The sequence below is a fragment of the Streptomyces sp. CBMA291 genome (assembly GCF_014596525.1).
Lineage (GTDB): Bacteria > Actinomycetota > Actinomycetes > Streptomycetales > Streptomycetaceae > Streptomyces.
In genome coordinates this window covers 1-56,543 of record NZ_MSJP01000092.1, presented here as the reverse complement: position 1 = coordinate 56,543, position 56,543 = coordinate 1, and the positions used below count along the sequence as shown (strand labels likewise).

Annotated in this window: 52 protein-coding genes and 2 pseudogenes (1 of these 54 running past the window's edge); 36 read left to right on the top strand and 18 right to left on the bottom strand. The window is 72.9% G+C overall.

Annotated elements, in window-relative coordinates; genetic code table 11:
- The 14 genes and pseudogenes from BU197_RS22270 to BU197_RS31095 all read left to right on the top strand — a co-directional run.
- Nucleotides 1-669, top strand: partial view of an ABC transporter ATP-binding protein gene (locus BU197_RS22270; protein WP_188270081.1) — the 3' portion only. 390 nt of this gene lie to the left of the window's left edge; 669 of the gene's 1,059 nt are visible here — the last part of the coding sequence; its start codon lies beyond the left edge, outside the window; the stop codon is at nt 667-669.
- A complete protein-coding gene (locus BU197_RS22265) occupies nt 662-1,750 on the top strand; it encodes an ABC transporter ATP-binding protein (RefSeq protein ID WP_188270080.1) in 1,089 nt (362 codons plus the stop codon). The genes BU197_RS22270 and BU197_RS22265 overlap by 8 nt, the downstream gene beginning before the upstream one ends.
- A 163-nt stretch (nt 1,751-1,913) precedes the next feature.
- The gene (locus BU197_RS22260) at nt 1,914-2,594 is read left to right on the top strand and encodes a DUF2690 domain-containing protein (RefSeq protein ID WP_188270079.1); all 681 of its coding nucleotides are present in this window, start codon (nt 1,914-1,916) and stop codon (nt 2,592-2,594) included.
- Nucleotides 2,595-2,611: 17 nt separating this feature from the next.
- On the top strand, nt 2,612-3,685 hold the full coding sequence (locus BU197_RS22255) for an N-acetylmuramoyl-L-alanine amidase (RefSeq protein ID WP_188270078.1): 1,074 nt from the start codon (nt 2,612-2,614) through the stop codon (nt 3,683-3,685).
- Nucleotides 3,686-3,804: 119 nt separating this feature from the next.
- A complete protein-coding gene (locus BU197_RS22250) occupies nt 3,805-4,809 on the top strand; it encodes a penicillin-insensitive murein endopeptidase (RefSeq protein WP_188270077.1) in 1,005 nt (334 codons plus the stop codon).
- A 23-nt stretch (nt 4,810-4,832) separates the two neighbouring features.
- Nucleotides 4,833-5,120, top strand: a pseudogene (locus BU197_RS30685) (peptidoglycan-binding domain-containing protein); the annotation flags it as partial.
- Nucleotides 5,121-5,168: 48 nt separating this feature from the next.
- The gene (locus BU197_RS30680) at nt 5,169-5,756 is read left to right on the top strand and encodes a peptidoglycan-binding domain-containing protein (RefSeq protein ID WP_411158520.1); all 588 of its coding nucleotides are present in this window, start codon (nt 5,169-5,171) and stop codon (nt 5,754-5,756) included.
- Nucleotides 5,757-5,861: 105 nt separating this feature from the next.
- Nucleotides 5,862-6,965 (top strand): XRE family transcriptional regulator, encoded by a 1,104-nt coding sequence (locus tag BU197_RS22240; protein WP_188270075.1) that lies wholly within the window; start codon nt 5,862-5,864, stop codon nt 6,963-6,965.
- 156 nt (nt 6,966-7,121) lie between these two features.
- Nucleotides 7,122-8,753: an ABC transporter substrate-binding protein gene (locus BU197_RS22235; RefSeq protein WP_188270074.1), complete on the top strand. Its 1,632-nt coding sequence runs from the start codon at nt 7,122-7,124 to the stop codon at nt 8,751-8,753.
- A gap of 91 nt (nt 8,754-8,844) precedes the next feature.
- Nucleotides 8,845-9,768 carry an ABC transporter permease gene (locus BU197_RS22230; protein WP_188270073.1) on the top strand — a complete coding sequence of 308 codons (924 nt, stop codon included), beginning with the start codon at nt 8,845-8,847 and terminating at the stop codon, nt 9,766-9,768.
- Nucleotides 9,761-10,735 carry an ABC transporter permease gene (locus tag BU197_RS22225; RefSeq protein WP_188270072.1) on the top strand — a complete coding sequence of 325 codons (975 nt, stop codon included), beginning with the start codon at nt 9,761-9,763 and terminating at the stop codon, nt 10,733-10,735. The genes BU197_RS22230 and BU197_RS22225 overlap by 8 nt, the downstream gene beginning before the upstream one ends.
- Nucleotides 10,736-10,742: 7 nt before the next feature.
- Nucleotides 10,743-11,726, top strand: a complete 984-nt coding sequence (locus tag BU197_RS22220; protein WP_188270071.1) for an ABC transporter ATP-binding protein — start codon at nt 10,743-10,745, stop codon at nt 11,724-11,726.
- On the top strand, nt 11,719-12,918 hold the full coding sequence (locus BU197_RS22215) for an ABC transporter ATP-binding protein (protein ID WP_223182576.1): 1,200 nt from the start codon (nt 11,719-11,721) through the stop codon (nt 12,916-12,918). Before BU197_RS22220 ends, BU197_RS22215 begins: the two co-directional genes overlap by 8 nt.
- 134 nt (nt 12,919-13,052) lie before the next feature.
- On the top strand, nt 13,053-13,982 hold the full coding sequence (locus tag BU197_RS31095) for a hypothetical protein (protein WP_188270070.1): 930 nt from the start codon (nt 13,053-13,055) through the stop codon (nt 13,980-13,982).
- Between the two features lies 1 nt (nt 13,983).
- Here the strand turns inward: BU197_RS31095 and BU197_RS22205 are convergent, their stop codons facing one another.
- A complete protein-coding gene (locus BU197_RS22205) occupies nt 13,984-16,158 on the bottom strand; it encodes a prolyl oligopeptidase family serine peptidase (protein ID WP_188270069.1) in 2,175 nt (724 codons plus the stop codon).
- A gap of 177 nt (nt 16,159-16,335) precedes the next feature.
- Here BU197_RS22205 and BU197_RS22200 point away from each other — a divergent pair, with 177 nt between their 5' ends.
- The 4 genes from BU197_RS22200 to BU197_RS22185 all read left to right on the top strand — a co-directional run bounded on the left by BU197_RS22200 (nt 16,336) and on the right by BU197_RS22185 (nt 20,295).
- The gene (locus BU197_RS22200; protein WP_188270068.1) at nt 16,336-16,530 is read left to right on the top strand and encodes a hypothetical protein; all 195 of its coding nucleotides are present in this window, start codon (nt 16,336-16,338) and stop codon (nt 16,528-16,530) included.
- 60 nt (nt 16,531-16,590) lie between these two features.
- Nucleotides 16,591-17,481 (top strand): N-acetyl-1-D-myo-inositol-2-amino-2-deoxy-alpha-D-glucopyranoside deacetylase, encoded by an 891-nt coding sequence (mshB, locus tag BU197_RS22195; protein WP_188270067.1) that lies wholly within the window; start codon nt 16,591-16,593, stop codon nt 17,479-17,481.
- Nucleotides 17,478-17,858, top strand: a complete 381-nt coding sequence (locus tag BU197_RS22190) for a DUF6113 family protein (RefSeq protein WP_188270066.1) — start codon at nt 17,478-17,480, stop codon at nt 17,856-17,858. Before mshB ends, BU197_RS22190 begins: the two co-directional genes overlap by 4 nt.
- Nucleotides 17,859-18,276: 418 nt before the next feature.
- Entirely contained in the window at nt 18,277-20,295 is a 2,019-nt protein-coding gene (locus BU197_RS22185; protein ID WP_411158518.1) for a hypothetical protein, read from the top strand.
- Between the two features lie 320 nt (nt 20,296-20,615).
- Here BU197_RS22185 and BU197_RS22180 read toward each other — a convergent pair whose 3' ends face one another.
- Nucleotides 20,616-21,470: a transglutaminase-like domain-containing protein gene (locus BU197_RS22180; RefSeq protein WP_188270064.1), complete on the bottom strand. Its 855-nt coding sequence runs from the start codon at nt 21,468-21,470 to the stop codon at nt 20,616-20,618.
- The gene (locus tag BU197_RS22175) at nt 21,455-22,456 is read right to left on the bottom strand and encodes a GNAT family N-acetyltransferase (protein ID WP_188270063.1); all 1,002 of its coding nucleotides are present in this window, start codon (nt 22,454-22,456) and stop codon (nt 21,455-21,457) included. Before BU197_RS22175 ends, BU197_RS22180 begins: the two co-directional genes overlap by 16 nt.
- A 112-nt stretch (nt 22,457-22,568) precedes the next feature.
- Here BU197_RS22175 and fdxA point away from each other — a divergent pair, with 112 nt between their 5' ends.
- Complete coding sequence (fdxA, locus tag BU197_RS22170) at nt 22,569-22,889, top strand: ferredoxin (RefSeq protein WP_030207635.1); 321 nt, start codon at nt 22,569-22,571, stop codon at nt 22,887-22,889.
- Between the two features lie 85 nt (nt 22,890-22,974).
- Nucleotides 22,975-24,072, top strand: a complete 1,098-nt coding sequence (gene dapC, locus BU197_RS22165) for a succinyldiaminopimelate transaminase (RefSeq protein ID WP_188270062.1) — start codon at nt 22,975-22,977, stop codon at nt 24,070-24,072.
- A 189-nt stretch (nt 24,073-24,261) separates the two neighbouring features.
- Here dapC and BU197_RS22160 read toward each other — a convergent pair whose 3' ends face one another.
- Nucleotides 24,262-24,666 (bottom strand): ATP-binding protein, encoded by a 405-nt coding sequence (locus BU197_RS22160; protein ID WP_188270061.1) that lies wholly within the window; start codon nt 24,664-24,666, stop codon nt 24,262-24,264.
- Between the two features lie 697 nt (nt 24,667-25,363).
- A complete protein-coding gene (locus tag BU197_RS22155; RefSeq protein ID WP_188270060.1) occupies nt 25,364-26,311 on the bottom strand; it encodes a hypothetical protein in 948 nt (315 codons plus the stop codon).
- 29 nt (nt 26,312-26,340) lie between these two features.
- Between BU197_RS22155 and dapE the strand changes: the two genes are divergently transcribed.
- Both dapE and BU197_RS22145 read left to right on the top strand, forming a co-directional pair.
- Nucleotides 26,341-27,435, top strand: coding sequence for a succinyl-diaminopimelate desuccinylase (gene dapE, locus BU197_RS22150; protein ID WP_188270059.1), 1,095 nt, complete (start codon nt 26,341-26,343; stop codon nt 27,433-27,435).
- Nucleotides 27,436-27,539: 104 nt separating this feature from the next.
- Nucleotides 27,540-28,289, top strand: a complete 750-nt coding sequence (locus tag BU197_RS22145; RefSeq protein ID WP_188270058.1) for a TIGR00730 family Rossman fold protein — start codon at nt 27,540-27,542, stop codon at nt 28,287-28,289.
- Between the two features lie 60 nt (nt 28,290-28,349).
- On the opposite strand, the gene BU197_RS22140 is transcribed toward BU197_RS22145, so the two are convergent.
- Together BU197_RS22140 and folP are read right to left on the bottom strand one after the other, a co-directional pair.
- Nucleotides 28,350-30,671, bottom strand: coding sequence for a M9 family metallopeptidase (locus BU197_RS22140; protein ID WP_317452305.1), 2,322 nt, complete (start codon nt 30,669-30,671; stop codon nt 28,350-28,352).
- Between the two features lie 515 nt (nt 30,672-31,186).
- Nucleotides 31,187-32,047 carry a dihydropteroate synthase gene (gene folP, locus BU197_RS22135; RefSeq protein WP_188270057.1) on the bottom strand — a complete coding sequence of 287 codons (861 nt, stop codon included), beginning with the start codon at nt 32,045-32,047 and terminating at the stop codon, nt 31,187-31,189.
- Nucleotides 32,048-32,101: 54 nt separating this feature from the next.
- On the opposite strand from folP, the gene BU197_RS30670 reads away from it, so the two are divergent.
- Nucleotides 32,102-32,659, top strand: coding sequence for a hypothetical protein (locus tag BU197_RS30670; protein WP_411158517.1), 558 nt, complete (start codon nt 32,102-32,104; stop codon nt 32,657-32,659).
- Complete coding sequence (locus BU197_RS22125) at nt 32,656-33,243, top strand: DNA-3-methyladenine glycosylase I (RefSeq protein ID WP_188270056.1); 588 nt, start codon at nt 32,656-32,658, stop codon at nt 33,241-33,243. The genes BU197_RS30670 and BU197_RS22125 overlap by 4 nt, the downstream gene beginning before the upstream one ends.
- Before the next feature lie 126 nt (nt 33,244-33,369).
- Here BU197_RS22125 and BU197_RS22120 read toward each other — a convergent pair whose 3' ends face one another.
- Nucleotides 33,370-34,173 carry an enoyl-CoA hydratase/isomerase family protein gene (locus tag BU197_RS22120; protein WP_188270055.1) on the bottom strand — a complete coding sequence of 268 codons (804 nt, stop codon included), beginning with the start codon at nt 34,171-34,173 and terminating at the stop codon, nt 33,370-33,372.
- Nucleotides 34,174-34,494: 321 nt separating this feature from the next.
- Between BU197_RS22120 and BU197_RS22115 the strand changes: the two genes are divergently transcribed.
- A complete protein-coding gene (locus tag BU197_RS22115; RefSeq protein WP_017239934.1) occupies nt 34,495-34,662 on the top strand; it encodes a DUF3117 domain-containing protein in 168 nt (55 codons plus the stop codon).
- 404 nt (nt 34,663-35,066) lie between these two features.
- On the opposite strand, the gene BU197_RS22110 is transcribed toward BU197_RS22115, so the two are convergent.
- A complete protein-coding gene (locus BU197_RS22110) occupies nt 35,067-35,732 on the bottom strand; it encodes an O-methyltransferase (protein ID WP_188270054.1) in 666 nt (221 codons plus the stop codon).
- A 142-nt stretch (nt 35,733-35,874) separates the two neighbouring features.
- Between BU197_RS22110 and sigE the strand changes: the two genes are divergently transcribed.
- From sigE to BU197_RS22085, 5 genes are all read left to right on the top strand, one after another.
- Entirely contained in the window at nt 35,875-36,633 is a 759-nt protein-coding gene (gene sigE / locus BU197_RS22105) for an RNA polymerase sigma factor SigE (RefSeq protein WP_188270053.1), read from the top strand.
- A complete protein-coding gene (locus tag BU197_RS22100; RefSeq protein WP_317453403.1) occupies nt 36,630-37,550 on the top strand; it encodes an anti-sigma factor family protein in 921 nt (306 codons plus the stop codon). Before sigE ends, BU197_RS22100 begins: the two co-directional genes overlap by 4 nt.
- 571 nt (nt 37,551-38,121) lie before the next feature.
- Nucleotides 38,122-39,684 (top strand): trypsin-like peptidase domain-containing protein, encoded by a 1,563-nt coding sequence (locus BU197_RS22095; protein WP_411158519.1) that lies wholly within the window; start codon nt 38,122-38,124, stop codon nt 39,682-39,684.
- Nucleotides 39,685-39,775: 91 nt separating this feature from the next.
- Nucleotides 39,776-40,246, top strand: a complete 471-nt coding sequence (locus BU197_RS22090) for a sec-independent translocase (protein ID WP_188270050.1) — start codon at nt 39,776-39,778, stop codon at nt 40,244-40,246.
- A gap of 74 nt (nt 40,247-40,320) precedes the next feature.
- Nucleotides 40,321-40,947, top strand: a complete 627-nt coding sequence (locus BU197_RS22085; RefSeq protein WP_188270049.1) for a hypothetical protein — start codon at nt 40,321-40,323, stop codon at nt 40,945-40,947.
- A 145-nt stretch (nt 40,948-41,092) separates the two neighbouring features.
- Here the strand turns inward: BU197_RS22085 and BU197_RS22080 are convergent, their stop codons facing one another.
- From BU197_RS22080 to BU197_RS22070, 3 genes are read right to left on the bottom strand one after another with little or no spacing between them, the layout of a single operon-like run.
- Nucleotides 41,093-42,226: an Mrp/NBP35 family ATP-binding protein gene (locus BU197_RS22080; protein WP_188270048.1), complete on the bottom strand. Its 1,134-nt coding sequence runs from the start codon at nt 42,224-42,226 to the stop codon at nt 41,093-41,095.
- A 44-nt stretch (nt 42,227-42,270) separates the two neighbouring features.
- Nucleotides 42,271-42,858: a DUF1003 domain-containing protein gene (locus BU197_RS22075; protein WP_188270047.1), complete on the bottom strand. Its 588-nt coding sequence runs from the start codon at nt 42,856-42,858 to the stop codon at nt 42,271-42,273.
- Entirely contained in the window at nt 42,848-44,131 is a 1,284-nt protein-coding gene (locus BU197_RS22070) for a magnesium transporter MgtE N-terminal domain-containing protein (RefSeq protein WP_188270046.1), read from the bottom strand. The genes BU197_RS22075 and BU197_RS22070 overlap by 11 nt, the downstream gene beginning before the upstream one ends.
- Nucleotides 44,132-44,412: 281 nt before the next feature.
- Here BU197_RS22070 and BU197_RS22065 point away from each other — a divergent pair, with 281 nt between their 5' ends.
- Complete coding sequence (locus tag BU197_RS22065) at nt 44,413-45,171, top strand: hypothetical protein (RefSeq protein WP_188270045.1); 759 nt, start codon at nt 44,413-44,415, stop codon at nt 45,169-45,171.
- 68 nt (nt 45,172-45,239) lie between these two features.
- On the opposite strand, the gene BU197_RS22060 is transcribed toward BU197_RS22065, so the two are convergent.
- Both BU197_RS22060 and BU197_RS22055 read right to left on the bottom strand, forming a co-directional pair.
- Nucleotides 45,240-45,746: a hypothetical protein gene (locus BU197_RS22060; protein WP_188270044.1), complete on the bottom strand. Its 507-nt coding sequence runs from the start codon at nt 45,744-45,746 to the stop codon at nt 45,240-45,242.
- A 75-nt stretch (nt 45,747-45,821) separates the two neighbouring features.
- The gene (locus tag BU197_RS22055; RefSeq protein WP_188270043.1) at nt 45,822-46,949 is read right to left on the bottom strand and encodes a magnesium and cobalt transport protein CorA; all 1,128 of its coding nucleotides are present in this window, start codon (nt 46,947-46,949) and stop codon (nt 45,822-45,824) included.
- 425 nt (nt 46,950-47,374) lie between these two features.
- Between BU197_RS22055 and BU197_RS22050 the strand changes: the two genes are divergently transcribed.
- Complete coding sequence (locus tag BU197_RS22050) at nt 47,375-47,965, top strand: suppressor of fused domain protein (protein WP_188270042.1); 591 nt, start codon at nt 47,375-47,377, stop codon at nt 47,963-47,965.
- Between the two features lie 165 nt (nt 47,966-48,130).
- On the opposite strand, the gene BU197_RS22045 is transcribed toward BU197_RS22050, so the two are convergent.
- The gene (locus tag BU197_RS22045) at nt 48,131-49,369 is read right to left on the bottom strand and encodes an MFS transporter (protein WP_188270041.1); all 1,239 of its coding nucleotides are present in this window, start codon (nt 49,367-49,369) and stop codon (nt 48,131-48,133) included.
- A 202-nt stretch (nt 49,370-49,571) separates the two neighbouring features.
- Here BU197_RS22045 and BU197_RS22040 point away from each other — a divergent pair, with 202 nt between their 5' ends.
- The 3 genes from BU197_RS22040 (at nt 49,572) to BU197_RS22030 (ending at nt 52,723) form a co-directional block, all read left to right on the top strand.
- Nucleotides 49,572-50,210 (top strand): DUF6758 family protein, encoded by a 639-nt coding sequence (locus tag BU197_RS22040; protein ID WP_188270040.1) that lies wholly within the window; start codon nt 49,572-49,574, stop codon nt 50,208-50,210.
- Between the two features lie 426 nt (nt 50,211-50,636).
- A complete protein-coding gene (locus BU197_RS22035; protein WP_188270039.1) occupies nt 50,637-51,500 on the top strand; it encodes a PHP domain-containing protein in 864 nt (287 codons plus the stop codon).
- Nucleotides 51,501-52,117: 617 nt separating this feature from the next.
- Complete coding sequence (locus BU197_RS22030; RefSeq protein WP_188270038.1) at nt 52,118-52,723, top strand: MarC family protein; 606 nt, start codon at nt 52,118-52,120, stop codon at nt 52,721-52,723.
- A 102-nt stretch (nt 52,724-52,825) separates the two neighbouring features.
- Here BU197_RS22030 and BU197_RS22025 read toward each other — a convergent pair whose 3' ends face one another.
- A complete protein-coding gene (locus tag BU197_RS22025; protein WP_188270037.1) occupies nt 52,826-52,978 on the bottom strand; it encodes a hypothetical protein in 153 nt (50 codons plus the stop codon).
- Nucleotides 52,979-53,403: 425 nt separating this feature from the next.
- Between BU197_RS22025 and BU197_RS22020 the strand changes: the two genes are divergently transcribed.
- On the top strand, nt 53,404-54,237 hold the full coding sequence (locus BU197_RS22020) for an NYN domain-containing protein (RefSeq protein ID WP_188270085.1): 834 nt from the start codon (nt 53,404-53,406) through the stop codon (nt 54,235-54,237).
- A 3-nt stretch (nt 54,238-54,240) separates the two neighbouring features.
- Here the strand turns inward: BU197_RS22020 and BU197_RS22015 are convergent, their stop codons facing one another.
- On the bottom strand, nt 54,241-55,128 hold the full coding sequence (locus BU197_RS22015) for an alpha/beta fold hydrolase (protein ID WP_188270036.1): 888 nt from the start codon (nt 55,126-55,128) through the stop codon (nt 54,241-54,243).
- 366 nt (nt 55,129-55,494) lie between these two features.
- Nucleotides 55,495-56,543, bottom strand: a pseudogene (locus tag BU197_RS22010) (DEAD/DEAH box helicase); the annotation flags it as partial.

Genomic DNA, 56,543 nt, shown 5'->3' with positions numbered 1-56,543 from the left:
TACCAGCTCGGCGAGATGTTCCGGGTCCACCAGGGCATGTCCAAGAAGGACGCCAGGCTCAAGTCCATCGAGCTGATGGACAAGGTCAAGATCCCCGCCGCCAAGGCGCGGGTCTCGGACTACCCCCACCAGTTCTCCGGCGGCATGCGCCAGCGCATCATGATCGCCATGGCACTGGCCCTGGAACCGGACCTGATCATCGCCGACGAGCCCACCACGGCTCTCGACGTGACCGTCCAGGCCCAGGTCATGGACCTCCTCGCGGAGCTCCAGCAGGAATACAACATGGGCCTGATCCTGATCACTCACGACCTCGGCGTCGTCGCCGACGTCGCGGACAAGATCGCCGTGATGTACGCGGGCCGGATCGTCGAGCAGGCGCCGGTGCACGAGCTGTACAAGCGCCCGGCCCACCCGTACACCAAGGGTCTCCTGGAGTCGATCCCGCGCCTGGACCAGAAGGGCCAGGAGCTCTACGCGATCAAGGGCCTGCCGCCCAACCTGCTCCACGTGCCCACCGGCTGCGCCTTCAACCCGCGCTGCCCCATGGCCGACGACATCTGCCGCACGGAGATCCCGGCACTCGTGCCGGTCACCGAGCAGGACGGCGCGGATCTCCCCGGCCGTAAGAGCGCCTGCCACTTCTGGAAGGAGACGATCCATGGCTGACCTCAGCAAGAACGACGAGGCCGTGGCGGCCGCCGTCGAGGCCCCCGTGGGCCGCGGCGAGCCGATCCTCCAGGTGCGCGACCTGAAGAAGCACTTCCCGCTGACGCAGGGCATCCTCTTCAAGAAGCAGGTCGGCGCGGTCAAGGCCGTGGACGGGGTCTCCTTCGACCTCTACCAGGGCGAGACCCTCGGCATCGTGGGCGAGTCCGGCTGTGGCAAGTCCACCGTCGCCAAGCTCCTGATGAACCTGGAGCGGGCCACCGCGGGCGAGGTCTTCTACAAGGGCCAGGACATCACCAAGCTGTCCGGGCGCGCCCTGAAGGCCGTCCGCCGCAACATCCAGATGGTGTTCCAGGACCCGTACACCTCGCTGAACCCGCGCATGACGGTCGGCGACATCATCGGCGAGACCTTCGACATCCACCCCGAGGTGGCCCCCAAGGGCGACCGGCGCCGCCGGGTGCAGGAGCTCCTGGACGTCGTCGGTCTGAACCCGGAGTACATCAACCGGTACCCGCACCAGTTCTCCGGCGGTCAGCGCCAGCGCATCGGCATCGCCCGGGGCCTCGCGCTCAACCCGGAGATCATCATCTGCGACGAGCCCGTCTCGGCCCTGGACGTCTCCGTCCAGGCGCAGGTCATCAACCTGATGGAGAAGCTCCAGGACGAGTTCAACCTGTCCTACCTCTTCATCGCGCACGACCTGTCGATCGTCCGGCACATCTCCGACCGCGTCGGCGTGATGTACCTCGGCAAGATGGCCGAGATCGGCACGGACGAGCAGATCTACGAACACCCCACGCACCCGTACACCCAGGCGCTGCTCTCGGCCGTGCCGGTGCCGGACCCGGAGGCCCGCGCGCACCGCGAGCGGATCATCCTCACCGGTGACGTGCCCTCGCCGGCGAACCCGCCGTCGGGTTGCAGCTTCCGCACCCGCTGCTGGAAGGCGCAGGAGCGCTGCTCGCAGGAGTCCCCGGTGCTCGCGATTCCGGAGCGCTTCCAGGGGCAGGACACCCCGGCCGCGCACTTCTCGGCGTGCCACTTCGCCGAGGAGAAGCAGGTCGTGCCGGTGAACTGACGCGCCACCGCGCCGACGTACCCCGAGGCCCCCGGCCACCCGCAAGGGTGACCGGGGGCCTTCGCGTCGTCCCCCGTGTCTCCGTCTCCCATCCCCGCCCCTCGCCCCCCCGCCCTCTCGTCCCCCTGTCCCGCCGTCCCCCGCGCCCGCCCGGTGACGTCCCATGGGACGGCCGTACGGGCATCCCGTTCCCGTCCCGCGCCCCGGCCCGTCCCGGGCGACCGTCGGGACGCGGCCCCTCGCCCGTACCCCTGCTCCCACCCCGGCCTGGACCGTCCCGGGCGGCCCCGGCGCCCCGGCGTACCGCCCGGGACGGAACGGGCCCGCCGGGACGACCGGGACGGCGGGCGGGACTGGCAGCGTTTGCGGTGCCGCGGCGCAACCGAGCCGCGACCGCCGCTTCAGCAACAGGGGGAACACCATAAACGCGCTCACCCGCAGATTCGCCACCGCCGGTTCGGCCCTCGCCCTGGCCGCTTCGAGCCTCCTCATCGCCACCGCCCCGGCCTCGGCGGCCGTCTCCTGCTCCGGTTCCACCTGCGACGGCCTCGACCCCGCCACCTCCGTCTGCCAGAACGACGCCCGGACCATCCAGACCGCCGACTGGGGCGTGGAGCTGCGCTACAGCCCCACCTGCCGGGCCGCCTGGGCCCGCAAGACCAGCGGCGGGTCCCTCGACACGACGATCTGGATCCACAACTCCCAGGGCGCGTCCCAGGGGGTCTACTACGGCGGCTACGGAACCGTGTACACCGCCATGGTCAACGACAAGGGCGTCACCGCCTGGGCGTGCGAGACCCGCGCCTACGACACCCTCCAGACCCACTGCACCAGTCGCTACTGAGCGTAGGAGCACCCCTCATGACCTCGGAATCCCTGCCGAACCCGCGCCGCCGCGCCTTCCTCGCCGGCGGGCTCGCCCTCGGCACCGCGGCCGTCCTGCCCCTGTGGACCCCCGGCCGTGCCCAGGCCGCCGGCACCCCGGCCATCGCGGGCACCGGCGCCTGGGGCGCCCGCCCGGCGAACGGCCCCCTCCAGGTGCTGCCGACCCCGCCGCAGAAGATCATCGTGCACCACACGGCCACCGCCAACGTGACCGACTACTCGCAGTCCCAGGCCTTCCAGCTCGCCCGCTCCATGCAGAACTGGGCGATGGACGACCGCCAGTGGAACGACACCGGCCAGCACTTCACCGTCTCCCGGGGCGCCTACGTCATGGAGGGCCGCCACAACAGCCTGGCCGCGCTCCAGAACGGCACCCAGACCGTGGAGTCGGCGCACTGCGTCGGCCAGAACACCATCGCCATCGGCATCGAGAACGAGGGCACGTACACCACCGTCGACCCGCGCGGCGAGCAGTACGCGACCCTGGTCGACCTGTGCGCGTACATCTGCGGCCAGTACGGGCTGCGCGCCTACCAGATCTACGGGCACCGGGACTTCAACGCCACCCAGTGCCCCGGCGACCGCCTCTACGCGATGCTCCCGCAGCTCCGGCAGGCCGTGGCCGCCCGGATCGGCGGGGACCCGACGGCCCCCGTCTGGCCCCTCGTGCACAACGGCGACTCGGGCGACCGGGTCCGCGCCCTCCAGCACCTCCTGGTCAGGCGCGGCGCCACGATCACCGTGGACGGCGGCTTCGGCCCGGCCACCGAGCAGGCCGTACGGGACTTCCAGACCCTGATGACGGCGACTTCCGACGGCTACGCGGGCAACCAGACCTGGCACCAGCTCGTCGTGCCCGTACGCCAGGGCGACACCGGAGAGGCCGTCAAGGCCGTACAGCTGCTGCTCACGGCCAAGGGCGTCCCCACCGACGCGGACGGGGACTTCGGCCCCGGCACCCGGTCCGCGGTCGCCTCCTTCCAGTCCACGGCGGGACTGCCCTCCGACGGGCTCGCCGACGCGCGCACCTTCAGCCGCCTCCTCGTCTGACGGCGCGTCCCCTCCCCGCCCCACCCCTCCCCGCCCCACCCCGCTCCGGCCCATCCCGCCGACCCATCCCACCGGCCCGGATCCACCCGACCGGACCCCGCAAGGAGAAGCCCACCGTCATGTCGTCGACCATCCGGCCGCTCCGCCCCGCGCCGGGGGCGGCCTCCCTCGCGGCCCTCGCCGCGTTCGCCGCCCTGCTGGTGCTCATCGTCCTGGGCACCCCCGCGCACGCCCTCTCCGGTGCGCTCGTCCCGACCCAGAGCAAGGGCAACCGGGGCTCGGACGTCGTCGCCCTCCAGTACCTGCTGGACGGGCAGGGCGCCCAGCTGACCGCCGACGGAGTCTTCGGCGCGGGCACCGACACCGCCGTCCGCTCCTTCCAGTCCTCCCACGGCCTCGGCGCCGACGGCATCGTGGGACCCCAGACCTGGCGGGCCCTGACCGGCACCGTCCGGGAGGGCAACCAGGGCGAGGCCGTCAAGGCCCTCCAGTACCTGCTGAACGCCAAGCGCGGCGCGGGCCTCACCGTCGACGGCGCCTTCGGACCGGGCACCGCCTCGGCCGTCCGCTCCTTCCAGAGCCACGCCGGTCTCGGCGCGGACGGGGTCGTCGGCCCGGACACCTGGACCAACCTGCTCTGGCACTACGAGTACGCCGACTACACCTCCGGCACCCTCTGCAACCAGAACCCGGACGGCAACGCCTCCGCCGACTGGGGGACCGGCGCCGCCGTGGCCCAGCTGGAGGCCGGGGCCCGTACCTTCGCCGCCCTCGGCCGGGGCAAGGTCCCGGTCGGTGACATCGGCTTCGAGCACGGCGGCTCCATCTACGGCCACGCCACCCACCAGGTGGGCCTGGACGCCGACTTCTGGCCCGTGCGCACCGACTCGGCGCAGTGCACCGGCTCCCGGATCACCTGGGAGTCCGGCGCCTACGACCGGGGTGCCACCCGCGAGCTGGTCAAGGCCCTGCGCGCCGCCGCGCCCGGCCACGTGAAGCTCGTCTACTTCAACGACCCGCAGCTGATCGCGGAGGGGCTCACCGTCGCGTACCCCAACCACGACAACCACCTGCACATCCGCTACTGCGAGCCGGTTCACCAGGACGTGAACTACCAGTGCTGAACAGAGAGTTCGAGGAGACACCCATGACACTCGCGAGAAGAATCCCCGCCCTCGCGGCCACGCTGCTCGCCGCCCTCGTCACCGCGCTCGTGGCCGGAGTGCTCCAGGCCGCCCCCGCCTTCGCCGCCGACTGGCCGCTGGTCAAGAACGGCAGCTCCGGCGTCCAGGTGACCACCGTTCAGCACCTGCTGACCGCCCGCGGCTACGCGGTCGGCGCCGACGGCGCGTTCGGCGCGGGCACCGAGACCAAGGTCCGCTCCTTCCAGAGCGCCAACGGCCTCTCCGCCGACGGCGTCGTCGGTGCCGACACCTGGTCCCGGCTGGTCGTCACCGTCCACAAGGGCGACAACAACTCCGGGGTGCGGGCCGCGCAGACGCAGCTCAACCGGTACGGCGCCGGGCTCGCCGTGGACGGCGACTTCGGCGACGGCACCGACGTCAAGGTCCGCTCCTTCCAGTCCTCGCACGGTCTCGACGCGGACGGCGTCGTCGGCCCCGACACCTGGCGCGCCCTGGTCACCGGCACCTCCGGCGGCAGCGGCGGCAACAGCGGTCTGCTGACCCACTCCCAGGCGGCCGCCAAGTTCTCCTCCGCGGGCATCGGCTGGGCCTCCTCGGGCGGCTGCTCCGACCGCAACAGCACCGCCTGCACCTCCTTCGACGGCCTGCGCCAGGCCTCCGCCGACGGCGCCGTCACCCTGCGCGGTGCGAGCGGCTGCGCGCTGACCATCACGGGCGGTACGGAGACGGGCCACGCCAGCGGCACGTACAGCCACTGGAACGGCTACAAGCTGGACTTCGCGATGACCAGCTGCCTCACCAACTACGTCACGGGCACCTTCACCTACTCCGGCAAGCGCGGTGACGGCGCCTCCCTCTACACCGCCGCCTCGGGCAACGTCTACGCCAACGAGGGCAGCCACTGGGACGTGACCTTCCTCAACTGACCGGATGTCCGCGCCGCGCCGGTCCGGCGGCGCAGGGTATGTCATGTCAGCGCGATACTCTCCCCGTTCACACGCTGTCCCAACAGCAGAGCGGGGGGAGATTTCGTGTTCGACGAGGGGGGATACGGCTCCGAGGAGCCGGCGAGAGCCCATGGCCGACTGGCGGCCAGGATGCGGGCCGTGAAGGAACGCTCGGGGCTGAGTTACGGCCGGCTGGCCGACAAGACGCACTACAGCCGCTCCTCCTGGGAGCGTTTCCTCAACGGCAAGCAGGTACCGAGCCGAGTCGCGGTCGAACAGCTCGCGGCCGCGGCGGGGGAGGAGGCGGAGGCGGCGCCCCTGCTCGCGCTCCTCGACGAGGTCCTGGCGAGCGAGCGCGCCGCCCTCGGCATCGGACCGGGAGCCGGGCCCGCGCAGGGCGCCGCCGTCGGGCCGGGCGCCGCCGTCGGGCCGGGCGACGGGTCCGGGGAAGGAACCGCCGCCGAACCGGGAGCCGGGCCGGAGCAGGGGGCCGCCGTCGTCTTCGCACCCGCCCTCGCGACCGGCTCCGGGGCCGGTTCCGAGGCGGCTTCCGCGTCCGACCGGGACCCCGTGGTGCCGCCACCCCCACAGGTGGCAGCGCGGGAGGCCTGGCGCCGCAAGGCCACCTCGTATCTGCCCGCCGCGCGGGCGCTCGGCTATGTGACCCTGGGGGCGCTCCTCGGCACCGTGGCCAGCGTCCTCGTGCTCGCGCCCGGGACGGGCTCGGGGGGTGACGGGGGCGCCGTCGTCGCCGCTCCCTCCACGTCGGCGGGGGCCGCCGACGGCGACCGGGGCAAGGGCGCCCAGACGGTCCCGGCGGCCGGGAGCATCAAGGTGGGCTGTACGAGCGACACCTGTCTGCGCAGGGAGCCGCAGGCCATGGACTGTCAGTGGGACGCCACCACCGTGCGGCAGACCTGGCTGCGCGGGATGCAGATCGAGCTGCGCTACAGCGCCGCCTGCCAGGCCGTGTGGGGCCGGATCGAGGGCGGGACCGTCGGCGACTCCGTCACCATCAAGGACAGGGGCGGGCACCAGATGAGTTCGGAGATCCGGGTCGAGCGCGACACGTACACCCGGATGCTGGCGGTGGCGGCGGACCGCCCCTGGCAGGAGGTGACGATCTGCGGGATGATCCCGCGTTTCCACGAGCAGGAGTGCTCGCCGGTCGGCGCCGTACAGCCGTGAAGGAACCCGCGAAGGAATCCGCGAAGGAGCCCGTGAAGGGGCCCGTGGAGGAATCCGTGCGGGGGGTCTCCCGGACAGCGGACGCCGAGATGCGTCCCTGTCCGGCTTGGGGTGATATGGGGGCCTAAGTCTCGGAAGAGTAACGGGAGGCACTCCATGCGCGGAGCCACGCACGCCCAGTGGGCCGCTCTGGCCGTCGCCGTCGCCCTCGCGGCGACGGCCTGTGGCGGTGGTGGCGACGGCGGTGGTGGCGGCGGCGGTGCCGACGGCGTCGTCAGCTCCTCGTGGGGCGACCCGCAGAACCCGCTGGAGCCCGCCAACACCAACGAGGTGCAGGGCGGCAAGGTCCTCTCCATGATCTTCCGGGGCCTCAAGCAGTACGACCCGAAGACCGGCGAGGCCAAGGACATGCTCGCGGAGAAGATCGAGACCACCGACTCGACCAACTTCGCCATCACCGTCAAGGACGGCTGGACCTTCTCCAACGGCGAGAAGGTCACCGCCAAGTCCTTCGTCGACGCCTGGAACTACGGCGCCAACCTGAAGAACAACCAGCGCAACGCCTACTTCTTCGGGCAGATCGAGGGCTACGACAAGATCCACCCCGACCAGGGCGAACCCACCGCCGAGACCCTGTCGGGACTCAAGGTCACCGGGGACCGCACCTTCACCGTCAAGCTCACCCAGAAGTTCTCCACCTGGCCCGTCACCCTCGGCTACGCGGCCTTCGCCCCGCTCCCCAGGTCCTTCTTCGACGCCCACTCCGACTGGCTCTCCCGGCCCGTCGGCAACGGCCCGTACACCGTCGACTCGTACACCAAGGGCTCCCAGATGGTGCTGAAGCGCTGGGACGGCTACCCCGGCGAGGACAAGGCGCGCAACGGCGGCGTGACCCTCAAGGTCTACACCGACAACAACACCGCCTACACCGACCTGACCGCCGGAAACCTCGACCTCGTCGACGACATCCCCGCCGCCCAGCTGAAGAACGTCAAGGCCGACCTCGGCGACCGCTACATCAACGTCCCCGCCGGCATCATCCAGACCCTGTCGTTCCCCTTCTACGACTCGGGATGGAACAAGCCCGGCCAGGAGAAACTGCGCCAGGGACTCTCCCGGGCCATCGACCGCGACCAGATCACCCAGACGATCTTCCAGAAGACCCGAACCCCCGCCGTCGACTGGACCTCCCCTGTCCTCGGCGAGAAGGGCGGCTTCAAGGACGTCTGCCAGGAATTCTGCACGTACGACGCCGCCGAGGCGAAGAAGCTCGTCGCCGAGGGCGGCGGCATCCCCGGCGGCACGATGACGATCTCGTACAACGCCGACACCGGCTCCCACAAGGAATGGGTCGACGCGGTCTGCAACTCCATCAACCGCGCCCTCGGCAACAACCGCGCCTGCGTCGGCAACCCCATCGGCACCTTCGCCGACTACCGCAACCAGATCACCGCGCGGAAGATGCGGGGCCCCTTCCGGGCCGGCTGGCAGATGGACTACCCGCTCATCCAGAACTTCCTCCAGCCGCTCTACTACACCGACGCCTCCTCCAACGACGGCAAGTGGACCAACGCGGAGTTCGACAAGCTCGTCGACCAGGCCAACGCCGAAGCCGACACCCAGAAAGCCGTCGGCCTCTTCCAGAAGGCCGAAGGGGTGCTCCGCGACCAGATGGGCGCCATCCCCCTCTGGTACCAGAACGGCAGCGCGGGCTACTCACAGCGGCTCGAACACGTCGCCCTCAACCCCTTCAGCGTCCCGGTCTACGAGCAGATCACGGTGAAGTGACGCCGTAGCGGGCCCCCTCGCGCCTGGCCGGGGCCCGGACCACACCCCTCCCGGACCCCGTACGACCAGGAGCCGACCCCCGGAGCCTCCCATGGGCCGATATGTGATTCGACGGCTGCTCCAGATGATCCCCGTCTTCTTCGGGGCCACGCTGCTGCTGTTCCTGATGGTCAACGTGATGGGCGACCCGATCGCCGGACTCTGCGGCGACCGCGCCTGCGACCCGGCGACCGCCGCCCGGCTGCGCGAGGAGTACGGACTCGACAAGCCGGTCTGGCAGCAATACCTCACGTACATGGGCAACGTCTTCACCGGGGACTTCGGCACCGCCTTCAACGGGCAGCCGGTCACCGAACTCCTCGCCGACGCCTACCCCGTCACCCTCCGCCTGACGATCGTGGCGATCCTCTTCGAGATCGTCATCGGCATCACGCTCGGCGTCCTCAGCGGGCTGCGGCGCGGGCGCGCCGTCGACACCGGCGTCCTCGTCACCACCCTCGTCGTCATCTCCGTGCCGACCTTCGTCACCGGCTACGTGCTCCAGTACCTCTTCGGCGTCCAGTGGGGCTGGGTCTCCCCGACGGTCTCGCCGGGCGCGCCCTTCGACGAGCTGATCCTGCCCGGCATCGTGCTCGCCTCCGTCTCCCTGGCGTACGTCACCCGGCTGACCCGCACCTCCGTCGGCGAGAACGTCCGCGCCGACTACGTCCGCACCGCCATCGCCAAGGGACTCCCGCGCCACCGGGTCGTCACCCGGCACCTGCTGCGCAACTCGCTGATCCCCGTCGTCACCTTCATCGGCACCGACATCGGCGCGCTCATGGGCGGCGCCATCGTCACCGAGCGGATCTTCAACATCCACGGCGTCGGATACCAGCTCTACCAGGGCATCCTGCGGCAGAACACCCAGACGGTGGTCGGCTTCGCCACCGTCCTCGTCCTGGTCTTCCTGGTGGCGAACCTCCTCGTCGACCTGCTCTACTCCGTCCTCGACCCCAGGATCCGCTATGCCTGACCCCTACGAGAAAGAGGGCGCCATCGCGGCGACCGGCGCGGGCGGCGCGATGGACCTCGCCGCCAGCGAGGCGATCGCGGCCGGCCAGGAGCCCGGCGGGTCCACCCGGGGCCCCGGCGAGAAACCCCGCAGCCTCTGGTCCGACGCCTGGCGGGACCTGCGACGCAATCCCGTCTTCCTGCTCTCCGCCCTGATCATCGTCTTTCTCGTGGTCATCTCCCTCTGGCCCTCCCTGATCGCCTCCGGCGACCCCCTCGACTGCGACCTCGCCAAGGCGCAGGAGGGCTCCCAGCCGGGCCACCCCTTCGGCTTCGACGCCCAGGGCTGCGACGTCTACACCCGCACGGTCTACGGCGCCCGCACCTCCATCACCGTCGGCGTCCTCGCCACCCTCGGCGTGGCGCTCCTCGGCAGCGCCCTCGGCGGGCTGGCCGGGTTCTTCGGCGGCACCTGGGACGCGATCCTCTCCCGCGTCACCGACATCTTCTTCGCCATCCCCGTCGTCCTCGGCGGTCTCGTCCTGCTCTCGGTCATCACCAGCAACACCGTCTGGCCCGTCATCGGCTTCATGGTGCTGCTCGGCTGGCCGCAGATCTCCCGGATCGCCCGGGGCTCGGTCATCACCGCCAAACAGCACGACTACGTCCAGGCGGCCCGCGCCCTCGGCGCCTCCAACTCCCGGATGCTGCTGCGGCACGTGGCACCCAACGCCGTCGCGCCCGTCATCGTCGTGGCCACCATCGCGCTCGGCACCTACATCGCCCTGGAAGCCACCCTGTCGTACCTCGGCGTCGGGCTCCGGCCCCCGACCGTCAGCTGGGGCATCGACATCTCCGCCGCCTCGCAGAACATCCGCAACGCGCCCCACATGCTGCTCTGGCCCGCAGGCGCCCTCGCCGTCACGGTGCTCGCCTTCATCATGCTCGGCGACGCCGTCCGCGACGCCCTCGACCCCAAGCTCAGGTAGGGACCCGATGCTGCTCGAAGTACGCGATCTGCACGTGGAGTTCCACACCCGGGACGGGATCGCCAAGGCGGTCAACGGCGTCGACTACTCCGTCGACGCGGGCGAGACCCTCGCCGTCCTCGGCGAGTCCGGCTCCGGCAAGTCCGTCACGGCCCAGGCCATCATGGGCATCCTCGACATGCCCCCGGGCCGGATCACCGGCGGCGAGATCCTCTTCCAGGGCCAGGACCTGCTGAAACTCAAGGAGGACGAGCGGCGCGGGATCAGGGGCGCCCGGATGGCGATGATCTTCCAGGACGCGCTGTCCTCGCTCAATCCGGTCCTCAGCGTCGGCGACCAGCTCGGCGAGATGTTCCGGGTCCACCGGGGCATGTCCCGCAAGGACGCCCGCACCAAGGCCGTCGAACTCATGGACAGGGTCCGCATCCCCGCCGCCAGGGAACGCGTCGGCCAGTATCCCCACCAGTTCTCCGGCGGCATGCGCCAGCGCATCATGATCGCCATGGCGCTTGCCCTGGAACCGGACCTGATCATCGCCGACGAGCCCACCACGGCTCTCGACGTCACCGTCCAGGCCCAGGTCATGGACCTGCTCGCCGAACTCCAGCGCGAACTGCGCATGGGGCTCATCCTCATCACCCACGACCTCGGCGTCGTCGCCGACGTCGCCGACAAGATCGCCGTCATGTACGCGGGCCGGATCGTCGAACGCGCCCCCGTCCACGAGATCTACCGGGCCCCCGCCCACCCCTACACCAAGGGCCTTCTGGAATCGATCCCCCGCCTCGACCAGAAGGGCCAGGAGCTGTACGCCATCAAGGGCCTCCCGCCCAACCTCCTGAAGATCCCGCCCGGCTGCGCCTTCAACCCGCGCTGCCCCCTCGCCCGCGACGTCTGCCGCACCGACGTGCCCCCGCTGTACGACGTGACCGAGTCCCCGGTGCCCCGCTCCAGCGCCTGCCACTTCTGGAAGGAGTGCCTCCATGGCTGAGGCGATCCTCGAAGTCCGGGACCTGCGCAAGCACTACCCGCTCACCCAGGGCATCCTCTTCAAGAAGCAGGTCGGCGCGGTCCGGGCGGTCGACGGCGTCGACTTCGACCTCGCGGCGGGGGAGACCCTCGGCATCGTCGGCGAGTCCGGCTGCGGCAAGTCCACCGTCGCCAAGATGCTGGTCAACCTGGAACGGCCCACCTCCGGCTCCATCCGCTACAAGGGCGAGGACCTCACCACCCTCTCCCCCCGCGCCCTCAAGGCCGTCCGCCGCAACATCCAGATGGTCTTCCAGGACCCCTACACCTCGCTCAACCCGCGCATGACGGTCGGCGACATCATCGGGGAGCCGTACGAGATCCACCCCGAGGTCGCGCCCAAGGGCGACCGGCGCCGCAGGGTGCGCGACCTCCTCGACGTCGTCGGGCTCAACCCCGAGTACATCAACCGCTATCCGCACCAGTTCTCCGGCGGCCAGCGCCAGCGCATCGGCATCGCCCGGGGCCTCGCCCTGCGGCCCGAGGTCATCGTCGCCGACGAACCGGTCTCCGCCCTCGACGTCTCCGTCCAGGCCCAGGTCGTCAACCTCCTGGAGAGACTCCAGTCCGAGTTCTCCCTCTCCTACGTCTTCATCGCCCACGACCTGTCGATCGTCCGGCACATCTCCGACCGCGTCGGCGTCATGTACCTCGGCCGGATCGTCGAGATCGGCAGCGACGCCCAGATCTACGACCACCCCACCCACCCGTACACGCAGGCCCTGCTCTCCGCCGTCCCCGTCCCCGACCCCGGCGCGCGCGCCCACCGCGAGCGGATCATCCTCAGCGGCGACGTCCCCTCCCCGGCGAACATCCCCTCCGGCTGCCGCTTCCGCACCCGCTGCTGGAAGGCCCAGGAGCGCTGCGCCCTGGAAGTGCCCCTGCTCGCCGTCCCCGCCGTCTTCCGCCTCGTCGACACCCCCGCCCGACACGACTCGGCCTGCCACTTCGCCGAGGAGAAGCGGGTGGTCCCACCCGACCCCGAGAACCACCCCGAAGCCGGGACCCCACCCGTCCCCGGGACCCCACCCGAAGCCGGGACCCCACCTGCCTCCGAGACCCCATTCACCCCTGGGACCCCACCCACCCCTGAGACCCCACCCACCCCCAGGACCCCACCCGACCCCGAGGAGCACCCCGAGGACCACCCCTAGGTCCACCCCTAGGTCCACCCCCGAAGACCGCCCCGGAGCCGGAAACCCGCCCCGACCCGGTCTCCCCGCGCCCCCGGCCGCGGGTTCGGCGGAACCGCTTGTCCCCGGACCCGGCAACCGTGAGTATCGGGTCCGTGACTCCGACCCGACCGGCACGTCTCACCGGCGCCGCGCTCAGCGCCGCGCTCACCCTCCTCGCCGCCGTGTGGGTCCTCAAGGACCTCGCCGCGTTCGGTTCCCCCTCCGACCTGGCGTGGTACTGGGCCGGGGACCACCACTTCCTGCTGCTGCGCGGCGGCTCCGCCACCTCCCTCGTCGACCCGGTGCTGCTCGTCGCCTCCGCCGCCACCGCCGTCGCCGCGCTCCGCTCCCGGCACGCCGCCTCCGCCTTCGCCGCCACCGGCGCCGTCACCCTCGCCCTGCGCTTCCCCGGCCTCTGGTCGCACGACAGCGCGGTCCTCGTCACCGCGCTCCTCGACCTCGCCCTCGCCACCGCCCTGGTCGGCACCGCCTCCCTCGGCCGCGGCTGGGTCACCCCGTACGACCAGCGGCCCACCCGCCCCCGCACGGGCCCCGGCGTGGCCGCCGGAGTCCTCCTCGCCGTCGCCGCGCTCGTCATGGCGGCCTGGGAGCTGTACTGGGTCACCGAACTGCCCCTGGAGATCACCCTCGACCGGCTCACCGGGGGCCGCTCCGTCGTCAAGGCGGTCCTCGCCCCGCCGCCCGCCTGGCTCTCCCTCGTCCTCGTCGCCCTCTACGGCGCCGCCGCCGTCTCCGCCCTGGGCCGCGCCCGGCACGGGCGGGCCTTCGGGCTGCTCGCCGGGACCTTCCTCGCGGCCGGCGGCCTCGCCGAGACCGCGAGGACCCTCCGGTACGAACTCGTCGCCCGCTTCGCCGACATCCCCACCGCCGACCGCCTCGACGTCCTCACCGCGGGGTACGGACTGCTCGCGGGCGCCGCCGTCCTCGTCCTGCTCGCCGGGCGCGGCGTCCCCGCCGCCGCGCCCTCCCCGGCCGGGATGCCGTCCCCCGCGCCGCCGTCCCCGCCGCCGCCCGGCTGGTGACTCAGTCCCGGGCGAGCCCCAGGGACCTGCGCAGGAAGTCGACCTGGAGCAGGAGCAGGTTCTCCGCGACCTGTTCCTGCGGGGTCATATGGGTGACCCCGGAGAGCGGAAGGACCTCGTGCGGGCGGCCGGCCGCGAGCAGCGCGGAGGAGAGCCGCAGCGCGTGCGCCACCACCACGTTGTCGTCCGCGAGCCCGTGCACGACCATCATCGGCCGCGCGGGCTCCACAGCCCCGGAGAGCCCTTCGTCGGTGAGCAGGGACTGGGCCGCGTACACCTCCGGATCGTCCTGCGGGGTGCCCAGGTACCGCTCGGTGTAGTGGGTGTCGTAGAGCCGCCAGTCCGTCACCGGCGCCCCCACCACGGCCGCGTGGAAGACGTCGGGCCTGCGCAGCACCGCGAGCGCCGCCAGGTAACCGCCGTACGACCAGCCCCGGATCGCCACCCGCCCGAGATCGAGCGGGAAGCGGTCCGCGAGTCCGTGAAGCGCCGCCACCTGGTCGTCGAGGGTCGGCGAGAAGTCCCGGGCGACGGCCTTCTCCCAGGCGGGCGAGCGGCCCGGGGTGCCCCGCCCGTCCGCCACCACCACCGCGAACCCCTGGTCGGCGAACCACTGCGAGGTCAGATGCGGCTGGTGCGCGGCCAGCACGCGCGGCCCGTGCGGACCGCCGTAGGGGTCCATGAGCACCGGAAGCGGCCCGTCGCCCTCCGCGTACCCCGAGGGCAGCAGCACCGCGCACGGGATCCGCCGGGCCCCCGCCTCCGTGAGCCGCACCCGGGCCCGTACCACCGGCCGCTGCGCGTACGAGGCCACCACCGCGAGCCGTGCGCCGTCGCGCAGCACCCGCGCCACGCTCCCCGGCTCCTCCGGGCGCGCCGACACCAGCACGGTCACCGCCCCCGAGCGGACCGCGCCGTGCACCCCTGCGCCCTCGGAGAGCCGCTCGGCGCCCCGGTCGGTCACCCGGTACACATGGATCTCGCCGGTCTCGGGCGCCGGAGCCGTCGCGCCCGCCGAGGCGGAGACCAGGATGCCGTCGCCGTCCACGGCGCCGACGTCGAGGACCGCCCGCACGTGCAGCGAGGCGTCGGTCAGCGCCCGGTCGTCGACCGCGAGGACCCGCACCCCGCCCTCGTCGGCGATCCGGACCAGACCGCCGTCCGGCGCCCACACCGGGACCCCGGGAAACAGTTCGAGCCACGCCGGGTCCCGCTCCGTCCGTACGGGCGTGGTCTCCCCGGTCGCCGGGTCCACCGTCAGGTACCGCTGCTCGCGCTGGTCCCGTGCCTGGACGAGGAGGAGCGGCGCCCCGGCCGCCGACCAGTGGACCCGGGCCAGGTAAGGATGCCGCTCCCGGTCCCAGCGGACCTCCACGCGGGAGCCGTCGAGCCCCACGAGGAGGAGCCCGACCTCGGCGTTGGCGGTGCCCGCCGCCGGGTACCCGACCGGCTGCGGGGCGCGGTCCGGGTGCGCCGGGTCGGCGATCCACCAGCGGCTCACGTCCCGGTCGTCGGCGCGGGCGACGAGGAGCCGGTCGGAGGCGGGCGACCACCAGAAACCCCGGTCCCTTCCCATCTCTTCCGATGCGATGAATTCGGCCAATCCGCAGGAGACGTGCGGACCTTCCGGAACGAGCAGTTCCCGGTCGCCGGAACCATCCGCTCCGACCACCCGCAGGGCGCCCTCCGTCACGTACGCGACCAGGCGTCCGTCCGGCGAGGGACGGGGGTCCGCCACCGGTCCCGGCACCGGCAGCTCGCGGGCCGTACCGGCCCTCAGTTCGGCCGTGAAAAGGCGTCCTGACAGGGCGAATGCCGCCAGTTCCACGGCTCCGTCCACCGCGTACGAGACCACGCCCGCCGAGCTTTCGCGGCTCCGCTCCCGGCGCGCCCGCTCCTGCGGGGACAGCTCCTCCGCTGCCCCCGCGAGGAGTGCCCCGGGGTCGGCCGCGACCCGCTCCGAGGGGGCCGAGCCGTCGCGCGGGAGGTCGAGCACCCAGAGCAGGTGCGAGCGGTCGGTGCCGGAGCCGGAGCGGACGAAGACCACGCGTTCGCCGTCGGGCGAAACGGAGAAACCGCGCGGAACCCCCAGCCCGAACCGCTGTGTCCGGGCGTACTGACGGGGAAACGAGAGCCCGGCCGGCGGTTCGGCGGGCGGCTGCGGAGAGAAGGTCATGCGGCCGAAAGTAGCGCCGTGCGCCCCCTTCGTGCCTCCGTCCGCCGACCAGTGCGATGGCACGGATAGTTATGATCCGTAGCGCTAGGTGGGTATGCACTCGGCTGGCACATGCGCAGGGCCCGTACCGCTCGAATAGTCGAATGTCTGACCGAAGAAGTGTGGAGGTGAACCGCCGTGGCACTCTCGATCTCCGTGGTGGTGCTGATGGCGATCGTCGTCTTCCTTCTGATCCGGAAATCCGGGCTGAAGGCCGGACACGCGGCGGTCTGTGCACTCCTGGGTTTCTACCTGGCCAGCTCGTCCCTCGCTCCTTCCATCAGCACCCTCACCACCAACGTGGCGGGCATGATCGGCGGCCTCAAGTTCTGACCGCCGTCTCGTCCTGACCGCCCGGCCCGCCCCGGGCCGGGACCTCGTAGGGTGGGGGACATGTCCGATCTCCCCGCCCGCCGTCTGCTGCTCGTGCACGCGCACCCGGACGACGAGTCGATCAACAACGGCGTCACCATGGCCAGGTACGCGGCCGAGGGCGCCCTCGTCACCCTCGTCACCTGCACTCTCGGCGAGGAAGGCGAGGTCATCCCGCCCGGCCTCGCGCACCTGGCCCCGGACCGCGAGGACCGGCTCGGCCCGTACCGCGTCGGCGAACTCGCCGCAGCCATGGCCGAGCTGGGCGTCACCGACCACCGGTTCCTCGGCGGGCCCGGCCGCTTCCGCGACTCCGGGATGATGGGCGCCGAGCAGAACCGGCGCGACGGCGCCTTCTGGAACACCGACGTCGACACCGCCGCCCCCCACCTCGTCGAGGTGATCAGGGAGACCCGCCCGCAGGTCCTCGTCACCTACGACCCCGACGGCGGCTACGGCCACCCCGACCACATCCAGGCCCACCGGGTCGCCATGCGCGCCGCCGAACTGGCCGCCGACCCCGCCTACCGGCCCGACCTCGGCCCCGCCCACCCGATCGCCAAGATCTACTGGAACCGGGTCCCGCGCCCGGTCGCCGAGGCCGGATTCGCCCGGCTGCGCGCCGAGGGCTCCGCCTTCCCCGCCGTCGCCGCACTCGACGACGTCCCCGGGATCGTCGACGAGGACCGGATCACCGCCGAGATCGGCCCGGACCCCGCGCACACCGCCCGCAAGAGCGCCGCGATGGCCGCGCACGCCACCCAAGTCGCCGTCGACGGCCCGTTCTTCGCCCTCTCCAACGACCTGGCACAGCCGATCCTCGCCACCGAGTACTACGAACTGGTGCACGGCACTCCCGGCGCGCCCGCCGGTACCCGCGAGACCGACCTCTTCGCGGGGGTGACCACGTGAACACCACCACGCCCGCCGCCTCCCCGGTCTCCCGCAACGCCCGGTTCGCCTGGTACGTGCTCCTCCTCGTCCTCGGACTGCTCGTCGGCACGGCCGGCGCGCTCGTCCAGGCGGCCTGGTTCCCCGGCGGACTGCTCCTCGCCCTCCTCGCCACCGCCGCCCTCTTCTACGGCGGTCTGCGCGCCACCGGCACCCAGGTCGGCGTCGTCTCGGCGGGCGGCGGCTGGCTCGTCGCCGTCGTCCTGCTCAGCTTCGGACGCCCCGAGGGCGACGGAGTGTTCGGCGGCGGTCTGGGCGAGCTGCTGTACCTGTTCGGCGGCATGGCGGTCGCTGTGATGTGCACCACGGTCGCCCGTCTGCCACGACCGGCCCCGTGAACAGGACGACTTGAGAACCGCGACGCCCTGACTTCGGGTGGATTGACCGCCGTACGACACCCAGGCGTCGGCTATGCGAGGGCGGCGGACAGTATGGTGGTGCGCGCCGCCGAACCGCCCGGGACACACGAGCATCAGCAAGAGCGGGCGGTGGAGCCAACCGGGAGATCCTGCTTTGAGTCGTGAAACTGGTCGAGAGACTGACAGTTCGTCCTCCGGCGCCCAGGGGCGCGGTGGGGCCGCTTATACCTCGGGTACACCGCCGTACGGTTCCCGCCAGTATCCGTCGCTCCACCCCACGCAGGACGCGCCGGAGGAGACCGCCGCGTCCGCGCCGCCGGAGGAGCCCAAGACCGAGACGACCCTGACGACCCGTATCCGGATCAACATCCCGGGTTCGCGTCCGATTCCGCCGGTCGTGGTCCGCAAGACGGTCAACGAGGCGCCCGCTCCGGAACCGGCGGCCGAGCCCGCCCCCGCGCCGGAGCCCGAGCCCGAGCCGGTGGCGGCCCCCGAGCCGCCGCGCGCGGAGGAGCCGCCGAAGGGCAAGGCCAAGGAGACCAGCGACTGGTTCGCGCCCCGCAAGGCGGCGCCCCAGGCACCGGCCCCGGCCGCCGCGCCCGCCCCGACGCCCAAGCCCGCCCCGGCCCCCCTCGGCCAGGACACCCAGGGCACGGGCTTCGCGGGCTCCGCGACCTCCGGCGTCCCGACGGTCGGCAGCACCCCGTCGAGCCGCCCGGTCACCTCCACCCGCCCGACCGGCACCCCGTCCGGCGGCACCCCGCTGTACGACGGGACCCCGGCGGGAGGGACTCCCGCGTACGACGGGACCCCCGCCGCCGGTACGCCCAGGTACGACGGGACTCCGTCCGGTGGCACCCCGCTCTACGACGGGACCCCGGCGGGCGGCACTCCGCTGTACGACGGCACTCCGTCCGGCGGTCTCCCGCTGTACGACGGGACCCCGGCAGGCGGTACGCCGCTGTACGACGGGACTCCCGCCGCCGGTACGCCCAGGTACGACGGCACCCCGTCCGGTGGCACCCCGCTCTACGACGGGACCCCGGCGGGCGGCACCCCGCTCTACGACGGCACCCCCGCCGCCGGTACGCCCGTCTACGGCGGTCCCGACGGGCCCACGGCAGGGCCCGTCACCGGTAGCGCCTCGCTGGGTGCTCCCGGTGCCTTCCCCGACGGGCAGGGCGCGGGTTCCCCGTTCCCCGGCGGCGCCCCCGGCGCCCACGTCCCGCGTCTCTCCGACGACACCGCGATCCTGACCCCGCAGGCGCCCGCGCCCGTCCCCGCCTCGGGGCCCGGGGTCGACGGCGTCGGGCGCGTCCCGGGCGACACGCTCACCGGCGGCATGCCCGCCGTACCGGCGAAGTCGGGCCGCCCGAACCTCACCCCGCGCACCGAGGAGGACGCTCCGGCACCGGCGGCGGCCCCCGCGCCCGCCCCGCGTCCGGCGGCTTCCGGCGCTCCGGCGAAGAAGGGCCGCTCCAAGCTGGTCCTCGCCGCCGTCGGCGTCCTCGGTCTGGCCGGCGTCGCCTACGGCGCCGGGCTGCTGCTCAACCACTCCGACGTGCCCAAGGGCACCACGGTCCTCGGCGTGGACATCGGCGGCGGCACGAAGGAGGAGGCCGTCAACAAGCTGGAAGCGGCCCTCGGCCGACGCGCCCACACCCCGCTCCAGCTCGGCATCGGCGGCAAGAAGGTCCAGCTCGCACCGGACAAGGCGGGTCTGGCGCTCGACAGCCAGGAGACCGTCCGCGCCGCCGCCGGAAGCGACTACAACCCGGTCTCGGTCATCGGCTCCCTCTTCGGCGGCGAGCGGGTCGCCCACCCGGTCTTCCCCGTCGACGAGGAGAAGCTGGCCGTCGCGCTGAGCGATCTGGCCGGTTCCTCCGCCTCGGCGACCGAGGGCACGATCGTGTTCTCCCCGAACAAGGTGACGCCCGTCGAGGGCAAGCCCGGCAAGGGCCTCGACGTGCAGCACTCGATGATCTCCGTCCGGGACGCCTTCCGCGCCCAGGTCGAGACCGGCCAGGGCAAGCTGGTCGAGCTGCCGGTCACGGCCCGTCAGCCGACGGTCTCCAAGGCGGAGCTGGACCGGGCCATGCGGGAGTTCGCCGAGCCCGCCATGTCCGACCTCATCACGATCGTCGCGGGCGGCAAGGAGATCCAGTTCGGCCCGGCGCGCTCGCTGCCGCAGATCCTCTCCATGAAGGCCGTCAACGGGCGTCTGGTCGAGGTCTACGACAAGAAGGCGATCGAGCGGCTCCTCGACGGGGCCTTCGACGGCATCACGATCACCAAGGGCGACGGCGCCAAGCACCAGGTGTCCGCCGACGACGTGGCCTATGTGATGCGGGACGCCCTCCTGGGCAAGACCAAGAAGGAGCGCACCAGGACGATCGACCTGAGCGGCGAGGGCTGATCCGCCTGCCAGGCCCCCCGGGCCCGGACTCCTGAGCCCCAGGCTTCCGGCCCCGGCGCCCGGCCCGCTCCGGCCGCCCCGTGCGCCATCCGCCCGAGCCCCCGCCGACCCCGCGTCGGACGGGGGCTCGGGCGCGTACGGGCCTGAGAAGCCCTTCCGCGCGCCGTCCGGCCCCCGTTGACCCCCGGTCGATCTTCGAGCCGCTCGGCGGCGCTCAGGGGCCTCCCCGGGCCCCGGCGGCCTGCCTCGGGCCCCGGCGGCCCATCCCGGGCCCGGTCGGGAGACCGCTCCCCGAGCCTGGCGGCACCCCCGGGCACGGCCTAGTTGAGCCGGGCCCTCGCCGCCTGGGCGCGGTGGCGGATCTCGGTGGCCGTCTCGGGGTCCACCGCGTCCATCACCGTCGCGTACGCCTCCATCTCGGCCGCCGCGACGAGGAAGTCGCCGCGCTCGACGAGCAGCTCGGCCCGTTCGTAGCGCAGCCGGGCCGGGTGGGAGGGGAGCAGCAGGGAGAGTTCCACCGCCCACAGGGCCACGTCGGAGCGCTCGGGGCGGGGGGCCGCCCAGGCGCGGATGTTGTTGAGGACGCGCAGGACGATCGCGCCGGGTTCGGCGGGCCGGAGCATCGAGCGGTCGAGGGCCTCGCCGGTCGCACCGGCCACCAGGAGTTCGGCGTCGGTGCCGGTCATGGCCCGGCCCCCGGCGAACGGGTCGGCGAGGTCGAGATCCGCCGGGTCGCCGAAGCCCACGACGAAGTGGCCGGGAAGCCCGAGCCCGTACACCGGGGCACCGGCCCGCCGGGCGACCTCCATCCAGACGACGGACAGCAGGATCGGCAGGCCCCGGCGGCGCCTGAGCACCTGGTGCAGCAGCGAGGACTCCAGGCGCTGGTAGTCGGCCGGCACCCCGACGAAGCCCTCCCGGTGCCCGAGGAGCGCGGCGAGCGCCCCGGTCCAGTCGCCGGTGACCCGGGTCGCGTACGGCACGAGCCCGGCGAGGCGGTCGAGTTCGATCTCCGCCTCGGTCAGGTCGTGCCGGGCCACGGAGGGGTCGGCCACGGCGCCGATCAGCAGGCAGAGCCGGGCGAGGTCGGGCCGTTCGGACCGGGCCTCCTCGGCGAACTCCCGCCGCCAGTCGGGCGGGCCGTGCGGTACGTCCCCTGTCACGCCTCCGCCCATCGGTAGTGGTGGTAGTGGTGGTGCGGGGCGAAGCCCATCCGGCCGTAGAGGGCGCGGGCGCCGTCGTTGTCCGCCTCCACCTGGAGCCAGGCGGCGGACGCGCCCTCGTCGAGGGCCTGCCGGGCGAGTGCCGTCATGACGGCGGTGGCCAGGCCCTCGCGCCGCCGCTCCGGGGCGACCTCGACCGCCATGAACCCGGCCCAGCGCCCGTCGACCACGCACCGCCCGATGGCCGCCGGGACCTCTCCGGCGCCCGGCACGGTCGCGAACCACACGCTGGGACCCGAGGCGAGTACGTGCCGTACGGCGGGGCCGGGTTCGGTGGAGCGCTGGTAGCGGCGGAGCCAGGGTTCGTCGACGGCGCGGGAGAGGCGTACGGCGGAGACGTCGGCGTCGAGGTCGCCGACCGGGGCCAGTGCCCCGATGTGCACCTCGGCGGTGACCTCGCGGCGCCAGCCGTGCCGTTCGAGCGCGGCGCAGAGCAGCTCCTGGGTGCCCTCGGCGCCGGTGGCCGCCTGTACGTACGGGGGGAGGCCGCGGGCCGCGTACCAGGCGCGGACCTCCGCGAGGGCCTCGTCGAGGGGGCGTCCGGGGTCGCCGGAGGGGAGGGCGGAGTTGGCCCGGCGGGTGAAGCCGTCGGCCGCCCGCAGCGTCCACTCGCCGAGGGCCTCGCTCTCGACCGGCCGCCAGGCGCGCGCGGTGGCCCGGTTCAGCTCGGCGAAGCTCGCCGAGGGACCCCGGCGGCGGGCCGGGGCGGCCGGGACGACCTTCCCGGCGGCCAGCGCGGATTCCGGGATACGGACGATCTCACCGTCCCTCCGTGTGATCAGCAGCACAGAGTCGTCCCACGATGTGAGAACGCCGACCGCGTCGGTGAACCTCCCGCCCGCTTCCCCGGACTCCGTCACGTACCGAACGGAGACACGTTTTCCCACGTCAGTGCTGGTAATTCGGACTTCAAGGCGTCCGCCGCCGATGAATTCCACAGCTTCTGCGCCCCTCCTGTTCGGATCGCCCCCAAGAACGGAGATACTAGGTGCGGGCATCGACGACGCCGCGCTCCCGCGCAGACCAGCCCTATCGAGGAGGAACGACAGCGTGACCTACGTCATCGCGCAGCCTTGTGTCGACGTGAAGGACAAGGCGTGCATCGAGGAGTGCCCCGTCGACTGCATCTACGAGGGCAAGAGGTCCTTGTACATCCACCCGGACGAATGCGTCGACTGTGGGGCCTGTGAGCCGGTCTGCCCGGTCGAGGCGATCTTCTACGAGGACGACACCCCGGAGGAGTGGAAGGACTACTACAAGGCGAACGTCGAGTTCTTCGACGACCTCGGTTCGCCCGGTGGCGCCTCCAAGCTCGGCGAGATCGAGCGGGACCACCCCTTCATCGCCGCCCTGCCGCCGCAGAACGGCTGATCGACCGCATCCGGTCCCGTACGGCCTCGGCCGCCGTACGGGACCGAGGCGTTTCCCCGTACGTACAGGAAGTGAGAGCCAACCCGTGAGCGCAGTCTCCTCGCGTCTGCCCGTCTTCCCCTGGGACAAGCTGGAGCCGTACAAGAAGACGGCCCTGGCGCACCCGGACGGGATCGTGGACCTCTCGGTGGGCACGCCCGTCGACCCGGTCCCCGCGCTGGTCCAGGACGCCCTGGTGGCGGCGGCGGACTCGCCGGGCTATCCGACGGTGTGGGGGACGAAGGAGCTGCGGGACGCGCTGACCGGCTGGTGCGGTCGGCGGCTCGGCGCGGCGGGCCTCGCCCACGAGAACGTGCTGCCCGTGGTCGGCTCCAAGGAGCTGGTGGCGTGGCTGCCGACGCAGCTGGGGCTCGGCGCGGGGGACCAGGTGGCGTACCCGCGCCTGGCGTACCCCACGTACGAGGTCGGCGCGCGGCTCTGCGGTGCGACGGCCGTGGTCTACGACGACCCGGTCGCCGACCTCGACCCGGCGGCGGTCAGGCTGCTCTGGCTCAACTCCCCCTCGAACCCGACCGGGAAGGTCCTCGCCCCCGAGGAGCTGACCCGGATCGTGGCCTGGGCGCGCGAGCACGGCGTGCTGGTCTTCTCCGACGAGTGCTACCTGGAGCTGGGCTGGGAGGCCGATCCGGTCTCCGTCCTGCACCCGGACGTCTGCGGTGGGTCGTACGAGGGGATCGTCGCCGTCCACTCGCTGTCCAAGCGCTCCAACCTGGCGGGCTACCGGGCCGCGTTCATCGCGGGTGACGCGGCGGTCCTCGGCGAGCTGCTCCAGATCCGCAAGCACGGCGGCATGATGACGGCGGCGCCGGTGCAGGCGGCGACGGTCGCGGCGCTCGGCGACGACACGCACGTGGCCGAGCAGCGCGAGCGGTACGCGGCCCGGCGGGCGGCGCTGCGGACGGCCCTTGAGGGGCACGGCTTCCGGATCGAGCACAGCGAGGCGAGCCTGTACCTGTGGGCGACCCGCGACGAGCCGTGCTGGGAGACGGTGGCGTACCTGGCGGAGAAGGGCGTCCTGGTGGCTCCGGGCGACTTCTACGGCGAGGCGGGGGAGCGGTTCGTGCGGGTCGCGTTCACGGCGACGGACGAGCGGGTCGCGGCGGCCGTCAAGCGGCTGGGCTGAGTGACTGGGCCGAGCGACCGGGCTGAGCGGCTGGGCTGAGGATCAGCCGGACGGCTGATCCGGACATCCACGCGGGCGAGGGCCCGGGGAGCACATGCTCCCCGGGCCCTCGCCCGTTCTCCTGTCGGTCGGTCGGTCGGCCGTCGTCGGAGTCGGCCCGGTCGGCCGTCCGGTCAGCCGGCCGTCGGATCAGCCGAGGGGGAGGCCGCCGAGGGCGCCGGCGGCGGGCAGGCCGCCGAGCGCGCCGCCCAGGGCGCCGCCGGTCCCGCCCTTGGCTCCCTTGCCGCCCTTGCCCGCGGTGGCGCCGGAGGCCTTGCCCGCGGCCTTGCCGAGGGTCTTGCCCGCGGCGGGGAGGGTGGTGCCGACGACCTTGCTTCCGGTGGAGCCGACGACGTCGGTGGCGGCCTGCGAGGCGCCGTCGACGGCCGTCCCGGTGGCGGCGCTGTCCAGGCTGGTGACACCGGCGAGGGCACCGGTCGGCGCGAGGCTGTGCTCCGCGGCGCTGGCGGCGCCGGCCGCACCGACCACGGGGGCCGCGCCCGCCGCGATGAGCAGGGCGGCGCGGGCGATCCGGTGGGTCAGGGGGAGGGACATGGTGCTCCTTGCGAGAGGTGCGGGGTGGTGTTCGGTCGCAGTGACAACCGGCTCCGGGGCGGGTGAGGTTGCGGAGACACAAGGTAAAGAGTTGGCAATGCGTCGTATTGTCGGGTGGGGAGGAAAACGGACGAAGGCGTCATTGCGCAGCCGACTGGCGAACCGTCACTTCCCTTGCGCCGCAAGGGAAGTGGGCCTCTGGCGGGGGGTGGTGCGGAAGTGCCCTGAAAACCCGGCGAATTCCTGTGCATCCATGGCGGACCCATGCCACCCGCGAGTGAAAAACCGTACGGATGCCCTAGGGGAGGGCGGCAGGGTTTCGCCCGGGGAGCAAGCCGCGGCCGGACGTTTCACGCCCAGGCGGCAGCCGTATCCGGACAGTGTCCGCTCAGGGAACCGGGCCCCGCCCGGAGGGCCCCGCGCGGATCGCCGACCTTCCGCCGGAACGGTTTCCGTCCACGGCGCCGGGACCTTCCGCCGAAGGGTCTCCGTCGATGGGGCCAGCCCCTTGCGCCGGACGGTCGCCGTCCACGGTGAGCGCCCCTTCCGTCGGACGGTCTCCGTCCACGGTGCCGGTCCCCTCCGCCGGGCAGCCCCCGCCGATGGCGTCAGCCCCTTCCGCCGGACGGTTCCGGTCCCTTCCGCCGGACGGTCCCCGCCGATGGCGTCGGCCCCCGCCGAAAGCGTCGGCTCCCGCCTAAGGTGCCAGCCGTACCCGGACCGTTTCCCCGTTCGTGGCGAGCGCGCCGGACACCTTCGACCAGCCGCCGCGTGCCTCGCCCGCCCGCCAGGACCGGGTCCCGAAGGTCACCTCGGTGATCCTCAGCGTCTCCGCCCGCGCCACCGCCCACTGCGCCAGCTCCCAGCCGTGCCGCTCCCGGTCCCCGGCCCCCGGGCCCGCGTCCGCGTCCCGTGCCGCGCGCACCGGCACGAGCAGCACCGGGGGGCCGCCCGCCGAACGGCCCGCGCTCGGACCGCCCGTCACCGTCTCCGGGGCGGCGCCCTCGCCGAAGGCGCGTACCAACTCGGCCCGGACGAGACCGGGATCGCCAGGGACCCCGTCCGGGTCGCCCGTCGTACAGGAGAGGGCCGCCGGGGACCGGCCGGTCAGCGCCGCCGAGAGGAGCGCCGCGTCCGGCTCGTGCTTCGCGTACGCCTGCGGGAAACCGCTCCGCTGCACCTTCTGTGCCGCCACCGTCAGCGGCAGCCGCGAGTACCCCGGGACCTTCTCCAGGCCCTCGTAGAACTTCCCCGACGCGTACACCGGGTCCAGGATCTGCTCCGGCGTCCCCCAGCCCTGCGAGGGGCGCTGCTGGAAGAGGCCGAGCGAGTCCCGGTCGCCGTGCTCGATGTTCCGCAGCGCCGACTCCTGGAGCGCCGTCGCGAGCGCGATCGTCACCGCCCGCTCCGGCAGCCCCCGGCCGGTGCCCACGGCGGCGATCATCGCCGCGTTGGACGCCTGTTCGGGGGTGAACGTGTACCGGTTGTCGCCGCTTCCCACGGTGCAGCGGGGGGTTCCCTTGCTCCCCGTCACCTGATGGAAAGCCACGTACGAGGCGAGGCCGAGGAGGGCCGCGAGGGCGGCGGCCGAACGGGCGAGACGGCCGCGGGGGGCGGGGCGGGTGGGGTCGGACACGAGCCCCACCGTACTGGAGGCCGCGTTAGGGTCGGCACATGGCAGACATCACGCCGCCCGGCGGCTCCCTCGACCTGACCAGGGACGGAGCCGCGCTGACCGCGGCCCTCGTCGACTTCCCGTCCGTCAGCGGGACCGAGCGGCCGCTCGCCGACGCGATCGAGCAGGCCCTGCGCGCCCTGCCGCACCTCACCGTGGACCGGCACGGCAACAACGTCGTCGCCCGGACGACCCTGGGCCGCGCCGAGCGGGTCGTCCTCGCCGGTCACATCGACACCGTGCCCATCGCCGACAACGTGCCCTCGCGCCTCGACGAGAACGGCGTCCTGTGGGGCTGCGGCACCACCGACATGAAGTCCGGCGTCGCCGTCCAGCTGCGGATCGCCGCCACCGTCCCCGAGCCCAACCGGGATCTCACCTTCGTCTTCTACGACAACGAGGAGGTCGCCGCCGACCTCAACGGCCTCGGGAAGATCGCCGCGGCGCACCCCGACTGGCTGGAGGGCGACTTCGCCGTCCTCCTCGAACCCTCCGACGCCCAGGTCGAGGGCGGCTGCCAGGGCACCCTGCGGGTCATCCTGCACACCGCCGGCGAGCGGGCCCACTCCGCGCGCTCCTGGATGGGCTCCAACGCCATCCACACCGCCGCCCCGATCCTCGCCCGCCTCGCCGCCTACGAGCCGCGCAAGCCGCTCATCGACGGTCTGGAGTACCACGAGGGCCTCAACGCGGTCGCGATCCACGGCGGGGTCGCCACCAACGTCATCCCCGACGCCTGCGCGGTCACCGTCAACTACCGCTACGCCCCCGACCGCTCCCCGGCCGAGGCGCTCGCGCACGTCCGCGAGGTCTTCGCCGACTGCGACATCGCCGAACTGGTGGTCGACGACGAGAGCCCCGGCGCCCTGCCCGGTCTCTCCCACCCGGCGGCCGAGGCGTTCATGAAGGCCGTCGGCGGCACCGCGCACCCCAAGTTCGGCTGGACCGACGTCTCCCGCTTCAGCGCCCTCGGGGTGCCCGCCGTCAACTACGGCCCCGGCGACCCGATCTACGCGCACAAGCGGGACGAGCACGTCGTCGTCGACCGCATCCACCACTGCGAGGCGCGGCTCCGCGACTGGCTGACCGCCTGACTTCCGTCATTTCTCGATTCGTCACCTTCATGGTCCTACGCTGACCGGACCAGGAGATCAGCAGGCGGCCACCACGGGCCGCCGAACGGCGGAGGAGGCAGGCCATGGGCATTCCCGAGGGAATGGCGAAGCCCGAGGAGCAGCGACTCGGACCGGTGCTGAGGCGGCGGGAGCAGATCCAGCCGGGCACGACGGACCAGCGGCTGCTCGACACCGAGGGCGACTCGGCGTGGGTGCACACCGACCCCTGGCGGGTCATGCGCATCCAGTCCGAGTTCGTCGAGGGCTTCGGCGCGCTCGCCGAACTCCCGAGCGCGATCAGCGTCTTCGGCTCGGCCCGTACGAAGCCGGACTCGCCGGAGTACGAGTCGGGCGTCCGGATCGGCCGGGCGCTCGTCGAGGCCGGGTTCGCCGTCATCACCGGCGGCGGTCCCGGCGCGATGGAGGCGGCCAACAAGGGGGCGCGGGAGGCCAAGGGCGTCTCGGTCGGCCTCGGCATCGAGCTCCCCTTCGAGCAGGGGCTCAACCAGCACGTCGACATCGGCGTGAACTTCCGCTACTTCTTCGTCCGCAAGACGATGTTCGTGAAGTACGCGCAGGGCTTCGTGGTCCTGCCCGGCGGTCTCGGCACCCTCGACGAGCTGTTCGAGGCGCTGACCCTGGTGCAGACCCGCAAGGTCACCAGCTTCCCGATCGTCCTCTTCGGGACGGAGTACTGGCGGGGGCTCGTCGACTGGCTCCGCGACTCGGTCGTCGCGGGCGGCAAGGCGTCCGAGCGGGACCTGCTGCTCTTCCACGTCACGGACGACGTGGAAGAGGCGGTCCGGCTGGTGACGAAGGAAGTCGGCCGCTGACCGCGCACCGGGCCGCCCCACCCCGCGACACGGGGTGGGGCGGCCTTCGCGTCACGCCGGTCAGTACCGGACGGAGACGCTCGCTCCGGTGAATCCGGCCTTGGCGTGCAGGCTGACGTAGACGTATCCGGCGGGCGGGTTGTCCACCGTCAGGGTCTCGGCGCTGCCCGGCTGCGCGGAGCGGGCGGTGTACGCGCTCGTGGTGGCCCAGCCGGTGGCGTTGTAGTACAGGTCGGCGTCGCCACCGGCGCCGGTCGTGGTGATCGTCAGGCGGGCGGTGCCTGCCGGGACGTACAGATAGTGGTACGCGTACTCCCCGGTGGACGCGGAGAGCCCGCTCCGGGCGCAGTTCCGGTCCAGTCGGCGCTGGTCGGTGCCGGTGCACTCGGGGAGCGTCGGGCCGGGTCCCGGGTCCGGGGCGGTGGCGCAGGCTCCGGCGGCGCAGGCGGTGAGCCAGGTGTCGAAGTCGGCGTCGTAGCGGGTGCCTATGGTGCTCTTCAGGAGGGTGCGGGCGCCGTTCCAGTCGCCCGTGCGGTACTTGGCGAGCACGGCGTCCGTGTCGGCGCGGCGCTTCTCCAGCATGTAGCGCACCGCGAGGTAGCCCCAGCGGTAGGTGCGCTCGGTGTCGGTGTTCTCGTAGGTGGTGTCGAAGAGGGTGCTCAGCGTGTACGTGTGGCGCCCGGCGGCGGCGATCGCCGCGTCGTAGGGGAGCTTACGGTAGGAGTACGAGACGTACTCGGCGAAGCCCTCGATCCACCAGATGGTCGGGGTGGAGATCCCGGCGGTGAAGTCGCCGTACATGTCGTGGCGCCCGTCGAGGTAGTGCGTGTACTCGTGGTTGAGGTTCCACACCTGGAAGGCGGGGCGTACGCGGGTGTCCTCGTAGGCCAGGAACCGGGGCTGGTTTCCGGCGGTGGCCGGGTCGCCCTCCAGGTACATGCCGCCGTTGTCGGTGTCGATGCCGTAGATGGCGGCGGCGAACACCTGGTAGTCGAAGCTGCTGTCGAAGACCACGACCTCGATGGTGGTGTTGAGGTCGTCGGCGACGGGCCCGTCGTCGCGGGCCACGGCGTGGAAGTACGCGTCCTGCTTCAGGAGGCTGTCGCAGGCCGAGGCCAGGTCGTCGGCGGTCGCCTGCTGGGCGAGGACCCTGATGGACGGGCCGCACACGTGCGTGGTGGGCAGGACGCCTGAGCGCAGCCGGGCGATGTGGTCGGCGGTGCCGTAGTCGGAGGCGTGCGCGGAGTCGTAGGCGGCGACCATCTCGGCGACGGCGGCCCAGAGATACGCGGTGCGGCCGCTCGGCGCGCTCTGCCCGGCGAGCTGCCGCAGCAGCGGCTTCAGCTTCGCCTGGAGGGCCGGGTACTGGAGGAACCGGCCCAGCTCACGGGAGGCGTTGTACGGCAGGTAGCCGTAACCGGAGCCGAGGAGCGCGGTGTTGCGGGAGACGAAGGCGTACAGGGTGTCCAGGATGCTCGGATCGGCCTGGACGGCGGCGGGGAAGCCGCTCGTCTGGTGGCCCCGGAAGAGCACGGTGAAGACGCTGTTGACGGCGCCTGGCATGCCCGTGACGGCGTTGTAGGTGCCCGCGTCGTAGTCGGTGAGGACCCGCTTCACGACGGGGAGGTAACGGACGTTCTCCTGGGCGCTGTCGACGAGGGTGAGGGTCTCGCCGAGGACGCTCGCGTTGGCGGCGGTGACGTCACGGGAACGGGCGTGGGCGAAGAAGGCGTCCAGGGCGCCCCGGATCGAGGTCCGCAGGGCCGTGCCGTAGGGGCCGGTGTCGGCGGAGTCGTACCACTGCACGTAGTAGCCGGCGCGCAGGAACATCACCAGCTCGTACGTCGAGGTGCTGTCGTCGCCGGGGTACGCGAGGGCGTTGGTGCGCAGGGCGTCGGCGACGGTGACCATCTGGGCCTCGCGGAAGACTCCGTAGGCGTCGGCCCCGGTGACGCCGAACAGCTCGCCGACGCAGCTGGGATCGGCCGTCTTGACCTGCTGGACCAGGGCGCTGCCGGTACGCGAGGAGAAGGCGCCGATGTCGCAGGCGGCGGCGGAGCGCCGGGCGGTGGGGGCGGGACCGGTGGCCGGGGAGAACGGGGCCCGCTCGGCGGCGGGGACCGCCCCGGGGGCCCGGTCGGCCTCGCGGGTCTCGGGAGCGGGATCGGGGGCGGGCCGGGGCGCGGGGCCCGCGAGCGCGGGGCTTGCGGACGGGGGGCCGGGTGGGGCGGGGGCGGTGAGGGAGGTTCCGGGGAGGGCGGTCTCGGGGGTGACGGTGACGGCGTGGCCGACCGGCGCGAGCAGTCCGAGCGCCAGGCAGGACGCGACAGTGCCGGTCAGGAGCCGTAAGGACGACAGTCCCGGTATTCGAGGGGATTTCACCTAGGCCTCCAGGCCTTGCCCGGTCGCGTGGGTGGCGTGGCCGGGCACAGTGTGGGGGAGTGAATTGACAGTGCTCCGTCAATCTGAGGGAGCGTGAGTACAATTTCACACGTCACATGGCGTTGGGAAGGGGCATGCCGAGGCCGAGGCGCGGGGGCGAGGTGTGAAGTGGCGGGATAACGCGGGTGGGGCGGACGGGTCCGGCCCGTGAAAAACGCCGCACCCGGGCCCGTTTCGAGGGGCCGGATGCGGCGTATCCATGTGCCGGGTCGCGCGGATGCGTCGAGGGGGTTTCAGGTCATACGGGGGGAGGGGGGTGCGGGCCGTGCCCGTGCTTGGTGGAGTACGGCTGCCGGACCTGCGGGCTCGCCCTCGGGCGGCTGTACGGGCCCGGCGGGCCGGTCCTCTCCGCTGGTCCGGCCGTTCGGGTCTCGCCGGGTCTCGCCGGGTCTCGCCGGGTCTCGCCGGGTCTCGCCGGGTCTCGCCGGTCTTGGCGGGCCCCCGCCCCTCCCTGGTTATGCCAGTCCGCGCCGGGCGACCGCCGGGGGGCGGTGGCCCGCGATGGAGGCCACCATGTCCAGGACCTGCCTGGTCTCCGCGACCTCGTGGACCCGGTAGACCTGTGCGCCGAGCCAGGCCGAGACGGCGGTCGTCGCGAGCGTTCCCAGGACCCGTTCCTTCACCGGGCGGTCCAGGGTCTCCCCGACGAAGTCCTTGTTCGACAGGGACACGAGCACCGGCCACCCCGTCTCCGTCATTTCCCCGAGCCGCCGGGTCGCCTCCAGGCTGTGCCGGGTGTTCTTCCCGAAGTCGTGCCCGGGATCGATCATGATCGCGTCCCGGCGCACCCCCAGCGCGGCGGCGCGCTCCGCGAGCCCCACCGTGACGCGCAGGATGTCGTCCATCACGTCCTCGTACTCCACCCGGTGCGGCCGCGTCCTCGGCTCGGCGCCGCCCGCGTGCGTGCACACGAGGCCCGCGCCGTACTTCGCGGCGACCTCGGCGAGCCCCGGATCGACCCCGCCCCACGCGTCGTTCAGGACGTCCGCCCCCGCCTCGCAGACCGCCTCGCCGACATCCGCCCGCCAGGTGTCCACGCTGATCACCACGTCGGGGTGGCGGCGGCGCACCTCGGCGACGAAGCCGACCGTGCGCCGCGCCTCCTCTTCCGCCGTCACCTCCTCGCCGGGGCCCGCCTTCACCCCGCCGATGTCGATGATCGCCGCGCCCTCGGCCACCGCCCGCTCCACCCGGGCGAGCGCGGGCTCGTCCCGGAAGGTCGCGCCCTGGTCGTAGAAGGAATCCGGGGTCCGGTTCACGATCGCCATGATCACCGGCTCGTGCGGCCCGAATTCACGCCGTCCCAAGCGCAGCATCCCTTTTGTCCTCCCTCGTCTCCGTTCGCCAGAGACCCTAGTCGTCAGCGGCGCATGGCACGATCGGCACGGGATGTTTTCAGCTCAGGGGAAAGGCGCGCAGTGTTCTGGTTTCTGCTCATCACGATGGTCGTGGTCGTGGCCGCGGTGACCCTGGCCGTGGTCGGCGGCGACGGCGAGGTGCTGCCCGAGGTGGCGCCCGAGCGGCTCGTCGACCCCCTTCCGGCCGGACGCCCGGTCGACCGCGCCGACGTCGAGGCGCTCCGTCTCCCCGTCACGGTCCGCGGCTACCGCATGGCGGACGTGGACGACGTCCTGGTCCGCCTCGGCGCCGAACTCGCCGAGCGGGACGCCCGCATCGCCGAGCTGGAGGAGTCGCTGACGGGCACGCCCGCCGCGCCCTTCCCGCCCGCCGCGCCCGTCCAGGACGCCGTACCCGCCCAGGACGCGGCGCCCGTCCCGGATGCAGGGCCCGTCCCGGACGCCGGGCCGTTTTCGGATGCCGCACCCGTGCGGGACGCCGGGTCCATCCCGGACGCCGGGCCGATTCCGGATGCCGGGCCCGTCTCGGACGCCGGGCCCGTCTCGGACGCGGAGGGCGGGAAGCCGTGAGCGGCTCCGGAGCGGTTCCCGGCCCTGACGGGCGGCTGCGCTGCCCCTGGGGCCTTTCGGCCGAGGACTATCTCGCGTACCACGACGAGGAGTGGGGCCGCCCGGTCCACGGCGACGACGCCCTCTTCGAACGGCTCTGCCTTGAGGCCTTCCAGTCGGGGCTCTCGTGGATCACGATCCTCCGCCGCCGCGAGGGCTTCCGTACCGCGTTCGACGGCTTCCGGATCGCCTCCGTCGCCGCCTTCGGGGACGCGGACCGCGAGCGGCTGCTCCTGGACGAGGGCATCATCCGCAACCGCGCCAAGATCGACGCGACCCTCGCCAACGCCCGGCTTCTCGCCGAATGGTCCCCGGGCGAGCTGGACGAGCTGATCTGGTCGTACGCCCCCGATCCCGAGGGCCGCCCGGCGCCGCGCACGCTCGCCGAGGTCCCGGCGGTCACGGACGAGTCCACGGCCCTGTCGAAGGCCCTGAAGAAGCGCGGCCTTCGCTTCATCGGACCGACGACGGCCTACGCCCTGATGCAGGCCTGCGGCCTCGTCGACGACCACATGGCGGACTGCGTGGCCCGGGGCGGGAACTGACCCGAGGCCACCCCGGGCCGCCCGGTCGAAGCCGGGCCGACGCCGGGCCGACGCCCGGTCAGGGGCGCCGGGCCGAGAGGCGCCGGCCTGGCCGGTCGACGCCCGGTCAGCGCCCCCGGCAGCCGCTCAGCGCCCCCGGTAGACCGGCTTCTCCTTCGCGACGAAGGCGGTGACCGCGATGGTGTGGTCCTCCGAGGCTCCGGCCAGGGACTGGAGTTCCTCCTCCTTGGCCAGGGTCTCGGCGAGCGAGTGGGCGGCGCCGTAGGCGAGGGACTCCTTCAGGGCCGCGTACGCCACCGTCGGGCCCTCCGCCAGCTTCCGCGCCACCTTCCCCGCCTCGGCGGCCAGGTCGGCGGCCGGGACGAGCCGGTTCGCGATGCCCAGCTCGTACGCCTCGCGGGCGCTGATCGAACGGGGGAAGAACAGCAGGTCGGTGGCGCGGCTCCGGCCGATGAGCCGGGGCAGCGTCCAGGAGACGCCCGAGTCGGCGGTGAGGGCGACCCCGGCGAAGGACGTGTTGAACGAGGCGGTCTCCGCGACCACCCGGTAGTCCGCCGCGAGGGCGAAGCCGAAACCGGCCCCGGCGGCGACGCCGTTCACCGCCGCCACCACCGGCTTGCGCATCTCCGCGAGCGCCCGGGTGATCGGGTTGTAGTGCTCGCGGACCGTGGTCATGGTCTCGTGCGTGCCGTTCTCCCGGTCCGCCGCGAGCAGCCCCACATGCTCCTTCAGATCCTGGCCGACGCAGAACGCCCGGTCGCCCGCGGCGGTGAGGAGCACCGCGCGCACGGCGGGGTCCGAGGCGGCCGTCTCCGCCGCTTCCCGGAGGGCGACCTTCGTCGCCACGTTCATGGCGTTCATGGCCTCGGGGCGGTTGAGTGTGATGGTGGCGAGCCCGTCGCTCACCTCGTACAGCACCGTGTCGGCCATCGGTATCCCTTCGCCTCATCGCGTGGTTGACCAGCCCAGCATGGCGGAGATCACTCCCGCCGCCCATGTGAGCTGCGTCAATCCGGCCGGTCCCGGAAGGCCTCCGAGGGGACGTCGGGCGGCGGAGTATCGCAGGCCACGCGCCGAAATGTGGGGTTTTGCGCAAGCGCGTTGCGCAAGCGATGCCGGACGATGTTGGTCATCGGGTCCTGCCATGCGGGATAATGACCTGGAAGCAATGTGTTCGAAGCCGGAGACGTGTGCTCCAGGTCATGGAGCTGCCCGGCTGATGATGAGCTGGTTTCAGGAAGGGGAACGAGCATGGCGGCCATGAAGCCGCGGACGGGTGACGGCCCGCTCGAGGTGACCAAGGAGGGGCGGGGCATCGTCATGCGGGTTCCGCTCGAAGGCGGCGGTCGGCTCGTCGTCGAGCTGACCCCGGGCGAGGCCGAGGCGCTGGGCGACGCCCTGAAGAAGGTCGTCGGCTGACCTGACTCTCCACGATTCCCCACCTCTGCCCCGGTACGGCCCCGCCGTACCGGGGCAGAGGTGTCTCCGGGACGCCCCGGAGCCGCACCCACGCGCGCGTGGCCCCGCGGAGGGCGGTGGGGGCGCGGGGGCAGCCGGTCCGGTCCGGGGTCGCCGACGTGCGGCGCTGTGGGGCCTCGTGAGGCCCCGTGAGACGGGTGTACGCGCCCGGGGCTCCGTGAGGGGCGGGGGTTATGCGTCCGGGGGCTCCGAAGGCCGGGAGGGCGTCTCCGGGGGCTCCGGGGGTCTGGCGGGCGTCTCCGGGGGCTCCGCGGGTTGAATGGCAGTACGCGCGCGTGGCCCCGGCGCCAGGCGTACGCGCCGAGACATGCGTACCCGCCGAGGCAGGCGTACGCGCGCGGGTGTCAGCCCCGGCGGGCGGCGCAGAGCAGGCCGTCGCCCACCGGCAGCAGCGACGGGATCAGCTCGGGGCTCTCCCGGACCGCGCGAAGCAGCTCCCGCACCCGCTGCACCTCGGGCGGCTGCGCCGCGGAGTCGACCGTCCGGCCGTCCGCGAACACCCCCTCGAAGCAGACCAGACCTCCCGGTCGCAGCAGGCGCAACGATTCAGCGAGATAGTCCAGGTACTCCAGCCGGTCCCCGTCGCAGAACACCAGGTCGTACCCGCCGTCCGCGAGCCGGGGCAGCACGTCCAGGGCGCGCCCTGGGATGAACCGCGCCCGGTTGCCCGCGAACCCCGCCGCCCGGAACGCCGTCTTCGCCAGCTGCTGCCGCTCGGGCTGGAGGTCCACCGTGGTCAGGACGCCGTCCGGCCGCATCCCCAGCAGCAGATAGATCCCGGACACGCCCGTGCCCGTGCCGATCTCCGCCACCGCCTTCGCGTCCGCCGTCGCGGCGAGCAGGCGCAACGCGCCACCGGTGCCGGGGGACACCGAAGGCAGCCCTGCCTCCCTGGCCCGCTCCCGGGCCCAGCGCAGAGCCTCGTCCTCGGCGACAAAAGCGTCGGCGAACGACCAGCTCGTCTGCCGGTTGGCGGTAATGGCCCTCTCCTGTCCCCGTAGTTGACGCAACGGTGACTGTATCCGCTGTCAGCGGGAACCCGCAGATGGGACCGGTCGTTCACCAGGGGAAGGACGCGACAGGAGGCAGCCGGGCGAGCCGGTTCCAAATTCGCGTAAAGATTCTTATCCGGAACTAACGGGCGAGGTGGCTATGGTAGGGGCTCCACTGGACACCACCAGAGCCGACAGGGGAGGTGCGGCTGCGCCTGTGGATCGGGGAGGAGTGCTTCGGCGTCTTCTCAGGTCGGCGGGTGAGCCGAAATCCGTGACCGAGACCGCTGACCGTTCCCGCACCACCGACTCCGCTCCCACCACCGCGACCTTCGCATCGGACGCGGAATCGCCGGCGTGGACCCCTCCCACCTGGGAGGAGATCGTCAGCACGCACAGCGGCCGGGTCTACCGGCTCGCCTACCGCCTCACCGGCAACCAGCACGACGCCGAAGATCTCACCCAGGAGGTCTTCGTCCGCGTCTTCCGCTCGCTCTCGACCTACACCCCCGGCACCTTCGAGGGCTGGCTGCACCGCATCACCACCAACCTCTTCCTCGACATGGTCCGCCGCAAGCAGCGCATCCGCTTCGACGCGCTCGCCGACGACGCCGCCGAGCGGCTCCCCAGCCGTGAGCCCTCCCCGCAGCAGGCCTTCAACGACACCCATTTCGACGCCGACGTCCAGCAGGCCCTCGACACCCTGGCGCCCGAGTTCCGCGCCGCCGTCGTCCTCTGCGACATCGAGGGCCTGTCGTACGAGGAGATCGCCGCGACCCTCGGAGTGAAGCTCGGCACCGTCCGCAGCCGTATCCACCGAGGCCGCTCCCACCTGCGCAAGGCCCTCAAGCACCGCTCGCCCGAGGCACGGGCGGAGCGTGCCCTGGCCTCCGTCGGATGGGAGGCGGGGACAGCGTGAGCGACACCCCATCGTCGTCGCCGACCCCGGCGGACCACCACCTCGGGGACCGTCTCGCGGCGCTCGTCGACGGCGAGCTGGGCCACGACGCCCGCGAGCGGGTCCTCGCCCACCTGGCGACCTGCGCCCGCTGCAAGGCCGAGGCCGACGCGCAGCGCACCCTCAAGAGCGTCTTCGCCTCCGCCGCGCCCCCGTCCCCCTCGGAAGGCTTCCTCGCCCGCCTCCAGGGGTTGCCCGGGGGTCCTGGCGAACCGGGCGGACCCCGAGGCCCCCTCGAAGAACTCCTCGGCGCCGGAGGAGTGAAAGCCGACGGCTTCGCCACCGCCGCCGTCGTCACCCCCGGCACCGGACAGACCGGCTTCCGTATCCACGAGGTCGGCTACCGCCCGCCCGGCCCCTCGGGACGGGGCCGCCGCTTCGCCTTCGCGGCGGCCAGCGCGGTCTCCTTCGCCGCCATCGCCCTCAGCGGCACCCTGCCCCTGGACTCCTCGGTGAACGCGAGCGCGCGCGGCGGCCAGGGCGGCGGCAGCGCCGTCACCCCGCTGCGCACCCCCGCCACCGGGCCCGGCGCGGGTCCCGCCCCCACCCGGGGCGCCCGTTCCGGCGAGCGCTCCGGCGCCCAGTCCATCGGCGGGCAGATCACGGGGGGCGCCCCCGTGACGCCCGCCTCGGCGCTGCGGACACCGGCCACGACGGGGGCCCCGGGCACGGTTCCGGCGGGCGCCGTCCCGCTGGACGCGGTGCGCTCCCTCGCCGCCCCGCTGATGGCCGCGCGCCTCCAGAACCAGACCTCGCAGTCGTTCCTCGCCCTGTCGCCGTTCGCCCGCCCGACGGGCCCGGCGCTCCATCTGGCCTTCGCCCCCGGGCCCAGCCCGGCGGCCAGTCCGACGACCACCTCGCTCGGCTCCCACCGCTGACCCCCGACCTGGTTGAATCCAGGGACACGGGCACCCGACGCGGGGGCCCGTACGGGCCAGGGGGTGCGGGGAGCGCATGGACAACGGAAAGCCGAACTGGTGGAGCCGGCCTTCGGACACACCGGAGGCGGCGCGGATACCCGCGCCGTCCTCCGCCGCCGAAGGCGACGAGGACTTTCCCCTGCCCGCGCCCCGGCCGAGGACCGGCCCGGACGCGCCGGACATGACGGACTCCCCGTCCACCACGGGCCCCGCGGAGCCCGGACCGCCCACCGGGACCGACACGGCCGGTCCCGCGCCGACGGCCGGAGCCGCCGAGCCCGCGCCGCCCGCCGGGACCGGCACGGCCGGACCCGCCGGACCCGCGCCCACCGCCGGGACCGCGGCGCCCGAACCGCCCGCCGAGACCACCGAGCCCGTCGAGCCCGTCGAGATCACCGGGACCAGCACGGCCGCCGGACCCGCCGAGCCGTTCGAGCCCCGGGAGACCGGGCGGCCCTTCACGGCGGAGCCCGCCGAGCCCGTAGAGCCCTCCGCGCCCGTAACGCCCTCCGCGCCCGCAGAGCCTCCCGTGCCCACCGGGGCCCCCGCCTCCGGCGAACCCGTCGCCGGGCCCGTACGGCTGGCCAAGGGCGGGCCCGCCGACCACGGCACCGCCCCGGCCGCCACCGGGCCCCAGGCCACGACCACCGCCGGCCACGCCCCCGCAGCGGCCCCAGCCGCCCCCGTGGACGCCCCCGCCCCCGCGGGCCCCTCGCCCTTCGGCGGCGCCCCCCAGACCGCCCCCCAGCCCCTCCACGCCCCCGACGAGTACCGGACGCCCCCCTACGGGGAACCCGGACCGTGGGCGCCCGCGCCGCCCGTGCAGTACCCGGCCGCGCCCCCGCACCCCGGTGGCGCCGTACCCCCGCACCCGGGTGCGGGTCTGCCCCCGCATCCGGGTGGGGCGCCCGTCTGGGGGCAGTACGACCCCTGGGGTGTCGGGGCCGGGGCCGTTCCCGGTCCGGTCGCGAAGAAGTCGCGGAAGGGGCTCGCGGTCGCCGGGGCGCTCGTCTTCGCGCTCGTCACCGGAGTCATCGGCGGCGGCATCGGCGCCTACGTCGAGCGCAACGGCGGTCTCACCACCGTCGAGCTGCCGCAGGCGGAGGCGGGGGAGACCGGCCGGGCCCCCGACAGCGTGGCCGGGATCGCCGCCAGCGCGCTGCCCGGCGTGGTCACCCTGCACGTCAAGGGCGGTGGCTCCGCCGGTACCGGCACCGGCTTCGTCCTGGACACCAAGGGCCACATCCTCACCAACAACCACGTCGTCGACGCCGCCGCGTCCTCGAAGGACATCACGGTGACGTTCTCCAGCGGCGAGAGCGCCCGCGCCCGGCTCGTCGGCAAGGACACCGGCTACGACCTGGCCGTGGTCCAGGTCACCGGTGTCTCCGGGCTCAAGCCGCTGCCGCTCGGCAACTCCGACGGCGTCCGGGTCGGCGACCCCGTCGTCGCCATCGGCGCTCCCTTCGACCTCTCCAACACGGTCACCTCCGGCATCATCAGCGCCAAGGAACGGCCGATCACGGCGGGCGGCGAGAAGGGCGACGGCAGCGACATCAGCTACGTCGACGCGCTCCAGACCGACGCCCCCATCAACCCCGGCAACTCCGGCGGCCCGCTGCTCGACTCCAAGGCCAGGGTCGTCGGCATCAACAGCGCCATCCGGGCGGCCGGCGGCTCCGGGGACGGCGAGGGCGCGGGCGCCAGCCAGCCCGGCTCCATCGGCCTCGGCTTCGCGATACCGATCAACCAGGGCAAGCGGGTCGCCGAGGAGCTGATCAACACCGGCAAGGCCACCCACCCCGTCATCGGCGTCAGCCTCGACATGCAGTTCAACGGCGACGGCGCCCGGGTCGTCGAGAAGGGCAAGGACGGCACCTCGTCCGTCACGCCCGGCGGCCCGGCGGCCAAGGCCGGACTGCGGCCCGGGGACGTCATCACCAAGGTCGACGGCCAGCGGGTGCACAACGGCGAGGAGCTGATCGTGAAGATCCGCGCCCACCGCCCCGGGGACCGGCTTGAGCTGACCCTGAGCAGGAACGGCAAAGAGCTGACAAAGACGTTGACACTCGGCTCCTCGCAGGGCACCTGAGCGCCATGTGAAGGACATCGTGAGGTACCCGTCCGGCAGCTTCGGCGGGTACCGTGGACCGGGCCCTGGACCGGCGTGAAGGAGCTACTAGGTGTTCAGCGACATAGGCGTACTTGAGATCGTGACGCTCGTGGTCCTCGCTGTGCTCATCTTCGGGCCGGACAAGCTCCCGAAAGTGATCCAGGACGTCTCGCGCTTCATCCGGAAGGTCCGCGACTTCTCGGACAGCGCGAAGGAGGACATCCGCAGCGAGCTGGGGCCCGACTTCAAGGACTTCGAGTTCGAGGACCTCAACCCCAAGAACTTCCTCCGCAAGCAGCTGGAGCAGAACGAGGACCTGAAGGAGCTGCGCGGCAGCTTCGACCTCCGCAAGGAGATGAACGAGGTCGCCGACGCGGTCCACGGCCGCGAGCCGCAGCCCTCCGCCGTCAACGGAGCCCCGGTCAACGGAGCCCCGGTCAACGGCTCGGCCGGGGCCCCGAGCGGCACCCCGGACCTGCTCAAGAAGCGTGACAAGCCGGACACCGACGAGCGTCCGCCGTACGACTCCGACGCGACCTGACGACGAGCTGTCGCGGGTCCCGTGCCTCCCGGTGGCTATCCTCCCTCTGTTGACCGAACGAGGAGGCGGCCCAGATGGAGACCACGAGTCGGGTGGAGGGCGTGCCCACGGCCCGCCGGACCGCCGAGGGCTATCTGCGCGCGCCCTTCGCCTGGTACGGCCTCGACGAGGCGTTCACCGGGCCCCGCTGGCTCATGCAGGTGGGCACGGCGGCGGACGGCAGTGTGCAGCACGGTTCGACCGGCCACGGTGACGCGCCGTCGGTGAAGTCCGACGCGAGCGGCGAGGAGAAGGAACGGTTCGCGGTCGTCGTCACGGTCGCGGCGAGCCCGGTCCGCGGGACCGGCGACGGCACCGGCGTCCTCGACGCCACCACCGTCTCCTCCGCGGCCTGGCTGGCCGGCAGCGGACTGCTCGTGCACACCTGGCCCGCCACGCTCGACCACATGACCCGGGACAACTGGCTCGACCAGCAGACCGAGACCGCGTTCGAGCTGGCCGACGACCTCGAAGGACCGGCCTGGTCGACGCTCTCCCTGCCGGTGGACGGGGTGCCCGTGCCCTTCCACTACCGCGAGACCGAGTTCGGCTGGGTCCTCGCGGGCTCCGCCGACGGCGTCCACCTGGGGGCGTACGGGCGGGGCATGAGCGCGTACGGCCTCGGCTTCTCGCAGATCAAGGACCTCGACGCGTACGCCTAGACACGCGCACCCGGGCACGCACGCCTGGGCACGCACGCCTGGACACGCGCACCCGGATACGTACGCCCGGAGATGTAAGCCGGGACACATACGTCCGAGAACGACGGAGGGCGCCCCGCTCGCGGGGCGCCCTCCGGTGTGCTGGTCAGAACTTGTTGCGCGGGGTGATGCCCAGGCTCATGCCGGACAGACCGCGCTGGCGGCCCCCGAGCTTGCCCGCGATGGCGCGCAGGGCCGCGCCCGCCGGGGAGTCCGGAGCGGCCAGGACGACCGGCCTGCCGTCGTCGCCGCCCTCGCGCAGCCGTACGTCGATCGGGATCGAGCCCAGCACCGGGACCGTGGCGCCGGTGGTCCTGGTCAGCCCGTCGGCGACCCTCTGGCCACCGCCCGTGCCGAACACGTCGACCATCTCGTCACAGTGCGGACAGGGCAGCCCCGCCATGTTCTCGACGACACCCACGATCTTCTGGTGGGTCTGGACGGCGATCGAACCGGCCCGCTCGGCGACCTCGGCGGCCGCCTGCTGCGGGGTGGTGACGACGAGGATCTCCGCGTTCGGCACCAGCTGCGCGACCGAGATCGCGATGTCGCCGGTGCCCGGGGGCAGGTCGAGCAGGAGGACGTCGAGATCGCCCCAGTACACGTCCGCGAGGAACTGCTGGAGCGCCCGGTGCAGCATCGGGCCGCGCCACACCACGGGCGCGTTGCCCGGGGTGAACATGCCGATGGAGATGACCTTCACACCGTTCGCCGACGGCGGCATGATCATGTTCTCGACCTGGGTCGGACGCCCGTCCGCGCCCAGCATCCGCGGCACGCTGTGGCCGTAGATGTCGGCGTCCACGACGCCGACCTTCAGCCCGTCGGCGGCCATCGCCGCGGCCAGGTTCACGGTGACCGACGACTTGCCGACCCCGCCCTTGCCGGAGGCCACCGCGTACACCCTCGTCAGCGAGCCGGGCTTGGCGAAGGGCACCTCGCGCTCGGCGGTCGTGCCGCGCAGCGCCGCCGCCAGCTCCTTGCGCTGCTCGTCGCTCATCACGTCAAGCGTGACCTCGACGCCGGCGACCCCCTCGACCCGGGAGACGGCCTCCGTCACGCGCTGCGTGATGGTGTCGCGCATCGGGCAGCCGGAGACGGTCAGATAGACCGTCACGGCGACCTTGCCGTCCGGGTCGATCTCCACCGACTTGACCATGCCGAGTTCAGTGATCGGCTTGTTGATCTCAGGGTCGTTCACCGTCGCCAGTGCTTCGAACACCGCGTCTTCCGTAGCCATACCGACGATGGTACGGCGCCTGCCACGGGCCCGTGGTAGCCCCGTCAACGGTCGGGTACGTCACTTCCCCGGTCCCCGGCGTACGGGAATAGATCACGGCGCTCCTCCAGCTCCCGCACCAGGTCCTGAAGCTCGGACCGGATCCAGTCGCGGGTGGCCACCTCGCCGAGGCCCATCCGCAGCGCCGCGATCTCCCGGGTGAGGAACTCGGTGTCGGCGATCGACCGCTCGTTCTGCTTCCGGTCCTGTTCGAGATTGACCCGGTCCCGGTCGTCCTGCCGGTTCTGCGCGAGCAGGATCAGCGGCGCCGCGTACGAGGCCTGGAGCGACAGGGCGAGCGTCAGGAAGATGAACGGGTACTCGTCGAACTTCAGCGAGGCCGGAGCGAAGATGTTCCAGGCGACCCAGACGAGGATCGTCAGCGTCATCCAGACCAGGAAGCGGCCCGTCCCCAGGAAGCGGGCGATCCGCTCCGAGATCCGTCCGAAGGCCTCCGGGTCGTACTCGGGCAGCAGCCTGGCCCGCCGCTCGCGCGGCTGGTCGAGCCGGATGCGGGGACCCGGCCGGTCCCAGTCCCGGTCACGGTCCCGCTCGCGGTCCCTGTCCCGTTCCTGGGTGCGCTCAGCGGCCATGCCCGGACCCCTCCTCGTGGAACTCGGTCTCCCGCCAGTCCTCCGGCAGCAGATGGTCGAGGACGTCGTCGACGGTGACCGCGCCGAGCAGCGAACCGCTCTCGTCCACCACCGGCGCCGCGACCATGTTGTAGGCGGCGAGATAGCTGGTGACCGCGGGCAGCGGGGTGTCCGGGCCCAGCGGCGGCAGATCGCTCTCCACCAGCGAACTGACCAGGGTGAACGGCGGATCGCGCAGCAGCCGCTGGAAGTGCACCGTCCCGAGGTACTTGCCCGTCGGCGTCTCGTCCGGCGGCCGGCACACGTACACCTGCGCGGCCAGCGCCGGCGACAGGTCCTGCTGCCGCACCCGGGCGAGCGCGTCCGCGACCGTGGCGTCCGGCCGCAGCACGATCGGCTCCGTCGTCATCAGACCGCCCGCCGTGCGCTCCTCGTACGCCATGAGGCGGCGCACGTCGGCCGCGTCGTCGGGCCGCATCAGGGTCAGCAGCCGTTCCTTGTCCTCCTCCGGCAGCTCCGACAGCAGGTCGGCCGCGTCGTCGGGGTCCATCGCCTCCAGGACGTCGGCCGCCCGCTCCTCCTTCAGCTTGCCGAGGATCTCGACCTGGTCGTCCTCCGGCAGCTCCTCCAGGACGTCGGCGAGCCGGTCGTCGTCGAGCGCCGCCGCGACCTCGGCGCGCCGCTTGGGGGAGAGGTGGTGCAGCGCGTTGGCGACGTCGGCGGGGCGGAGCCGTTCGAAGGTGGCGATCAGGTTCTCGGCGCCCTGACCGTGCTCTTCCAGGGAGAAGCCGGTGACCTCGGACCACTCCACGGTCAGCGTCTCGCCCTTGCGGCGCAGCGCCCCGCCCTTGCCGCGCCGGACGAAGACCCGGTCGATCTGCCAGTCGCGGCGGGCGGGCAGCTGCTGGATGGCGACGTCGAGGACGGTGACCTCCTCGCCCTCCTCGCCGCCGGGTCCGACGAGCCGCACGCGCCGGTCGAGGAGTTCGCCGAGGACGAGCCGCTCGGTGGGGCGCTTGTCGAAGCGGCGCATGTTGACCACGCCGGTCGTGATGACCTGGCCGGACGCCACCCCGGTGATCCGGGTCATCGGCACGAACACCCGGCGGCGGCTGAGCACCTCCACCACCATGCCGAGCAGCCGGGGCGGCCGGCGCCCGACGCGGAGCATGGCCACCAGATCGCTGACCCGGCCCACCTGGTCGCCCACGGGGTCGAAGACGGGAACGCCCGCGAGGTGGGAGACGAAGATCCGGGGGGCGCCTGACGCCATGCCACGCGCCTCCTCGGTGCCGCACGATTCGAGTCGTTCCAGAGCCATTGCTGAGCTTTGCCGGGTTCAGGCTAGCCCGTGCCGATCCTCCTCGCCCCGGCAGTGCCCCCGTACGGCTGCCGCCGGAAGGGCCCTCCGAGCCGGGTACGCTGCGGACTGCCGCCCTCCACCGGCGCGCCGGAGCCCTTCCGCCCGGCACACCAGAGCAGCGCGGACGGCCGTCGCCCGGCTCCTTCCGGGCGCCCCGGTCCGTCCCTCCACGAGCAGAAGAGGTAGCGCAGATGCCCGTTCGCGCCCCGTCGTCGCGTCTTGGCAGGTTGCTCGTGCCCCTGACGCTCTGCGCCGGTCTGGCCATGGGGCTCACGGCTTGCGCCGCCGACCCGGACGAGGGGACCAACGGGGTCGGGAAGCTCTCCGCGACCGAGATCGAGGGCAAGGCGCGGGCGGCGGCGGACACCGCGAAGGCGGTGCGTCTCTCGGGCACCCTGGTCGGCAAGGGCGGCACGTTCAAGCTGAACATGCGGCTCAGGCAGAACGGCGCGACCGGCTCCGTCACCACCAGGAACAGCACCTTCGAGCTGCTGCGGGTGGGCGACGCCCTCTTCCTGAAGGCGGAGGCGGACTTCTGGTCCCACGGCCCCTCGGGCGGCGGCACCCCGAGCACGTCGGACGCCGAGGCCGCGGGCAAGCTGGGCGACAAGTACGTGAAGGTCCCGCAGGACGACCCCTCGTACAAGCAGTTGCGGGGCTTCACCGAGATGGGGGCCCTCCTCGACGGGCTGATCGGGCTGCACGGCGAGAAGTTCAAGGGCGACCGGGACCAGATCGGCGGGGTCCGCACGGTCAAGGTGAAGGGCGGCGAGGGGGGCGAGGGCGGCACCCTCGACGTGGCCCTGGAGGGCGAGCCGTACCCGGTGCGGTTCGCACGGGGCGGGGGAGCGGGCGTCCTCGTGCTCAGCGAGTGGAACAAGGACTTCCCGCTCGCCGAGCCCTCGAAGGGGGAGACCCTCGACTACGGCAAGCAGCTGCCCCGCACCTGAGGAGCCGGTCCGCGCGGCGGAGCCGGTCGGCGGCCCGCACCCGGGCGCCCGTCCGTCCGCCGGGCGGGTCAGCGGCCCCGGCGCTTGAGCAGCAGCCTCGGCAGGCCCCCGGGGATCGGATCGCGGGTGGTGGCGGGGGAGGGCAGCGGTACGGCGGCCAGGGAGCCGTCCGGAAGCGCGGTCTCCACGCCGCTCGGGGCGAGCCGCAGCACCCGGCACTCGCGCGCCCAGCGGGCGGTCATGGCCTCGCCGTCGGGCGCGTTGAGCCGCTTGCCCTTCAGCTCGGCGACGGCCGCCTCCCAGGCTTCCGTGCCGGGGGCGAGTTCGCGCACGGCGGCCTTCCAGCCGACGATCCGGCCGCCCTTGTCCTTGCTGCGGACGGTGACTTCGGCCGTGCCGCCGTCGGCGAGTCCCGGCAGGGGCTGCTCGCCGGGTCCGTCGCCGACGACGAGGGCGGCCCCGTCGTGCCAGACGTGCCAGAGCGCGCGGGCCGGGCCGGTGCCCCGGACCCACACCAGGCCGGACTTCTTGGTGGCCTCCTCGACGAGGGCGGAACCGAGCAGCTCTTCAGTCATGGCCCGAAGCCTAGCCGCCGCCCGGTCCGCGCCTTCCGTACGCGAACCGGGCGGCGGTGTCCTCCGTACGCCGGGTTACAGCCAGCCGTTCCGCTTGAGGGTGCGGTGGATGGTGAAGCAGATGCCGATGATGGCGGTGAGCACCATCGGGTAGCCGTACTTCCAGTGCAGTTCCGGCATGTGGTCGAAGTTCATGCCGTACACCCCGCAGACCGCCGTGGGGACGGCGACGATCGCCGCCCAGGAGGTGATCTTGCGCATGTCCTCGTTCTGCGCGACCGTCGCCTGGGCCAGGTTGGCCTGGAGGATCGAGTTGAGCAGTTCGTCGAAGCCCACGACCTGCTCCTGGACGCGGGCGAGGTGGTCGGCGACGTCCCGGAAGTACTTCTGGATGTCGGGGTCCACCAGCCGCATGGGCCGCTCGCTCAGCAGCTGCATCGGGCGCATGAGCGGGGTGACGGCCCGCTTGAACTCCAGGACCTCGCGCTTCAGCTGGTAGATCCGGCCGGTGTCCGTACCGCGCGTGGAGCCTTTCGCGGCGGGCGAGAAGACGTCGATCTCCAGCTGGTCGATGTCGAGTTCGACGGCGTCGGCGACCGCGATGTAGCCGTCCACGACATGGTCGGAGAGGGCGTGCAGGACGGCCGAGGGGCCTTTGGCGAGCAGCTCGGGCTCGCCCTGGAGGCGGTGCCGCAGATTGCGCAGGGAGCCCTGGCCGCCGTGCCGGACGGTGATGACGAAGTCGGGCCCGGTGAAGCACATGACCTCGCCGGTCTCGACGACCTCGCTGGTCGCGGTCAGCTCGGCGTGCTCGACGTAGTGGATGGTCTTGAAGACGGTGAAGAGGGTGTCGTCGTACCGCTCCAGCTTGGGCCGCTGGTGGGCGTGGACGGCGTCCTCGACGGCGAGCGGGTGCAGTCCGAACTCGGCCGCGATACCGGCGAATTCGGCCTCGGTCGGCTCGTGGAGTCCGATCCAGGCGAAACCGCCGCTCTCCCGCACCTGGTGCATCGCGCCGCGCGGGGTGAGGCAGTCGCGGTCGTCGACCCGGCGCCCGTCGCGGTAGACGGCGCAGTCGACCACGGCACTGGAGGCCGAGTGGTCGCGGGTGGGGTCGTAGGCGGTGTACGCGGTGGGGGTCTTGCGCAGCGGGTGCAGCAGGCTCGGGCGGACGGCGGCTCGCAGGTCACGGATCATCGACATGGGCTTGCTCCTTCACACGGAGAGGCCGTCGAGACGAGCACGGCACAGCCCGGAATGGGGACGTGATCTTCTACGTCGTCCACAAAGCGGGTGGCACCGAAGAGTCGCGGTGACGGCGTTCGCTACTGGCAGGCAAAGGCGAAGATGCTCTTCCGTCGAGCGAGAAGCCGGAGCGCGGTCCGTGCGGACCTGTGATCACCGGAGGGAGCTGGGCACCGGGTTCTGGTGCGGGCCGGAAGAGCGGCTGGTACTACCCGATCGACTTCGGTCCATCGCAGCCCCACCTCCTCCAGCCGGTCCCCCGTAGGGGATGACGTGTGACGTGACGTCGGGAATCCGGGACCCCGACCAGCGGCCAAGAGTATCAGCCGACTGAGGGTCAATCCCTTACTTTGCCCGTTCCATACGCGCTTTATGCTCAACCCATGGGAGAAGTTCTTGCTCTGGTCGAGGCCCGGTTGCGTACGGCCCTCGGGGAACCGGACGCGCGCGCGGCGGTGACGTTCCTCGGCACGGACCGGATCGAGGTGCTCCGCTTCGTCGACGGCGGCCTCGTGCGGTACGCGACCCTCGGGATGTCCGCGCGGCCGATGGCCGATCCGACCGCCGTCCTCGCCGACCCGGTCGAGGGGCCGCGCGCCGAGCTGATCCTCACCGTACGGGGCGGGCTCGCCGACACCGACAAGGTGCTGCGCCCGCTGGCCGTCCTCGCCGCCACCCCGCAGGTCGAAGGGGTCGTCGTGGCCCCGGGCGCCTCGCTCGACGTGGGCGAGCCGCTCTGGCCGGGCGCCCCCTTCGGCTCCGTCCTGGTCGCCGAGTCCGGCGGTCTGGTGGAGGACCTGGAGCTGGACGAGCCGATGGACCCGGTGCGCTTCCTGCCGCTGCTGCCGATGACGGCCAACGAGGCGGCCTGGAAGCGGGTGCACGGGGCGAAGGCCCTGGAGGAGCGCTGGCTCGACCGGGGGACCGACCTGCGCGATCCCCTGCGCGGGCCGGTGGGGCTGGAACTGGACTGATCCCGGGGCCCGGGGCCGGCCGGGTGTACGGGTCCGGCCGGGGGCCGGTTTCGGCCAGGGGTACGGGCCCGGCCGGGTGTGCGGGGCCAGGTCCGGCCGGGGGCTCGTTTCGGGTCTGTCAGGGGCTCGGGCTCGGGCTCGGTTTCGGGTCCGGTGGCCGGGGGCTCAGTTCGCGAAGACGCCCACGCCGTCCTCCGCGGCGTGCTTCGGCGCCTGCTCCGCCGCCTCGTGGGTGAGGGAAGCGCGCCGCACTCCCACGATCACGGCGCCGACGACCGCCGCCGCGCCCGCCACCACGAACGGCATGTGGACATCGCTCCACTCCTCGATCTTCGGGGCGAGGAACGGGGCCGCCGCCGCGGCGAACCAGCGGACGAAGTTGTAGCCCGCGCTCGCGACCGGGCGCGGGGCGTCCGAGACGCCGAGGGCCAGCTCGGTGAAGACCGTGTTGTTGACGCCGATGAACGCGCCCGACAGGACCGTGCAGACGACCGCGGTGGTGTGGTTCCCGTAGCCCAGCACCACGACGTCGGCCGCGAGCAGCACCAGCGAACCGGCGAGCACGGCGAGGGAGCCGAAGCGCCGCTGGAGCCGGGGCGCGACCAGGACCGAGAAGACGGCGAGCAGCACGCCCCACGCGAAGAACACCGCGCCGGACTTGTACGGCGTCATGTTCAGGACGAACGGGGTGAAGGCCAGCACGGTGAAGAAGGCGTAGTTGTAGAAGAAGGCGGCAGCGGCGGCGGAGGCGAGCCCGCCGTGGCCGAGCGCCTTGAGCGGGTCGAGCAGCGAGGTCCTGCGGGCGGGCTTCGGCTGTTCCTTCAGGAAGACCGCGATGCAGAGGAAGCCGATCGCCATCAGCGCGGCGGTGCCGAAGAAGGGGTAGCGCCAGCTGGCGTTGCCGAGGACGGCGCCGAGGAGCGGCCCGCAGGCCATGCCGAGGCCGAGTGCCGATTCGTAGAGCAGGATCGCCGCCGCGCTGCCGCCGGCCGCCGCGCCGACGATCACGGCGAGCGAGGTCGAGACGAAGAGCGCGTTGCCGAGGCCCCAGCCCGCGCGGAAGCCGACGAGCTGGGCGACGGAGTCGGAGGTGCCGGCGAGGGCGGCGAAGACCACGACGAGCGCGAGCCCGGCGAGCAGCGTCCTGCGTCCCCCTATCCGGCTGGAGACGAAGCCGGTCACCAGCATCGCGACGGCGGTGATGAGGAAGTACGAGGTGAAGAGCAGCGACACCTGGCTGGGCGTCGCGTCGAGGCCCTGGGCGATCGAGGGGAGGATCGGGTCGACGAGACCGATGCCCATGAAGGCCACCACGGAGGCGCCCGCGGTGGCCCAGACGGCGGGCGGCTGGCGCAACAGGCCACCGCCCTCGGTGGTGCCCGTTTCCTCGTCGTCTCCTTGCATGCTGCGGCTCCTTCGGGTCGGGGTGCGGGGGGAACGTGCCTCGGGCCGGTGCCCTGGCGAGCACAGAATAAGTTAGTTCGGCTAACAAGTGCAACGTACATCTATATGAGGGGAGGGCGGCGAGTGAACGCCACGGGCCGGACGGGTGATCGTCGGTGATCGTCCTTGACGCGGGGCCCCGGGGGTAGGACCGTTGAGCCCTATGAGGGGCGAACCCAGTTGTCCGAGGTGCGGTGGCCGGGTCAGGGCGCCCGGACTCTTCGCCGACACCTGGCAGTGTGACGTGCACGGCTCGGTGCATCCGCTCCAGCCCGTCATCCCGCCCAGCGTCGAAGCGCTCTCCGTCGTCGTGCACCGGTCCCAAGTGCCGGTCTGGATGCCCTGGCCCCTGCCGGTCGGCTGGCTCTTCACCGGAGTCGCGTACGCGGGCGACGACCGCAGCGGCGGACGCGCGACCGCCGTCGCCTGCTCGGGCCCCGGCCCGCTCGGCGGCATCGGCGAGCTGCTCCTGGTCGCCGAGGAACTGGGCGTCGGCCTCGGCGCGCGCTACGCGGGCATCGACGGGCCCGACCCCGGCACCGGCATGGCCATCGACAAGCCCCCGCAGACCAAGGTCCTCGCCGCAGGCCGCCCCACCCCGCTCTGGCACGTCACCGGCACCCCGCAGGACCGCGCGGTCTTCGCCGGGGAAGCGCGCGGACTGTGGCTGTGGGCGATCGTCTGGCCCGAACAGTCGGGCCTCCTGATGTACGACGAACTGGTCCTCACGGACCTGCGCGACGCGGGCGCCGAGGCGGAACTACTCCCGTGCGGGGCGCTGACGCCGAGACTGCTGGGCTGACGCCGGGACCGTTGGGCCGGAGCCGCCTCCCGTCGGGCCGGAGTCGCCTCCCGTCGGGCGGGGTTCGGGGGCACTCGCTTGACGCCGGGACCTCCGGGCCGAGGCTGCCGGGTCGTGGCCGAGGGGCTGGGGTCGCCGGGTCGTGGCCGCCGGGCCGAGGCCGTCAGGCTGGGGTCCTCGGGGAGAGGCCGCCGGGCTGGGGTCCTCGGGTCGCGGCTGTCGGGTCGGGGGGCCGGGTCGGAGCTGTCGGGCCGCGGGGCGCCGGGGCGTGGCCGTTGGCCGCCGTCGCGTCGAGGGGCGCCGGGGTCGTTGGCCGTCGCCGGGCCGGGGTCGCGGACATCCCCTTCCGTTCCGTACAGGCGTGTTCGATTCGCCCGTTATGCTGAAGCGTCCCTCGTCCATGCCGAGTTCCTGGAGTTCCGCGTCGTGCGCATCGATCTGCACACCCACTCCACGGCCTCCGACGGCACGGACACCCCGGCCGAACTCGTACGGAACGCGGTCGCCGCGGGGCTCGACGTCGTCGCCCTGACCGACCACGACACCACGCGCGGCCACGCCGAGGCGATCGCCGCGCTTCCCGAGGGGCTCACCCTCGTCACCGGCGCCGAACTCTCCTGCCGGATCGACGGCATCAGCCTGCACCTGCTCGCCTACCTCTTCGACCCCGAGGAACCGGCGCTGCTCGCCGAGCGCGAACTCGTCCGCGACGACCGCGTCCCGCGCGCGCGGGCCATGGTCGGCAAGCTCCGGGAGCTGGGCGTGCCCGTCACCTGGGAGCAGGTCGCCCGGATCGCCGGAGACGGCTCGGTGGGCCGCCCGCACGTCGCGGAGGCGCTCGTCGAACTCGGAGTCGTCCCCGACGTGTCCGGCGCCTTCACCCCCGAGTGGCTCGCCGACGGTGGCCGCGCGCACGTCGCGAAGCACGAACTGGACCCCGTCGACGCGATCCGCCTGGTGAAGGCGGCCGGCGGTGTCACCGTCTTCGCGCACCCGCTCGCCGTCAAGCGCGGCCAAGTGCTGCCGGAGGCCTCGATCGCCCGGCTCGCCGAGGCGGGACTCGACGGCATCGAGGTCGACCACATGGACCACGACGAGGCGACCCGCGCACGGCTGCGCGGCCTCGCGAAGGAACTCGGGCTGCTGGCCACGGGCTCCAGCGACTACCACGGCAGCCGCAAGACCTGCCGCCTCGGCGAGTACACGACCGATCCCGAGATCTACGGCGAGATCACCCGCCGCGCCGCAGGGGCCTTCCCGGTCCCCGGCGCGGGGGGACCCTCCGCCTAGGGCCTGTCCTCCGGCCTCCCGCCCGGCCTCGTCCGGGCGGCGTCGGGGTGGTTGCCCGGGGTGCGTCCGGGTCTGGTCCGGGGTGTGGTCGGTTTCACGTCCTCACCCTGACGGGATCCCGGGTGTGGTGCGGGGTGCGATGCGTGATCGGGTGCGATCGGGATCGGACCGTCTCCGTGTCCCCTGCGAAGCGGAGCCGACACGGAGCCGATTCGGAGCCGACCCGGTCTGATCGATTCCGTCCGGTCTGGTCGGATCCGGGCCCGCGCCTCCGTCTCGGCCGGACCGGATCCACTCCCGGTCCGGGCCCGGCGCCTCCACCGGTCAGCACGGCCACCGCGCTGCTCCACCGAGCGCCGTAGCCGTAGCGGCAGCCACCGACGCCCCGCGCCCCACCCCGCGTACCCCCGCCGAACCGAGCCCCGCCCCCAAGCGGTCCGCCCGGTCGCGGCCCGCGCCGGAGCACCGCCCCTCGACTCCTTTACCTCCCGGTCCGCCCCCGTACGGCTCCGAAGCCGTGCGCGGGGTGGCGCTCCTCCTGCCCTGCCGACGGAATCCCGCATTCCGGTCCGGCAGGGAAACACTCCCCGTTCGACTCTCCCGCAAGGCACACCACCGTGTTCGACGCCGCCGTCTTCGGCTCGCTGTTCCTGACCCTCTTCGTCATCATGGATCCCCCCGGGATCACCCCGATCTTCCTCGCGCTCACCTCCGGCCGCCCGGCCAAGGTGCAGCGCCGGATGGCCTGGCAGGCCGTCGCCGTGGCCTTCGGCGTCATCAGCGTCTTCGGCATCCTCGGCCAGCAGATCCTCGGCTATCTGCACATCTCGGTTCCCGCGCTGATGATCGCGGGCGGTCTGCTGCTGCTCCTCATCGCGCTCGACCTGCTCACCGGCAAGACCGACGAGCCCAAGCAGACCAAGGACGTGAACGTCGCCCTGGTCCCGCTCGGCATGCCGCTGCTCGCCGGGCCCGGCGCGATCGTCTCGGTCATCCTCGCCGTGCAGCACGCCGACAGCGTGGCCACGCAGATCTCCGTCTGGAGTGCCATCGCCGCCATGCACGTCGTGCTCTGGCTGGCCATGCGCTACTCGCTGCTGATCATCCGGGTGATCAAGGACGGCGGTGTGGTCCTGGTGACCCGGCTCGCCGGCATGATGCTCTCCGCCATCGCGGTGCAGCAGATCATCAACGGCGTCACCCAGGTCGTCCAGGGCTCCTGACCCGGCCGGTCGCCCTGGCTCCGGACGCCACTGCGCCCCCGTGCGGATTCCGCTTCAGCGGAGTCCACGCGGGGGCGCGGTGCGTGGTGTGGATCTGACCTGTTACGACGCCGAGGTCTCGGCGGGGCGGATCCAGATGCGCTGGCCGACGGCCGCGGCCTGCTGCACGATCCGGTTGACGGAGGCGGCGTCCACGACGGTGCGGTCGACGGGCGTGCCGTCGATGTCGTCGAGTCGCAGGATTTCGAAGCGCACAGGCTTCTCCCTTCGTCTGAGTTGATCCTCCTGGACGGAGAACTGCGTTACATAGGGGTCCAACGAGCTTCATGCTGCAAACATTCCCTACGCTAAGGAAAATTTTCGGATGCCTAACTACTGACGGGTAAGCAGGCCTGGCGGCCGGGAGCCCCGCGACGGAGAATGAGCCCCGTATGAACGACGCAGACACCGCCCGGACGACCGGTACCACCGGCACCTCCGAGCCCTCCGAAGCCACTGATCCCGCCATGTCCGCCATGCCCGCCACTCCGGCAGAGACCGCAGAGACCGCAGAGACCGCAGAGGTCACAGCGGTCACAGGGCCTGCGGAGCCCTCCGTGTCCGCGGAGCCCTCCGAGACCGACGCCCGGCTCCGTGCTCTCGACGCGCGCCTTGAGCTGACCAACGAGCTTCTCCGGCGGATGCTGGCCGAGGTCGCGAAGACCCCCTCCACCCACGCGATCTTCGTCGATGCCGGATACGTCCACGCCGCCGCCGGGCTGCTCGTCACGGGGACCGAGGACCGCCGCTCCTTCGACCTCGACGCGGAGGGCCTCATCGAGGCCTTCATCGACAAGGCCCGCACGATCTTCGCGGACAGCCGACTGCTCCGCGTCTACTGGTACGACGGGGCCCGGCGCCGTATCCACACCCCCGAACAGCAGTCCATCGCGGAACTCCCCGACGTCAAGGTGCGCCTCGGCAACCTCAACGCCAACAACCAGCAGAAGGGCGTCGACTCCCTCATCCGCTCGGATCTGGAGTCCCTCGCCCGCCACCGGGCCATCAGCGACGCCGCCCTCGTCGGCGGCGACGAGGACCTCGTCTCGGCGGTCGAGGCGGCCCAGGGCTACGGCGCCCGCGTCCACCTCTGGGGCATCGAGGCCGCCGAGGGCCGCAACCAGGCCGAGGCGCTGCTCTGGGAGGTCGACAGCCAGCGCACCTTCGAGCTGGACTTCTGCCGCCCGTACGTCACCCGGCGGCCGGTCACCACGTACGAGAACGAGGGCGAGCCGCCGCCCTCCCGCGAGGAGGTGCGCTTCGTCGGCGCCCAGATCGCGGCCACCTGGCTGGGCGAACGCGGCCGTGACCGGCTCGCCGAGCTGCTGCCCGGTGCCCCCTATTTGCCGGGTCCCGTCGACCAGGACCTGCTCGTCGAGGCGGAACGCCTGCTCAGCCGCTCCCTGCGCGGCCACGCGGCGCTCCGGCGGGCCTTGCGCGACGGCTTCTGGCAGCACCTCAAGGCGCAGTTCTGATCCTCAGCCGAAGGTCCCGGCCGTCCGGGTCGCCGCCGCCCGCTCCCAGAAGAGCGTGAGCCGTTCGGCCAGCTCGCGCGGGTGCGACACATTGGGGGAGTGGCCCGCGCCCGCGACCACCGTGTGGTGCGCTCCGGTGCGGGCCGCCGTCGCGGCCAGGGCCGCCGTCGGCCAGACCGCCTCGTCCGCCCCGTACGCCACATGGATCGGCATCGGCAGCGCGGTCAGCTCGGCCGTGCCGTCCTCGCGGCTGAGCAGCAGCCGCCCCGCACCCGCCAGCTGGACGATCCGGGTGCGGGTCCAGCGGCGCCGCAGGAAGTCCGCGAGCTGCGGGGCGTCGTCCGCCTCCGGCTGCTCGCCCCGGCTGTCGAGACGGCACATGGCCTCCCACACCCGGTCCTTCGGCAGCACCGCGAGGGCGGTACGCAGCACCCGCACCCGGACGCGCTGCGGCCGGGCCACCCGGCCGGGGCCCGAGGAGAGCAGGGTCAGGGAGCGGAAGGCGTCGGGCGCGAGGGAGGCCGCCGCGCGGGCCACGAGCCCGCCGAAGGAGTGCCCGAGCAGATGCACGGGCCCGTCTCCGAGGGCGGCGGCCTGCGCCACGACGTCGAGCGCGAGCGCCCCGCGCCGGTAGGCGGCCCGGCCCCGGGGCCCCGGCGTCTCGTACTGCCCCCGCCCGTCCACGGCCACGGCCCGGTACCCGGCCTCGCCCAGCGGCCCGAGCAGCGCGAGGAAGTCCTCCTTGCTGCCGGTGTAGCCGGGCAGCAGCAGCACCGTGCCCCGCCGGACCCCGACCGGCTCGGCGTCGAGCACGGCGAAGTCACCGCGCGCGGTGACGAGCCGCCGGGCCCGGGTACGGGGCGGAAACGCGAGGGACCGGGGCTTGCTCATGCCTGGACTGTAACCGGAGGGAGGGCCGCCGGGGAGACGACGGGTGGGCGGGCTCTGGGCCGTCCACCACACCGGCCCTGACGGTGCCGGGGTCCGGCCCTGACGGTGCTGGGGTCCGGCCCCCTCACCGTGCCTTGGGCGGGCCCCTCTGGGCTGCGGTTCGCCCCTGACTGTGTAGAGGTCTGGCCCTCACCGTGCCGAGGTCCGGCCCTCGCTGGGGCGAGGTTCGCCCCTGACCGCGTCGAGGTCCGGCCCCGACTGTGCCGGGGTTCGCCCCTCGCCGTGCAGAGGTCTGCCCCTCACGGCGCCGAGGCCCGGCCCCCTTTTCAGGGGACCGGGCCTCGGTGGGTGCGGACGGGCGGTGTGTCAGCCCTCGGTCGGGGCCGCGGCCGCCTTCTTCGTGGTGCGGCGACGCGGGGCCTTGGGAGCCTCGGTCACCTCGGCGGCCGGTTCCGCGACGGCCTTCTTCGTCGTACGGCGACGGGGAGCGGCCTTCTTCGGCTCCGAGGCCTCGGGAGCCTCGGCGGCCACGGCGGCCTTCTTGGTCGTACGGCGACGGGGAGCCTTCGGGGCCTCCTCGGCGGCCGGGGCCTCGGCGGTCTCGACGACCGGAGCGGCCTCGGCGACGGCCTTCTTGGCCGTACGGCGACGCGGGGCGGCCTTCTTCGGCTCTTCCGCGGTCTCCGCGACCGGAGCGGCCTCGGCGACCGGAGCGGCCTCGGCGGCGACGGCCTTCTTCGTCGTACGGCGACGGGGAGCGGCCTTCTTCGGCTCCACCTCGGCGGCCGGGGTCTCGACGGCCTCGGCGGTCTCGACGACCGGCGCGGGCGCCGGCTCCGCGACGGGCGCGGTCTTGGCCGGGATCGTCACGATGACCGTCTCGGCGGCCGCGGAACCGGCCGGCGAACCGGCGGCCTTGCGGACCACCCGGCGGCGGGCGGGCTTCTTCGGCTCCTCCTCCACGACCGGCGCGGGCGCGGTCTCGACGACCGCCTCCACGACCGGGGCGGCGGTCTCCGGCGAACCGGCGGCCTTGCGGACCACCCGGCGACGGCGCGGGGCGGGAACCTCGGCCGTGACCGGGGCCTCGACGACGGGCGCCGGGGCCTCGACGACCGGAGCGGTCACGACCGGGGCGGCCTCGGCCACCGGGGCGGTCTCGGCGACGGCCTTGCGCGCGGTACGGCGGCGGGGGGCCTTCCGCGACTCCTCGGCGGCGGGGGCCGGGACCTCGACGACGGGCGCCGGGGTCTTGGCGACCGGCGAGGACTGCGCGGCGGCGTGCAGCGCGGCGGCGGCGGTCTCCACGGTCTGGAACGAACCGGTGTCCTCGGCCGGGCGGACCACCCGGGGGCGACGACGGCGCGGGGCCGGGGCCTGCTCCCGGGCGGCCGGGGCCTGGGCGACCGGAGCGG

Excerpts from the sequence above, each read along its gene's own strand:
- BU197_RS22265 (WP_188270080.1), top strand. The coding sequence starts at position 662 with ATGGCTGACCTCAGCAAGAACGACGAGGCCGTGGCGGCCGCCGTCGAG.
- BU197_RS22260 (WP_188270079.1), top strand. The coding sequence starts at position 1,914 with ATGGGACGGCCGTACGGGCATCCCGTTCCCGTCCCGCGCCCCGGCCCG.
- BU197_RS22255 (WP_188270078.1), top strand. The coding sequence starts at position 2,612 with ATGACCTCGGAATCCCTGCCGAACCCGCGCCGCCGCGCCTTCCTCGCC.
- BU197_RS22250 (WP_188270077.1), top strand. The coding sequence starts at position 3,805 with ATGTCGTCGACCATCCGGCCGCTCCGCCCCGCGCCGGGGGCGGCCTCC.
- BU197_RS22235 (WP_188270074.1), top strand. The coding sequence starts at position 7,122 with ATGCGCGGAGCCACGCACGCCCAGTGGGCCGCTCTGGCCGTCGCCGTC.
- BU197_RS22230 (WP_188270073.1), top strand. The coding sequence starts at position 8,845 with ATGGGCCGATATGTGATTCGACGGCTGCTCCAGATGATCCCCGTCTTC.
- BU197_RS22225 (WP_188270072.1), top strand. The coding sequence starts at position 9,761 with ATGCCTGACCCCTACGAGAAAGAGGGCGCCATCGCGGCGACCGGCGCG.
- BU197_RS22220 (WP_188270071.1), top strand. The coding sequence starts at position 10,743 with ATGCTGCTCGAAGTACGCGATCTGCACGTGGAGTTCCACACCCGGGAC.
- BU197_RS22215 (WP_223182576.1), top strand. The coding sequence starts at position 11,719 with ATGGCTGAGGCGATCCTCGAAGTCCGGGACCTGCGCAAGCACTACCCG.
- BU197_RS22205 (WP_188270069.1), bottom strand. The coding sequence starts at position 16,158 with ATGACCTTCTCTCCGCAGCCGCCCGCCGAACCGCCGGCCGGGCTCTCG.
- mshB (WP_188270067.1), top strand. The coding sequence starts at position 16,591 with ATGTCCGATCTCCCCGCCCGCCGTCTGCTGCTCGTGCACGCGCACCCG.
- BU197_RS22180 (WP_188270064.1), bottom strand. The coding sequence starts at position 21,470 with ATGGGCGGAGGCGTGACAGGGGACGTACCGCACGGCCCGCCCGACTGG.
- BU197_RS22160 (WP_188270061.1), bottom strand. The coding sequence starts at position 24,666 with ATGTCCCTCCCCCTGACCCACCGGATCGCCCGCGCCGCCCTGCTCATC.
- dapE (WP_188270059.1), top strand. The coding sequence starts at position 26,341 with ATGGCAGACATCACGCCGCCCGGCGGCTCCCTCGACCTGACCAGGGAC.
- BU197_RS22145 (WP_188270058.1), top strand. The coding sequence starts at position 27,540 with ATGGGCATTCCCGAGGGAATGGCGAAGCCCGAGGAGCAGCGACTCGGA.
- folP (WP_188270057.1), bottom strand. The coding sequence starts at position 32,047 with ATGCTGCGCTTGGGACGGCGTGAATTCGGGCCGCACGAGCCGGTGATC.
- BU197_RS30670 (WP_411158517.1), top strand. The coding sequence starts at position 32,102 with ATGGCACGATCGGCACGGGATGTTTTCAGCTCAGGGGAAAGGCGCGCA.
- BU197_RS22120 (WP_188270055.1), bottom strand. The coding sequence starts at position 34,173 with ATGGCCGACACGGTGCTGTACGAGGTGAGCGACGGGCTCGCCACCATC.
- BU197_RS22115 (WP_017239934.1), top strand. The coding sequence starts at position 34,495 with ATGGCGGCCATGAAGCCGCGGACGGGTGACGGCCCGCTCGAGGTGACC.
- sigE (WP_188270053.1), top strand. The coding sequence starts at position 35,875 with ATGGTAGGGGCTCCACTGGACACCACCAGAGCCGACAGGGGAGGTGCG.
- BU197_RS22085 (WP_188270049.1), top strand. The coding sequence starts at position 40,321 with ATGGAGACCACGAGTCGGGTGGAGGGCGTGCCCACGGCCCGCCGGACC.
- BU197_RS22080 (WP_188270048.1), bottom strand. The coding sequence starts at position 42,226 with ATGGCTACGGAAGACGCGGTGTTCGAAGCACTGGCGACGGTGAACGAC.
- BU197_RS22075 (WP_188270047.1), bottom strand. The coding sequence starts at position 42,858 with ATGGCCGCTGAGCGCACCCAGGAACGGGACAGGGACCGCGAGCGGGAC.
- BU197_RS22070 (WP_188270046.1), bottom strand. The coding sequence starts at position 44,131 with ATGGCGTCAGGCGCCCCCCGGATCTTCGTCTCCCACCTCGCGGGCGTT.
- BU197_RS22065 (WP_188270045.1), top strand. The coding sequence starts at position 44,413 with ATGCCCGTTCGCGCCCCGTCGTCGCGTCTTGGCAGGTTGCTCGTGCCC.
- BU197_RS22060 (WP_188270044.1), bottom strand. The coding sequence starts at position 45,746 with ATGACTGAAGAGCTGCTCGGTTCCGCCCTCGTCGAGGAGGCCACCAAG.
- BU197_RS22055 (WP_188270043.1), bottom strand. The coding sequence starts at position 46,949 with ATGTCGATGATCCGTGACCTGCGAGCCGCCGTCCGCCCGAGCCTGCTG.
- BU197_RS22050 (WP_188270042.1), top strand. The coding sequence starts at position 47,375 with ATGGGAGAAGTTCTTGCTCTGGTCGAGGCCCGGTTGCGTACGGCCCTC.
- BU197_RS22045 (WP_188270041.1), bottom strand. The coding sequence starts at position 49,369 with ATGCAAGGAGACGACGAGGAAACGGGCACCACCGAGGGCGGTGGCCTG.
- BU197_RS22040 (WP_188270040.1), top strand. The coding sequence starts at position 49,572 with ATGAGGGGCGAACCCAGTTGTCCGAGGTGCGGTGGCCGGGTCAGGGCG.
- BU197_RS22020 (WP_188270085.1), top strand. The coding sequence starts at position 53,404 with ATGCTGGCCGAGGTCGCGAAGACCCCCTCCACCCACGCGATCTTCGTC.
- BU197_RS22015 (WP_188270036.1), bottom strand. The coding sequence starts at position 55,128 with ATGAGCAAGCCCCGGTCCCTCGCGTTTCCGCCCCGTACCCGGGCCCGG.